The following is a 57,671-nucleotide window of genomic DNA, read 5'->3' on the forward strand; positions in this document are numbered from 1 at the left end:
ACTGAAAATAATCCCGAAGGTTTACCAAAAGAAGTATTTGATGACTTACAAAAACAGGTTTTGAATAACCGTGCACAATTTTACCGAGACCTTCCATCTGGGCCGTTCTATGGTTTTAACCGACCTGATGCAAAACCATCTGATGGAATAATCTCCAACTGGTGGCGTCAAGGAATGATGGGGGGAGCAAAAGCACATTACGATGGGATTATGGCGTTCTCACAGACTGACTTTACCGAAGATTTAAAGAAAATCACGATTCCTGTTTTAGTCTTGCATGGTGATGATGACCAAGTTGTGCCTTATAAAACTTCTGGGGTGAAATCGGCAGAATTGCTTCAAAATAGCCAATTAAAAATCTACCCAGGTTTTTCTCATGGCATGTTAACGGTGAACCATGAAATTATTAATGCCGATTTATTAGCCTTTATCCGTGAATAATTAAAAATAAAGACAACAGATTTTGAAAAGAGGCATGCTGAATGCCTCTTTTTTAGTTCATAACTTTACTAAGCACACACTTTCAGTAACAGGTTTCTATGCTTTGATAAATCAATGAACAGAATTATAAATATCAAAAATGAGGTGAAAAGATGTCTAAACGCATATTACATGTCGTGACCAATGTTTCACGTTATAAAGATGTAGATGAACCCACAGGTCTATGGTTAGGTGAACTTACTCATGCCTATGATGAGTTTGAAAAACAAGGATATATTCAGGATGTTGTGAGTCCGAATGGCGGGAAAACACCTATTGAACCAAAGTCACTAGGTGCGTTGGTTGCCGATAAATCGGTAAAAGCGAGAGAAGATGATCAGGCATTTATGACCTTACTGGCCAACACCCATAAACCGTCAGATATTCATTGGGAAGATTATGACGTGATCTATTACACGGGTGGTCATGGGGTAATGTGGGATTTTCTTGATAACCCTGAACTTCAAGAAATCACCAAAAATATTTATGAAAAAGGCGGTATTGTTTCAAGTGTTTGTCATGGTTACTGTGGCTTACTTAATGTAAGGCTTTCCAATGGTAAACGGCTTATAGAAGGGAAAAAATTAACTGGCTTTGCATGGAGTGAAGAAATTTTAGCAGGGGTAGCAAAAAAGGTACCTTACAATGCCGAAGAGTTAGCAAAAGAGTATGGTGCAGACTATGAAAAGGCTTTAATTCCATTTGCACCGCATGTGGTTCAAGATGGAAATTTAATTACAGGCCAAAATCCATTTTCTGCTAAAAAAACGGCTTTAGAAATTATAGAAGCTTTGGAAAAGACTTAAGTTTTATGTATTAAAAATAATCCCCAAAAGAGAAGTCAATCATGACTTACAACTTTTGGGGATTGGTCTATTTTGAAAGCTAACATTAAGGAACAATAACAAAATCAGGATTTGCTATCGCAAACACAGCCTCACGGTCTGCCGCAGGTGGATAAATCCAAACAGTATTAATTTCCTGCTTAATTTTTTTGGCTTCTTCACGAACAAATTGAACCTGACGGTCCCAACCTTCGCTATAAAGAGCACCCCAAGGGCCTAAATCAACACAAGTCACATACTTCGGTTGACTATATGCATGTAACGGTAAATCAACCAATTCTGCCGCAGCATTGTAACCCGCCACACGGCCTAGGCTCATGGCATGTTGGCAAGACATCACGTTAAAATTACCTAATTCATCAGTTGGAACTTTTACAGTATCTCCCGTCACAAAAACATTTTTTGCTTCAGGTGCATGTAAATAAGCATCCCCAATCAAACGGCCTAAATTATCTTTTTCACCAGAAATTTGAGAAGTGAGCGAGTTAGCTCTCATGCCAGCAGTCCAGATCACGGTTTCTGTTTCAATTCTTTCGCCATTAGAAAGTATTACCCCTGATGCATCAAGCGCAGTAACGCGTAGGCCAGCTTTACCTTCCACACCGAGTTCTGTGAGAGCTTCTTGAATAACAGTAGCAGCTTGGTCACCCATTGCCGCACCAATTTCTGTAGATGAATCTACTAAAACTACACGCACATCAGTTTCACCTAAAATACTACGCAGGCGTTCAGGCATTTCTGTGACAGTTTCTAGCCCAGTTAAACCGCCACCTGCAACTACAACGGTATTACGTGCTGCATTTGCAGGTTTATTGGCTAAGTTTTTAAGATGTTGATCTAGTTTTTCGGCATCTTTTAGTGTACTTACGCTAAAGCCATATTCTGTAAGACCCGGTATAGGAGGCATAAAAGTGGTACTTCCGGTTGCCAGAATAAAACGGTCATAGCTTAAGGATTGTTTATTGCCATCAGTGGTTGAAACTTCGATGCTCTGTTGGTCGACATCAAGTTGATTTACCCAACCTGCCTGAAATTTAACCCCAACCACGCCTAGTAACTCCGAAATATCAGGGTTCATGTTTTCTAGTACAGCTTCATAAAGACGAGGGCGAATACCAACATTCGGGCTAGGGGAAACCATCACTACTTCAATGTTTTGTTCTTGCGATGCTAAATGAATTGCTCTTTGTGCAGCAAGTGCAGCCCATAAACCAGCAAAGCCAGAACCAGCAATAATAATACGTTTACTCATTTGATTATCCTTTTGATAGGTTTTTTCGGACAACAAATTCCAGCTCATCACAAAATTTAGGGTGAGCGAATCCTTTCTCTGATTGTCCGAAAAATCTGAGAAGGCGTTTAAAACGATTAGGGGAGTTTTAGCTTAGGGTTTGAGGCCCTATCAGCTCGTTAGTCGGGGGTGTCCCGCGATATTTTATTTTTCCGCATTTTTGCTGTTCTTCCTTCAATGCGATCATTGATCCAGCCATTTACATCACTAAAAAATACGTCGGGTGCGTAACGGCCAAAACGGTCTGCAATATCACCAAGTGTATGAGCACCTAGCGCATCTCGCATGGCTTTTTCGGCCTGTAGCATCACAGCATGCACTGCACACACACCACTGGTTGCCCAATCTGGCGGGGCATGATTAAAGACCGCACATTTCCCACGGACTTCTTGGCACTCAAAAAGCGGTTTTTCACCTTCGATTGCATTCACAATATCTAAAAAACTGATTTCATGAGCGGATCGAGCGAGTAAATACCCACCACGAACACCTTCTTGAGCAATAACGAGACCTGCCTTTTCAAGTTTAGGAAAAATCTTAGCCATAAAACTCGGAGAGACTCCTTGTAATTCAGCCAGATCCTTACTACTCAAAGGTTTATCTTCATTGTTCACAAGAAAAAGAAGACAGTGAATCGCATACTCGACGCTACTAGTGATATAAGCCATTTAATTTCATAATTGATCAATTACAAACACAGACTAATAGAGTCTGTGTTTTAAGTCAATAATAAAACTAAGACAAAGTTAGTCCTAGTTTTATTTAAAGATAATGCAAATAAGTAAAATTAACGTTATATATCTGAATTTAAATACCTTTAAAGAGAAATAAATAATTTAAAAAATATCGAAAAACTTACGAACGCCACCAATAATTTTCGACATTTGGCTCATTTAGATTTAGGAGTTCACCCATTTGCGGTGTGCTAATGCCTAAATCTTTTTGCTTAGCCAAATCTACAATTCGTTCAAATGGGTCATCCCAAGCATGAAGTGCTAAATCAAAAGTCCCATTGTGCACAGGCAACAAATGACGACCTTTTAAATCGATATGTGCTTGTAAAGTTTGCTCTGGTTGCATGTGAACATCTGGCCATTCTGGGTCATAAGCTCCAGTTTCAAGCATTGTAAGATCGAAGGGGCCATATCGATGTCCGATTTCTTTAAAGCCATCAAAATATCCCGTATCACCGCTAAAAAATACACGCAGATCACTATCAATAATCACCCATGATGCCCATAAAGTTGCATTACTGTCACTCAAGCTTCGGCCCGAAAAATGATGTGCAGGGGTGGCAACCAGTTCTAAACCATCAATATGTGTCGTATCCCACCAGTCGAGTTGTTGAACCTTTTCTGCTGCAATGCCCCATTTAATCAGGGCATCACCCACACCAAGCGGTGTTATGAAATGCTCAACTTTGTCTTTAAGTTGCATTACTGCGTGGTAGTCCAAGTGGTCGTAGTGGTTATGCGACAAAATCACGCCTTTAATTGGCGGTAGTTCGGCAATGCTGATTGGCGGTTGGTGAAAACGTTTTGGTCCAATCCACTGAAAAGGTGATGCACGCTCCGAAAAAACAGGGTCGGTTAGCCAAAATTCATCGCGCAATTTTAACAATATGGTCGAGTGCCCCAGACGAAATAGGGAACGGTCAGGTGCACTAAGAAGTTGTTCTTTCGACAAGCTTAAAACTGGAATTTGTTTATTTGGAACTGTGTCTTTCGGTTTGTTAAATAGAAACTTCCACATCAACTGAAGTGACTTACCAAAAGAAGGCTTGTGTTGGTTCGGACGTGTATTTCTAAATTTGCCATCATGCTGTTGTGACGGCATTAAGGGAGAAGGCAAGTCTGTTGTGTTTGAAATAGTCATCTTGTTTTTCCTTTAGTTGGAATAAACCTATATGTGCAAATAAGAACTTTAAGAGTACTTATTAATATCTATATAAATGAGTATTTACTCACTCATTAATTGATTCAAAAATAAGGACGCCGTAGGTCCTTATCTTTTATTTATATTGAAACTGCATGCCAAAATGCTTCAAAACCTGATTTGCGATAACGCTCGGTTTGAGAAGGGTCTTGGGCAATAAAATTCAGTGTGACTTCCGCAAGTGCCCCCAAAATTGAAGCAATAAATAACGGTGGGTAATCACGTAGTGTTCCACTATTAATATGTTCTTGAATATTTTGGGTCAGATCGCAAAAGGTTTGCATACCAATTTGTTTACTTTGCTCGGTAATTTGTTCAGAGGTTGAAAGCTGTGCCATTACTTTGCGTTTGAGTGGAGCTTCTAAACTCCAGTCCAAATAGCTTTGCCAAATATGAGACATTTGTGTTTGCAAATCGGAGTGAGCAGGGTAATTGAGAATCATGACCTGACGCAGTTCAGCTTTTAGTGAAAGATAGAGCTGATTAAGCAACTCTTCTTTGCTACTAAAATAGGTAAATAAAGTACCTTCCGCCACGCCAGCGACTTTAGCAATTTTTGAGGTAGACGCACGTTCACCAAGCTCTGCCAATGTTTCAATAGCAGCACTTAAAATTGCATTACGTTTATCTTCACTACGAGGACGAGCCATACACAAATATATTAATTGAGTGATTACTCAATCATACATAAAAATAGCTAGAGTGCAAGAAATGTTTTGTAGAGGAGGTCAAATTTACGAACACGCCAATAAGTTCAGAATTTTAAAAAGATTATAGATTTATTTTATATTGTTAAGCTTACATTTAAGGTTTTCCTTAAATATGTAATTAAATGAAAAACAATAATTAATTAAATATTTTCTAGCCAATTTCACATTGACACCTTAAATATTGCAGATTACCATTTGCGGGCTGGCCTACATTGCCAGTCGGTTTTGACGGACCGATGATCGACCACATCAGATTATTCCTTCTGAGGAATAGTTTCATGTGTGCACACCTCGTTCCCTCCCGTAGCGGTAGGACGGGAGTGGGACACTTTCGAGTGTGCTGGATGTCGAACCCAGTCCGTCAACCCACTTCCGTTCTGCCACCATAATTTATAATGTTTTGGCAGAACTCCCAATAAAAAGGAGTTGGCTTTGCACATTCATTATTTCTTGGCAGCCTTTGCCAAAAGCTATATCGACACAACTTAACCCATCTTTAAATGGTTTGATGGCCTTTAGGCTTGTCGAACTTTAAATCATTTCGTTTAAAAACTTAGCAACAATAAAACTTGAGATGTGCCAAGCACAGTCTTTATGGCTTTGCCATGCCTTTTTTCACCCTTAAAAGGGTCAAGGCTTTTTATATCTCATTTATATACAACAAAAATTTATTTTATAACGGTAAAACTATGCCACATTCAGATCTTCCATTTCGTGCTTTAAGCGTGCTTCATTCTGCAAGATATCTTTTTAATAAACATGGCTTTCACAATGTCGGGGTAGACCGAATTATTGAAGCAGCAAAAATCCCGAAAGCCACGTTTTATAATTATTTTCACTCAAAAGAACGTCTGATTGAAATGAGTCTGACCTTTCAAAAAGATGGGCTTAAACAAGAGGTAATTTCAATCATCCATGTCCAAAAAGAATTAACGCTAGTTGAAAAACTTAGGAAAATATACTTTTTACATGCCGATTTAGAAGGGCTATATCATTTGCCGTTTAAAGCTATTTTTGAAATTGCGAAAACACATCCAAAAGCGTATCAGGTCGTAATTGAATACCGAAACTGGTTGATCAAGGAAATTTATAATCTGCTTTTAACAACTCATGCAAATGCTTCAAAGCAAGATGCACACATGTTCTTGTTTGTGATTGATGGGGCAATGGTTCAGCTTTTAGACCCAAACAAACCAGATGAAAGGGAGAGATTGCTTGAGTATTTTTTGTTGGGGTTGGGGTGAGAGAAAAGCATTTTAATCTATGAATCTAAAATAAAATTTGTTTTATCAAGTAGTCAATGTAATTTATATTTTTAGAAAATTTAAATAAATGCATCTTTATTAGTCATATATTTTTATCTTCAATCATAAAATTTACAATGAAAGAAAATGTCACATGAAGGAGGTAGCTTTATAATGATAAGGATGTAAATTTAAAAATGAATCATATTAAAGAATGGACAATTAATATGGCTAATCAAAAAAGTGATCAACACCGGCAACAAGAGAGTGATCAAGATCGCCAAAATAAACAGCAAGATCAACAATTCGAGCAAAACCAACAGGATCAACAACAGCAACAAAACCACCAATACCAACACCATATACCAAATCAACAGCGGCAACAAAACGTGAAAGATCAGAAAGATATACAGCGGCAAAAAGATCAGCAAAACTGATAAAACTATCGCAAATGTATAAAAAACCTCAATATCTCATTGAGGTTTTTTATACATATTTAAGCCGATTTCTTGTAGCAGAAAGCATCCTATAAATATCATGATTTTTTATTTAAGGAATATTCTTATTGGTCAATCAATTATTTCAAAATATGGTGGGAGCTGGAGACGGCGAGCTTGATCATTCTGGATTAATTCGTGAGTTAGAGAGGATGAATCATTTACCTCTTTGATTTTATAAAGCTACTACGAATGGTCGAGTAATTAAGATCTTTAATGATTTGACCATTCGTAGTGTTTTTTATTTAAATAAATGCTCAAAGTTCAGCAATATTATTTAAAACGACTTTCCCTTTTGCTCGTCCAGTATTTACATATTGGAGCGCTTCTTTAATTTGAATAAAGTCATAGATTTGGTCAACTACGGGTTTAATTTTTCCAGCTTCGACCAATTCGGAAATTTTTGAGAGCTGCTGTCCATTTGGCTGCATAAATAGAAATGAATAGGTAACGCCACGTTTTTTTGCTTTATGTCGGATTGACCAGCTTAGAAGCGGGATAACACATTTTAGAAAACGGTTCAGATTAAATGCTTCTGTAGTAGCTTGATCGGGTGGACCTGCAAGACTGATAAGTCGCCCACCACGTTTAAGTACATTGACTGATTTCTCTAAGGCTTTTCCACCTTGCGTATCTAAAACCACGTCATAGTCTTTAAGTTCTTGCTCAAAATCTGTCGTTTTATAGTCAACAATGATGTCTGCGCCTAGCTCTCTAACCCAAGGAGCGTTTTTACCACTTGTTGTAGTTGCAACAATAGCCCCTAAGGATTTAGCAAGTTGAATTGCGATTGAGCCAACACCACCTGAACCTGCATGAATCAGTACTTTTTGTCCTGGCTGAACTTTTGCCATTTCAACCAGAGCTTGCCATGCTGTTAATGTAACTAAAGGTAAAGAGGCCGCCTGTTCCATAGAAAGATTTTGAGGTTTAAGTGCAAGTGAAGACTGTTGAACCACAGTATATTCAGCAAAAGCACCGTTTAAATCTGTCTTGGCATAGACTTCATCTCCGGCTTTAAACTGTGTAACGTTCGATCCAACTTCGACGACTGTACCTGCAAAATCATTGCCTAATATGAAAGGAAACTTCAGTGGCAGAATTGCTTTAAGTTCACCCTCTAAAACTTTTAAGTCGAGAGGGTTAATACTTGCAGCATGAACTTTAACAAGCACAGCGTCTGCTGTCAGTGGTGGTTGAGATTGTTCATTGAGCTGTACGTCATCAATGTTGCCATAACGGCTAATGTAGGCTGCTTTCATTTGAAACCTCTATTTCTCGAAATTATTTTTAAAGTTTTATAGGCTTGGGTTTGTTCTAAACTTTCAAGCTGCGGTGAATTAATTTGTCAAAGATCTTTGCAGGTGCAAATCGTCTTAACGCTTTTAAGCTTTTTGCAGTTTTTCCTGCTGTGTAGCGTGGTACGACCTGCTGGCTTTGAATGACGGTTAAAATTGTATTGGCAACCACACTCGGGTCATCTGACTTATTAATTGAATTAATCATTTGTTTATGTAGCTTTTCACGCGTTTGATCGTAAAAAGAAATTTTATTGTCTGCTTCGAGTAAGTTTACTCCCAAAGACGTATTGGTGTAAGCAGGTTCAATAAGTGACACACGAATACCTTGAGATCTTAATTCGTGATCTAAAGATTCAGAGTAACCTTCAAGTGCATGTTTTGATGCAGAGTAAAGTGCGCCAAAAGGCAGAGGTAAAAGCCCAAGAATTGAACTGATATTTAAGATCAATCCTGATTTTTTCTGACGCATATGGGGAATCACTGCACGAGTCATTCGAACCGCACCAAAAAAGTTGGTATCAAAAATAGCCTGTGCTTGTTGCATTGAGCTTTCTTCGGCACCAGCAGGCGCTATTGCAAACCCAGCATTATTAATTAAGACATCAATTTTTCCTTCGGTTGCTATTACTTTCTCAACGGCTTGGGCAACTGAATTGTCTTGATTTACGTCTAACTCAATAAGATGGAATTTGTATTTTGATGAATCTTTTGCTTGTCGGCTTGTGCCATAAACAATAAATCCAGCCTCATGTAAAAGGTTTGCTGTTGCTAAACCAATACCAGAAGATGCACCTGTAATTAGAACTACTTTGCTAGTCATATCATGTTCCTTACTTAAATTTTGTAGTCAATTAACGAATGAATTTCGACTTGATTTTTTAATCATAATCTAAAAATAAAATAGTTACTACTAAAAAGATAGTGACAATATTTTTTTACATGCGTATAGTGGGTATTAAATCGATACTTACTCTGTTTTTATCTTTTCTCACTTTGAAAGATCACTCATAAAAACAGATGAATCAGATCAATGAATTAAATTTGAGGATCAGAGAAATGAATTTTTTAATAAATACAGTTGCTATGAGTTTGACGGCGATATCTATTTTTAGTGCTCCCTTAACTCAGGCAGAGGTTGTGCCATCGGTCTCTTTTAATGAACCATCAATTCAGGCACATAAAGTGTCATCAAGTGCTGTTAGCAATCCGCAAGCAGGGCAACACGCCGAGCAAGATACAAATTGGAAGAATGTACCAACTCAATTTATTAGTGCAGGTGGTGTTAACTTCGCTTACCGAGAATATGGTCAACAAAACGGTGGAACGCCTGTCATTTTCTTAAACCATTTAGCTGCTGTACTAGATAACTGGGATCCACGAATTATTGATGGAATTGCGGCAAAACATCATGTTGTTGTGTTTGATAATCGCGGCGTTGGTGCTTCGACTGGTGAACCAGCAAAGTCAATTGAACAAATGGCAGATGATGCGATTGCTTTCATTCAAGCAAAAGGCTTTAAGCAGGTTGATTTATTCGGCTTCTCGATGGGCGGCATGATTTCACAAGAGATTGCGCTAAAACAGCCGAATTTGGTTCGAAAAATGATTTTATCGGGAACTGGCCCTGCGGGCGGTACTGGAATTAGTACAGTCGGGCGAGTTTCTAATTGGGATTTAGTTCGTGGAATGGTGACTGGTCAAGACCCTAAGGTTTATCTTTTTTTCACTCGTACAGAAAATGGTAAAGCTTCTGCAAAAGCCTTTATTCAACGTATTAATGAACGTACCGAAAACCGTGATAAAGAAATCACCATTTCTGCCTATCGTGCCCAGCTCAAAGCATTAAAAAAATGGGGAAGTAAAAAACCTGCTGACCTTTCTGTGATTCAACAACCTGTTCTTGTTGCCAATGGTGATCATGACCGAATGGTGCCAACAGTAAATACTTATGATTTAGCAAAGCGCTTACCGAATAGCTCACTTGTTATCTATCCAGATGCAGGTCATGGGGGAATATTTCAGTTTAATGAAGATTTTGTAAAACAATCACTTACATTCTTAGCTAAATAAGAACTTAAATTTAGGACTATGACCATGACAACAATTACACACCAAACAGCCGAGACCCAATTCATTGAAGTAGATGGAGCAAATTTTGCCTATCGTCGATGGGGTAATGCAAATACAGAGCAACCACCGCTATTTTTTCTTCAGCATTTCCGAGGTGGTTTAGACAATTGGGATCCACTGATTACTGATGGTTTAGCGCAAGGGCGTGAAGTCATTTTGTTTAACGGTCGCGGCGTTGCTTCATCTACTGGCCAGCCCCGTACTCGCATTGAAGATATGGCAGACGACGCGGCAGCAGTTATTCGTGCACTAGGCTTAAAGCAGGTTGACCTATTAGGCTTTTCACTGGGAGGGTTTCAGGCACAAGATTTAGTACGCCGTCATCCTGAACTCGTCAGAAAACTAATGCTTTTAGGTACGGGACCAAGAGGTGGCAAACCACGTGGAGATGATCCAGAAGTCGCTGCTTTGGTATTGAAGCATGCAACAACTACTGTGCCTTCTGAAGAAGACTTCCTCTTTTTATTTTTTGGCCGATCTGAAGCTGCTATTCAGGCGGGTCATGAATTTTGGCAACGTCGCCATGAGCGTAAAAACCAAGATCCAGCAAGTTCAGTTGAAGTCATGCAGGCACAAATAGAAGCCAATATGCATTTTTTACCTAAACTTGATGAACAAGATCCTTTTGCACATTTACGTGAGATTAAACAACCTACTTTCATTTTAAATGGTGTCGATGATGTGATGATTCCGACCATCAATGCATATCACATGGCACTTAACATTCCAAACGCTCAGCTATTTATTTATCCCGATGCAGGACATGGTGCCCAATTTCAGTACCCTGAACGCTTCGTAAAACATGCAATACAGTTTTTAGATGAATAATACCCATGAGTTCGGTCCATTCAATTTGATGAATCAAGAAGATAAAAATGATGAAATTTAAATTATTGCTGTGGATGCTGACCAAGCTCATGCAGCGTGCTGTAAAAAAGAACCCGAAATGCGCAGCTTATGTGAAAGATAAAAATGTCATCTTTCAGATTCAAACAGCAAGTGGTGAAGGCCGCTATTTCGAAGTAAAAAACGGCAAGATTAACTCTTATTCAGGGCTAACCAAGTCACCAAGTTTTACCTTTACGTTTAAAACGGGTAGCAAAGGGTTTGCCGTGTTGTCAGCGAAAGACAGTGTAAACACTTTTTTAACTGCACTTAAAACACAAGACCTTGTCATTACCGGAAATTTTGTGGATGTGATGTGGTTTCAAAGTTTAGTGGACTTTATTCAACCCCATTCAAAACCCTCTTTAACTGTGTGAGATAAGCCATGACTCATCTGCAATTAAAAACGAATCTTTTGAATCAGCCTTTAACTTTACCGAATGGTGTCATCATTCCAAACCGCTTAGCGAAGGCTGCAACCAGTGAAACTTTAGCCAGCTATTCAAATAATCCAAACGAAAAACATGTTCGTCTATATCAGCGTTGGGCTGCATCAGGGATTGGGATGATCATAACTGGCAACATTATGATTGACCGCAAAGCCTTAGGTGAGGCTGGAAATGTGGTGGTTGAGGATGAGCGTGATTTTGCAATTTTACAGAAATGGGCAAAAACCGTGACCGAACAAGGTTCTCAATTGTGGGCACAGTTAAATCATCCAGGAAAACAATCACCGAAAGGATTAAATGTACGTAATATTTCTGCATCGGCAGTGCCATTTGGTGCAGAAATGCAGTCTTTATTTGCAACACCTGATGAAGCGACACACGAAGAGATTTTAGAAATTATTCAGCGTTTTGGTCGTAGTGCTGCGATATGTAAAAAGGCTGGATTTAGTGGAGTTGAGATTCACGCTGCGCATGGTTATCTAATTAACCAGTTTTTGTCACCTTTGCACAATTTAAGAAATGACGAGTGGGGTGGTACACCAGAAAAACGTCGCCGTTTCTTAATGGAAGTTTATGCAGAGATCCGAAAACAAGTCGGTAAAGAGTTTCCTATCGCGATTAAGCTTAACTCGGCAGACTTTCAAAAAGGCGGGTTTACGGAGCAAGATTCTTTAGAAACAATTCAAGCATTAGCGAATGCAGGCATTGACCTGATTGAAATATCGGGTGGTACCTACGAATCTGGAGTAGCCAAAGCTCCACAAAAAGCATCGACAATCGCACGCGAAGCTTTCTTTATTGATTTCGCAGAAAAAGTGAGAACACTCGTAAAAACGCCGTTGATGGTAACAGGTGGATTCCGAACTGTAGAAGGTATGGATCAAGCTTTGCAGTCACATGCATGTGATGTCATTGGAATTGCAAGACTTATGGCAATTGAACCTGATGTACCCAAATCTTTACTGGCAGGAAAAAATGGTTTTCAGTCAGTGCAACCCATCAAAACTGGCATTAAGAAAATTGATAGTCTGGGGATTATGGAAGTACTTTGGTATACCCAACAACTCAAACGGATTGGTAAAGGTAAAGAGCCGAAACCTAAGGAAAGTGGGTTATGGGCATTTATTAAATCAGTTTTACTCAGTGGTTGGGGAACCTATGCAACCCAACGTAGCCGAGTAAAATAACCAATTTTTTCATTAGGATAAATTGCCTGAAACGCTCGGGCAAAAGAGTTTGAGTCCCCAAAGCCTAATAGAAAAGATATTTCAGCCCTAAAAGTGTCAAAACTGCCAAGTAGATACTTAAATATTTACGCAATTTACTCATTCTTTTTTTAAGGATATGAAATGAAAAATTACTTATGTAAATGGATCCCACCACGTGCGGATTTTCTTGGAACGATGTCTGACGATGAGAAGAAATGGATGGGGCAGCATGGCGATTTTTTAAATAAACTTCTCGATCAAGGCGTTATTGTCGCCCATGGTCCCGTTATTAATGATGGGAATGGGTACGGCCTTTCGCTTTACCAGATTGCAGATGAAGAGGATATCACTAGCTTCACGTCACAAGACCCTATCGTAAAAAATGGTGTCGGCCATTATGAGCACTACGTCATGCTTCATTTGGCTTCACGCCTCTAATTTCTTAAATTTATAGAAGACATTATTATGAATATTAAAGGTTCAGTCGCACTTGTTACAGGTGCAAATAGAGGGCTGGGAGCAGCTTTTGTACGTGCATTACTCGCTGCTGGTGCCAGCAAAGTCTATGCGGCAGCACGTGATCCATTGAGCATAACAATTGAGTCAGGTGTAGTACCTGTTCGTTTGGATGTGACCAGTCCAGATGAGGCTGAAGAGTTAGCACGAAAACTGGGCGACGTAAATTTATTAATAAACAACGCAGGTATCGGTGGATATGGGGCTATTCTTTCTCCATCATCTATCGATTTACTTCGGGATCAGTTCGAAACAAATGCAGTTGGGCCACTGCGGGTAACTCAGGCATTTGCACCAATTCTGGCTACTCACCATAGCAGTGCTGTAATCAATGTGATCTCCGCGTTAAGCTGGGCTACTTTACCTGGAGTTACGGGTAGTTATAGTGCTTCAAAAGCAGCAGCTTGGGCTTTGAGCAATGCTATGCGACAAGAGTTAAAAGCACAGGGAACAGAGGTTTTGTCGCTGCATGTTGCTTTCATGGACACAGACATGGTTCGTGGATTAGCTGGAAATAAAACTTCACCTGATGTTATTGCACAAATGACGATAGCTGCTTTAGAGAGAGGGGAATCTGAACTCTTAGCAGATGAGATTACCCAAAACGTGCATGCTGGATTGACAGCCGAAACGCCAGTTTATCTAGGCATGCTTGAGTAAATTAATAATGAATGAATATAACAAGCTCTGATCTGTAAAAAGCACTCTAACTGAGTGCTTTTTTATATTTATATTATTCGCTTTTTAGGCGAATAGGGCGAGTGCCAATTTCAGCTCCCGTCATTTGGTCTAACACAATAGGTTTGATTTCAGTACCTTGTTCTGCATCAAGGAAAGTCACCATTTTTTCAGGCTGTTCATAAGGTTTGTATTTTCGACCCCATGCGCCAATCACAAATAAAACAGGTAAGAAGTCTTTGCCTGCTTGAGTTAATACATACTCTTCACGCGGTGGGTGTTCAGAATATTGTCTTTTTTCAAGTAAACCTTCATCTACCAACACAGATAAACGTTTTGTTAGCATTGTAGGTGCAATACCTAAACTTTTACGAAACTGATCAAAACGAGTAGATCCTACATGCGCATCTCGTAAAATCAACATGCTCCACGCATCACCGAGCACAGAAAGGCTTCGGGCGATTGGGCAGACTTCTAGATCGATATTTTTACTCATATAACATTAATCAACTGAATGGTGACTACTAAAAAAATAGTAACACAAAGTAGCGAATTAAGCGAGTTTGAATGCTTAATATACAATAATAAGTCTATGTCCTGAGTCAATTTTGAACTATGTCTGCACTAGGCTGACTTTCTAATAACTTGGATAAATTATTTTCAAGCCAAGTAGTTAAATCAAAAAGTCGTTCGGAAGCCTCTCGTCCAAAGTCTGTTAATTGATAATCTACACGAGGCGGTATTTCTGCATAATCCTGACGTACGATAAAACCATCGTGCTCAAGCGTTTTTAGGGTTTGTGCTAACATCTTTTCACTAATGCCATCAATAATTTTCTTTAACTCATTAAAACGCAGACGTTGATCTCGAAGTGCAACTAAAATCAAAACACTCCAACGGCTAGTGAGAGTTAATAAAATTTTTCGAGAGGGACAATCTGCTGCAAAAACGTATCCTTTCATCGCTCACCACCTTAATTACAAAAGTTTACATTTGTTTCTAAACTTACTTTTAGGTAAGTACTTACTTTTAGTAAGTTAAGGTACTACGATGATTGGAATATATCAACTACATCAGATGGAGATCATCATGCGTATTGCAGTTACTGGTGCATCAGGTCAACTCGGCCAATTGGTTATTTCTCAATTACTCGAACGGACTGAGGCAAAAAATATTGTCGCATTAGTTCGGAGTCCAGAAAAAGCATCAGATTTAAGCTCAAAAGGAATCGAAGTGCGTGCTTTTGATTATGGCCATGACGCAGATAAACTTTCGGTTCAATTGGCTGGTATTGATAAGCTTTTATTAATCTCATCGAGTGAAGTTGGTCAACGTACAGTACAACACCAAAATGTGATTAATGCGGCAAAACTTGCAGACGTAAAATTTATTGTTTACACAAGTTTATTAAACGCAGATACATCACCGCTTCTATTAGCACAAGAACATGTTGAAACTGAACAATATTTAAAAAAATCGGATATTCCACATACGCTATTACGTAATAACTGGTACAGCGAAAACTATGCAATGGGACTTGCACAAGCAGTTGAGCATGGCAAAATTTTTGGGGCAACGCATCACGGCAAAATCGCTTCTGCTTCACGCTTAGACTATGCGACTGCTGCCGCTGTGGTATTAGCGCAAGAAGGGCATGAAAATAAAGTTTATGAACTAGCAGGTGATACGAGTTACACCCTTGATGATGTTGCAAAATGGGCAAGTGAAATTAGCAAAAAAGAAGTAATTTACCAAGACCTACCAGAAGAGGAATATAAAGCACTCTTGGTACAGTTGGGTATACCAGAAGGGTTTGCTGGCATTTTGGCAGATTCAGATGAAGGTGTATCTAAAGGCGGCTTGTATAGTGATAGCAAAGATCTACACCAGTTAATTGGTCGTGCCACTACAAGTATGCAAGAGACGATTAAAGAATTCTTATCTTAAGTTAACGCTATAGCTCTTATCTAAAAACAAAAGGCTTAAATTGTTCGGATTTAGGCCTTTTGTATATTTGAATGAATACGGCTTTCATAAAGTCGGGATAGACCAAATTATTGAGTCAGTAAATAACAACCAAATCAAATGCTTTGAAGCACGATGCCCACGTTTGTTTGTGATAGTTTAGTTTTTATATTTCTTTCGAAATTGGATTGGCGTCATTCCTGTCCATTTCTTAAAGGCACGTGTGAAATTTGTAGGCTGTATATAGCCGAGATAAAGTGCAATCTCTTGTATTTCCATATCACTATTAAGTAATAAGTTTTCAGCTTCTTTTTGTTGAGCTTCTTCGAGTAATTGCAAATATGAAGAACCGACTTGGCTTAAATGGCGTCTTAGTGTTCGGCTAGACATATTTAAGCGATTCGCAATTTCATCAAATGTGGGGTAACCCAGTTGTGGTTTTAAATTTAACTCTGCTTTTACGGTCAGGCATATATCTTTAATTTGTTCGGAAAAGCGGAGTTGCTCAGCTTCACATTGGGCTAGAGCTTGTTTGAAAGCAATTGGATCTGCCATTTTAATAGGTAAATCTAGAAGCTGTTTTTTATACCGAATTTGATTAGTCGGTTGATTAAAATGAATAGTAGGTAAGAGGTGTTGATAAGCTTTGTGATAGCTAGGTTCTGACCAGTCAACTGATAACTCAATATCAGCTAAATCATGTTCTCTTAAAAATTGACCAGCTTGAATCACGCCAATCATCAAACACTCATAAAAAAACCGTCTTAGCGTTTCTGCTTGTGCGGCTTGATTGCTGACAACAGGGTGAGTTTCTTTAATTTCAATAATTGAAAATTCATGCTCATCTAGCAGGGCAATACGATAATCTTTTAACCGCATGTTAAAGAATTGTGTTGAAACCTCAATGGCCTGCCGTAAATTGGGGCTGCTCATTAAGGCATATCCCATTGGCCCATGGGCAGTTAAACGCAGTTTTATTCCATACTCATATCCCAAGCCAGAATCTTTCGACAATATTATGCTTTCCCATGCCAGTTTAGACCATTGCATAGGGGTAATTCGGGCGTCTAATTGGTCTAAAAGTGTTAAGGGAATTTTACTTTTTTTCAAAATCTCAATCGCAGAAAACCCTTTGTCTACCATAATTTCTAATAATAAATGAGCATAAGAAATAGGAATGCTGGCTTTGGATAGCCCATAGGGATCTTTCATATTCTTTTTTTTGTTGTGGCCGAAAATGATTATCAGTATGTCTGATCTACATCTCACGCTCAAGTTAAAACTTCGGAATAATCAATTTATTCTATTTTGAGCAAGAATTATGAGTCTACCTATTCCACGAGCCTCATCTCGCGTTGTGATTACAGGTACTTCATCGGGCATTGGTGAAGAGTTAGCAAAACAGTTCGCTTTACGAGGCTATTCCTTAGTTTTAGTCGCTCGCCGTGTCGAAAAATTAGAAGTACTGGCTGAAAAATTAAAAGCTGAATATCAAATATCTGTAGATTTATATCCATGTGATTTGGGAGATAGACAAGCTAGAGCTAAGTTTCGTCAGTATTTAGAAAGTATTGAGGTTTCCATTCTTTGTAATAACGCAGGTTTTGCAACTTTTGGAAGACTTCAGGAGTTAGATGCAGATCGAGAACGTGAAGAAGTCGAAGTCAATAGTGTGGCAATTCACGACCTGACTTTAGCGGTGTTGCCACAAATGCTCAAACGAAAATCCGGAGCAATACTGATTGTAGGCTCTACTTCTGGTCATCAACCCACTCCGGCAAATGCCACATATGCGGCAACTAAAGCATTTGCAAACTCATTTGCAGAGTCTTTACATAGCGAACTAGGTGGTACAGGGGTGACTTGTACTTTACTTGCTCCGGGTCCTACTAAAACAGGTTTTAATGAAGTTGCTGGAATTACCAAAATTGATGGAGTCGGTGGCAATTTTGTTTGGGTAACAGCAGAACGAGTAGCTAAAGAAGCGATTCAAGGTATGGATTGCAATCGCCGTATTGTGATTCCCGGTTTTATTGCGCAGGCGCAAACTTTTGGGGGACGTTATACCCCGCGCATTATCTTGCTCCCAATTCTGAAACAAGTATTTTCGAGATTAAAATCATGAGACAACTCATCAATGATTTAAGTGTTCCAGTGGGCTTAGCCAATCTTGGCAATAAGCTGTACCACAATGCGCAGTATTTAACAGCTGTTGTTGAAGTTGATGAAAAAATCATGGCTCGTTGGTTACCGTCTGGAATGACGCTGGTTCAGCCTGCCAGAGCTGATTTGTTCTGCGCTTATTTCCCTGAAAATGTCTATACGGGTGCTTACCATGAAGCGGGTTTATTCGTTCATATTAAAGTAGGCAATAAAACAGGAATCTTTTGCCCTTGGATGATTTTAGACGATGATCGCGCCATGATTATTGGACGTGAGTTGCTTGGCTATCCTAAAAAGATTGGTGAGATTAGTTGGGAAAATGACGGCAAACGTATTGTTAGCAATGCCTCACGCCGCGGTACAACACTCATTGAAATGGATGCCAAGCTTGGTGAAGTCATTGATGATGCACCTCCAATTTTAGGACTACCACATCGTAATATCACAGGTGGATTAGGCCTTGGTTTACCACGAGAGGTTCGATTTACTCCGAAAGAACATCCACTTGAAGTCCGTCGTGTAGAAATGAACTTACGTTTTACGGGTACTGTAAATGATCCTTTACACGATATGGGACTAGGTAAAGTCATTGAGGCAAGATTACATCGAGTTGATTTATCGGGTGGGTTAATTCCTCCAATTCAAATACCTCGTCTACGCACGCCGTTATTTTTATTGCGCCAATTTAATCCTCGCGTTTTATAACTGGAGAATAAAGATGAATGCGTTCTTTAAGTCAAAACAAACACAAGATTTTTCTAAAATCTCGGCTTCAATTGATATTCCTGTAAGAACAATGGATTTTACTTTTCCAGATGAAATTCCTGAGTTCTGGTTTGATAACAATGCCTTACTTACGATGTTGTTGACTGCATTATCGAGCGCATTTCCAGATGGTGAACGTCAATTTATTCATAGTGTGCGTAATTATCAGGCAAAAATTGAAGATCCTGTTCTACTTAAACAAGTCCGTGCTTTTATTGGTCAAGAAGCACATCACGGTAAAGAACATGACGTGCTCAATGCTGTCATGCTGAAAAAGGGTTATCCCGTAGACCGAATTTATAAGCGCTTTAAAAAAATGAATCGCTTGATGCAAGAGCAATTCTCTACAGCTCATCAGCTTGCATGCACCGTATGTATGGAACACCTCACAGCAATTCTAGCTGACTATTTTATTAGTACCGCACCCCAAGATTTAGAGTTGTTTAATACCCATGTCAGAAAAATCTGGGCATGGCATGCGATTGAGGAAACCGAACATAAAGCTGTAGCTTTTGATGTATATCAGTCTTTGGTCAATAGACCTTATTTCTTACGGCTGGTGATGTTAGAAACCACGCTTTCTTTTCTTATCATTACCACCAGAGGAACAACCGAACTGTTAAGAGCTTCTGGAAAACAACGAGATTTAAAAGAACTTTATCAAGGTTTCCGTTATTTGTTTGGAAAACAAGGTTTAGTTAGACGGATTGGCAGACATTATCTCGACTTTTTCTCCGCAGATTTTCACCCTTGGCAGCATGACAATCGGGACATGATGAACTTATTAAAAAAACAATATTTCAATGAAGAGCTGCTGAAATAATCAAAAGTTGGTGCTTGTGCAGTACTCACAGAACAAACAATTTTAGGAATAATTATCATGACACAGTCTACATCTACAAATTCTCCGTTACAGCAACCATTAAAATTGGCATGTGGCATAACCATACCCAACCGTATTGCAAAGTCGGCCATGAGTGAACAATTAGCTGATCGACACGGCTCACCCACCACAGACTTACAGCAACTCTATGCAGCATGGGCAAGGGGTGGAACTGGGTTGTTAGTTACGGGCAATGTGATGATTGACCATCGTGCCTTTGTTGAACCAAGAAACGTCGTTTTGCAAGATGAGCAATTTTTACAAGCAAATAAGTTATGGGCTCAGGCTGCTAAAGCCAATGGCAGCAAAATTATTATGCAGATTAACCATCCGGGTCGTGTTGCGGTTTTGCCACTTTTGAAAAAGCCGATCGCGCCCTCAGCAGTCGGGCTTGATTTACCTGCTATGAATATTATTCGTATTCCACGAGCGATGACTGAAGCAGATATTTTAGAGCAAATTAAACGCTTTGCTACAACCGCAGAGCTTGCTGTTAAAGCAGGGTTTGATGGCGTACAGGTTCATGCCGCACATGGTTATTTACTCTCGCAATTTTTGTCACCACTCTCAAACGTTCGGACAGATGGGTGGGGTGGCAGTCCTGAAAATCGACGCCATATGTTGATCGAAACGGTTCGAGCTGTACGAGCTGCAATAGGCAAAGACAAAATATTAAGCGTAAAACTCAACTCTGCCGATTTTCAAAAGGGTGGTTTAAGTCAGGAAGAGTCTCTACAAATTGCATTAGCTTTAGAAGCAGAAGGGATCGACCTCTTAGAGATTTCAGGCGGGAATTATGAATCTCCTGCACAGTTAGGCTATGCACCAGATCGTTCTGCTCAGCGTGATGCATATTTTATTGACTATGCCACCGCGCTTCGCAAACAAAGCAAATTACCACTGATGTTAACAGGTGGGCTGCGAGATGTAGATTTTATGAACCATATTGTTGCCAATGGTACGGTCGATTTGGTTGGATTGGCTCGGCCTTTTGCAGTACAGCCAGATTTAGCCAAACAACTGTTAGCCGGAAAATCGGTATTAAAACCAGCAAAAATTCCAGCGGTTGGATATAAACCAGTAGATGCTTATTTGCAACTCGGTTGGCATGCAGCGCAATTTCGCCGTATTAGCAGTGGGCAAAAACCGAAAGCAATTAAGGGATTAATCCGTACATTGATTGCCTTTGGTCCACGTATGGGCTTTAACATTCTGACTCAAGATTAGTGGTAAAAGCTTTTGCTATAAGGAGTTGTTATCATGAATAGTTTAATCAGACAAAACCATGTCATTGTTCCGCGGCGTCCTGTCTTTAATTTTACTGAAACGCCATGTCATTGGATTTATGATGATCCAATCGTTTCACAAATATTAAATTCAATTAACCCGATTACACCTGCACCAGAACGTTGGTTTTGTCAGACGTTTAGAGATGCATTGCCTTACATTCAAGATGAAAAACTTAAAGAGGCTGCAATTGCTTTCATTAAACAAGAGGGCGCTCATAGTTATGGGCACACTCTCGGAACTCGGCACATAGAGGCGTTAGGGATTGATTTAAGTCGTTATACCCAGATGACGAATTGGATATTTAATGACATGATTGGTCCCAAACCATTAGGCTATGAATTGAAGCATCCACGCTTAAAGTCGATGTGGCTAACGACCCGATTAGCAATGGTGGCTGCTGCCGAACATCTGACTGGAGTGTTAGGACATTGGGTTCTCAATGCAGAGGGACTACAACAAGCGCCTGTCGATGTAGAAATGCTACGTCTGCTGCAATGGCACGGGGCCGAAGAGGTAGAACACCGTGAAGTAGCCGATGCAATGTTTAGATATTTTAGCAATAGCAATGTACTTCGAGTGGGGGCAGCGGTTTTCACGTTCCCCCTATTTATTGTTTTGGCTTATGTTGCTGTCGAAAATCTAGTAAAACAAGATGCGCAATTACCGCATTGTTTTCGTTTCAAAGATTATTTCCGAGCAGCTCGACAAGATCGTGTGCCTAAGGTTGACGATATAATACGTGCCTGCTTGCGATACTTTAAGCCTCATCATAATCCTTTAAATGAGGGATCGACTGAGCAAGCATTGGCATTTTTAACAAGTATAAAAGAACTTAATTAATTATTTCAAAGTGCCTTTAAAATAATTAATAATATAATCTGAAATTAAATCAGGTTCTTCTGAGCTAAGAGCATGACCTGTATGTGGTATTTCAACATATACGACCTGATCACCTAATTCCTGTTTTAATTTTTGACCATTTAATTCAGGAGGAGCTATGAAATCTTCACCAGCTTGAATGATTAAGAATTCTTTTCCACCCGCTTTCTTAAAGAATTCTCCATTCATCATTTGACCTGCATTAATTTGTGCTAATGCAAGATTAGGGTACCAACCTGTATACCAAACACTTGGATCATTTCCTGGGGCAAAAAAGGCACATTGAATAGCATCTAATCGTTCTTGTCTTGGTAAATTTAAATTAAAAGAATTTAACAGGCATTTTCTTTGTGCTTGATTTAAATCTTCCTCCCCACCTGATGCCATTAAAACTAATTTATCAACAGATTTAGGATATAAAGTTGCGATTGTTCTTGCTAAACGGTTTCCGAAAGCATGTCCAATAAAACTGGCTTTTTCGATCCCTAATTTTTGAAATGTTTTGATAATATCTTGTGCGAACATACTCATTGAAGCATTTGCTGGTGTCAAATCACCTGTACTATGTCCAATCCCTCTAGGCTGGATTAAAATCACTTGATAACCACTTTTAACTAATTTTGATGTAATTGTAGATTTGTATTCTTCTGTAAAATCTTCAACACCTCGACCTAATGAGGGAAGAATAGTGACATATTCTCCTTGGCCTTTTACTAAGCTATAAATTCGGACATGACTAGTGGCATCTCCATGCTCAACTAAAGTGTTAACTTGTAAATATTTATTGACTTCAAAATTATCTTTATTGGGAATTGTTGGTGATGTTTCTACGATAGGACTATCTGTCTTATCATTATTACATGCTGTTAGACATAAATTAGACATTAAAATACTTACAACGAAAGCTCTTTTAAACATTTTTTGTATCCTTACAATGATTGTTGTTTATAGCAAAGTGGTATGGAAATCTCACACTTTTCTTTTTAATCTAAAATCCTTACATAGAAGTGGTCTGTTGAAAGCATAATCATGATACTGCGGTCTAATGATTTTTTAGGAAGCCTCGTTAGATATTGCGCTATATCAATAACAGCATTAGGGACATTATCTTCAACACCATTTGTACCGTCAGTATGACTATTGAGGACAATAAGTTCATCACTTTTCCCGGCAATCGTTCCTACGATATTCTTCGTTGTCACATTCCTTTCTCCATCTGTGGTTTTATCTTAATTTTTGAATGCTATAAGTTTTCAATTGGATTTAGACAAGACTCAATAATGATCTGCAACTTAAAGCACAAGGCTAAAATTTTCTCACAATCCCTTTGCTGATTTATACTTTTCCAAAGTACTGATATTATTCAATGAACCATCATGATAAATGTAAATAAAAAAAGAAAGAATAATGTATATGGGACATGAGATTGTGATTTTAGGGCATTATTAAAATGTTATAGATAATGGAAGATATTTACCTCGCAAGATGAAATATATAGTTATTCATTTTGGGGAGATAGATTTTTTTGATATTGCCCCGGAGTGGAAGAGGTCAATGCTCTAAACCAATTTATAAATGAGTTGCTTGTATTAAATCCTAAAGATTTAGCTATTGATTCGACAGTATTTTCTTTATTGTGAAGATGAATTTTAGCGAGTTCAAAGCGAACCTCATCCAAGATTTGACTATAGCTATTACTCTCTAGCTGTAAATTTCGACTTAAAGTTCTTTCATTCATACCTAGTTGTGAGGCTATAATTTTTCTTGATACTTTACCTTGATGAAGCATAAGGCGAATTCTGGAGCGTACTTGTTCAATCAGAGTTGTTTTTATGGTCATCTGTTTTATGAGCTTTCTAGCTAATTGTTCGACTGTGTCATATAAGACGGCATTCATAGTCCGCAATGGCATGCTAAGGGCTTTTTCGGAAAGAATTAAAGCTGATTCTGGCTGGCCAAAATATACAGGGCATTGAAAAGTTTGTTCGTAAATACGTAGTAAATCTAAATTATTATTTGCAATTTCATGGTTGAAATGGACGGCGAGTAAATTGGGATATCCATTATCTCTTACCAAGCGTACTAGCATAGACCAATAACCGAGATTGTATTCGGTTGCACACCGTATAAATATTGGATTTAAGGATCTACACGCCCATCCCCAATAAATAAGACCAGACTCTTTTTTTAATGATATCTTGCCAATCCTTCCTATTAACTGTTGATATCGTTGCATCATTTCTATGGCATCGCCTAGCGTACCACTTAAAGGAACTAGGTGACCTAAAACTCCATATGCTGCCGGATCAAGCCGCTGTAAAAGCTTTAATCCAATAAGTGGGTCATGATTAATATGATAGCAATAGGTAACTATACGTTCTAAATAGTACAGTGGAATACATGCATTGGGATCAACTAATGATTCTTCATCAATGCCACTTGCAGAGAGTAGATCTTCTCTGCTTGTTTGGAACATAGTGGCATTGTCTAGAATATGTTTAATCAGGCTAACTAAAACAGCACTGTCAATTGGTAGGTCTTCAGAAGATAAGTTCATTTCCATTGATCCCTATACTTTGTCTCTTTTTTTAGGGCACTCGTAATTATAACAAAGTAGGGGGTAAGAGTACTACACAAACCTACAGTGTGCGTTTAACTCTAAGTCATCTTATATAGTACATATCATTATCTTTTTATCTAAAAATATATCTAACTCGATAAACGTTATAGAGAGGCTTTGGAATGCTGTTATAAAAGCAAATTGTTAAGCCAATATTTAAGGTTTTTCTTAATTGTGTAATTAAATGAAAAACAATAATTAATTAAATATTTTCTAGCCAATTTCACATTGACACCTTAAATATTGAAGATTACCATTTGCGGGCTGGCCTACATTGCCAGTCGGTTGTCGCAGACCGCATAATAACTCCCGCATCAGAGCTTTTCCTTCTGAGGAATAGCCTTGTGTGGTGTACCACTCGTTCCCTCCCGTAGCGGTAGGACGGGAGAGGGACACCTTCGGGTGTGCTAGTTTGAGTTATTACTAGTCTGCGAACCCTCTTCCGTTCTGCCACCATAATTTATAATGCTTTGGCAGAACTCCCAATAGAAGGAGTTGGCTTTGCACATTCATAAATTATTGGCAGTCTTTGCCAAAAGCTATATCGACACAACTTAAACTTTTTAAAACAATTTGATCGCCATTAGGCTTATCGGACTTTAAATCGTCACGACTAAAAAACTTAGTAACAATAAAACTTGAGATGTGCCAAGCACAGTCTTTACGGCTTTGCTATGCCTTTTTTTTCTCCCAAAAAGGGTAATGGTTTTTATATCTCATTTAGAAACAACAAGAATTTATAACGGTAAAACTATGCCAACTTTAGAAACATCTTCCAAAAAATTACAGGTTATTCATACCGCAATAGAGCTGTTCAATCTCTATGGATTTCACAATACGGGCGTGGACTTAATTGCCAGAGAATCCAAAATTCCTAAAGCTACTTTTTATAACTATTTTCACTCAAAAGAGCGGCTTGTTGAGAGGTGCGTATCTTTTCAAAAAGATGGCCTTAAACAAGAGGTGATTTCAATTATCCATGTTCAAAAAGAATTAACCCTAGTTGAAAAACTGCGCAAGATTTACTTTTTACATGCCGACTTAGAAGGGCTTTATCATTTGCCGTTTAAAGCCATTTTTGAAATTTCAAAAACACATCCCAAGGCTTATCAGGTTGTAGTTGACTATCGAAATTGGTTGATCAAGGAAATTTATAATTTACTTTTAGCAACCAATGAAAATGCTTCAAAACAAGATGCACACATGTTTTTGTTTGTGATTGATGGGGCGATGGTCCAGCTTTTGGACCCGAACAAACCAGATGAACGGAAGAGATTGCTTGAGTATTTTCTAATTTCTTGGGGGTAAGTTAGGTGTAAGGATGAAGTCGAACCTTACCATTATCAAATTTACCCTCAAAGCCCAATTCTAGTGACGCTGTTATAGCTTGTAAGTCAGGGGCAGGAGTGCTGTATAGTTTTATTTATCAGGATGCACAGCCCATACGATTAATAGCAATCTAAGTGTTTCAATCTGCGTTAAAGAAATATAAAGAAAGCCCTGAACAATCAGGGCCTTCCAATATAAACTTAACGTGCGTCTTAAAACTTAGAAAGAGATTGTTTCACCATCTAAAGGAATCAATACTTTATCTTGAATACCTTTTTCTTTTACATATTCAGAGAGCTGGGCACGTGATACAGACATATGGTTAATTGCATCCATATGTACAGCAACAATTTTAGCCTTAGGTGCTTTTTGACTAGCGTGATAAGTATCTTCTTTACCCATGATAATGGATTCTTTATATCCGTCCATCAATGCATTACCTGTATTTAATACAATCACTTCTGGTTTAAATTTCTCTATAGCTTGATCGACCTCGGGACGCCAAATAGTATCACCAGCAATATAAATTGTTTCATGACCAACTGCTTCAAAAACCATACCCATGGCTTCACCTAAAGCGGCTCCTAGCTTAGTATTGCGATACATCTCATCAGTACCATGTTGGCCACCGATTTTAGTTATTTTGACCCCTTCAAATGTCGTCTGAGTTAAGATACGTACATCCTTAAAACCTTGAGACCGAATGGTCTTTTGATCATCTTTATTTTGTACAAAAACAGGCATGTTCTTTGGTATAGCTGCTTGTGCAGCATCATCCCAATGATCTAAATGAGTATGTGTAACGATAATGGCGTCAACACCTTCTAAAATCGTTTCAGGTTTAATAGGCAAATCTACCAAGGGATTACGCAAATAACTCCGGTAAGTATTTGGGAATCCTTCATAAAAACCTTTTTTTGCAAACATTGGATCAACTAAGAAAGTGGTATCTGCATACGTAATTTTTACCGTTGCATTACGAATTTCTTGCAAGTGAGTTATCTTCGAAGTGTCTCTTTGGGTACTGTCATTCGCATATAAACTGAATGAAGCCGTTGCTAAAGTAATAGCGAGTAGAGAACTATTTAAGATTTTTTTCATATCTAATTCCAGATAATTTACTGATATTGGAATTATGAGGAAAGATAAAAATATAGAAAATTGTCCTTAAGGACAACTATCGAAACTATTAGGACAAAATGCTATATTTATACTTTTCACGGTTGAAGAATTTGTATGGAAATACCAGTCATTGGACTATTTGTTTATCCCAATATAAATCCATTCCATTTTTCTATTCCCCATATTATTTTCAATATAAAAATTGAGGGTAAGAGCTTATTTAAGCTAAAAATATTTTCGATTGATGGACAACCTGTAAAAACTGAACAATCAATGGTAATTATTCCTGATGGAGGAATAGAACTAATCCCTGAATTTGATCTTATCGTTATTCCTGGTTGGGATGATTTTAACCATAAGCCAGAACCTTCTCTTATTGAAAGCCTTCAACAAGCGTATCAAAAAGGGAATAAACTTGTTGGTCTTTGCTATGGCACTTATGCACTAGCGTATGCTGGTTTGTTAAACAATAAAAAAGCCACTACGCACTGGTTGGCTGAACAAGATTTTAACGAAAGATTTCCTGATATTAAACTCGATTCAGATGCTCTTTATATAGAAGACCAGAGAATTATTACATCTGCTGGTACAGGAGCAGCTCTTGACTGTTGTCTATATTTAGTTCGTGAAATATATAACGCACAAATTGCGAATAAAGTATCTAGAGTCATGGTCATTCCTCCACATCGAGAAGGGGGACAGGCCCAATTCATTGAACAACCTGTGGCGAATTCAAGTCAAGATGCGCAAATTAATGTCTTGCTCGATTTTCTAAGAAAAAATTTAGCTCAGCAGCATAGTATTGAAGCATTAGCTGAACAATCACATATGACACGTAGGACATTTACAAGGCATTTTAAAAAAGCGACTGGAATGACTTTGGTAGAATGGATCAATGCAGAAAGAATTATGTATAGCTGTGAATTATTGGAAACAACGAAACTGTCTATTGAACAAATAACCGAGCTCTCTGGTTTCAATAATACGGTTATGTTTAGGAAAAAGTTTCGTGAAAAATATGGCACAAGTCCTCAAGCTTGGAGGAAAGCTTTTGGCAGTATTGAGGAAAAATAATTAATCTCTCAATAATGAATTCATATTTCCCTTAATTTTTTAAGATATCCTATAAATTATTCATAATCTGCAATAGTTGCGCCTTACACCATACTATTTGGTGTTCATGGGACTTTTGCTGATCCCAATATAAATTCATTTGGTATCCAGCTATATCAATGGGGAGTGGATGCACCTTAATTTGAGGATAATTATCTTTAAAATAAGCAACTTGGCATTGCGGAATCGTGAGTAAATGGTCCGTTTGTGTAATTAATCGGATTGCAGTTTCATATTGTTGGCAGCGGAAACTAATTGTTCTTTTGATCCCTTGTTTAGATAAGAAAAAATCTTCGAAGACACGACCTGTGGGACGAGAGGACACAGTAATGTGCTTAGCATCTAAATAAATTTCTTTGGTTAGGTCAGTAGATGATAATAAGGGATGCTGCTTGCGACTTATTACCACAAACTGATCTTTAGTACAGCATTCATAACCAATGCTCTCTTCAACAGAATGTTGAACATCAATCGCAAAATCGATTTTACCCGTAGAAAGCTCATGTCTTAAGTTTTTACGATCAATGCGTACGCTATTTAACTGCAAATTAGGATTAAATTGAGTTAAGTGTTGAATAATAGAGGGTAAAAAAATCCCTTCATACTCATCATTCATAGCGATGGTGAGATGCTTTAAATCTCGTGCTGGCACAAAGTCATAAGTGCTTTGAATTGCTTGATGCATCAGTTGCAATGACTGTTCAATTTTAGGCCATAAACGTTTGGCTAAGGGTGATGGAACAACACCATGCCCATCTCGAATAAAGAGTGGGTCATTAAAATGATCGCGTAAACGGGCCAACGCATGACTAACAGCAGGTTGACTTAAAAAAAGTTGTTCACTCGCACGTGTTAGATTTTTTTCTTTATAAATTGTGACAAACACCCGAAATAGATTGAGATCAATACGAGCGAGAGAGGCGACATTATTATTCATTTCATTCATGGTTTGTTATTCAAACAATTCATTTTATTCATTGTAGCAAGTTAGGTATGGTCAGGAAATAGCACAACAAATAGAGTGATTAAAACCGTGAATTTTGAACTTAGCGCTCGTGGTAAGCAATATTTAGAAAAAGTTAAGCAATTCATGGCAACTGAAATTGAGCCTATTGAAGATGAGTTTTGGGCTGAGGTTCGACGGACTTGCGACCATAATGATTGGACCACATGGAAATGGCCGACCGCTTTGGAAACATTAAAAAATAAGGCAAAGGAAGCTGGTTTGTGGAATATGTTCTTACCTGATGACACATTAGGCGCGGGTTTGAATATTCAAGAATATGCTCATATCGCAGAACAAACGGGTCGTAGTTTTTTAGCTCCTACCGTTTTTAACTGTAATGCTCCTGATACTGGCAACATGGAAGTTTTATGGCGTTATGGGAATGAAGAGCAGAAAAAACAATGGTTAGAACCATTATTAAAAGGCGAAATTCGTTCAGTTTTTTGTATGACCGAGCCTGAAGTTGCATCAAGTGATGCCACCAATATGCAAACTACCGCAGTTATTGAGGGTGATGAAATCGTTCTCAATGGTCGTAAATGGTGGTCATCAGGTTTAGGTGATCCGAATGCTAAAATATTGATTGTGATGGCACGCACACCTGATGAAAATAAAGGTCAACACCAACAGCATTCGATGGTTTTAGTACCTATCGATACGGCTGGAATCAAGATTGAAAGAATGCTTCCAGTTTTTAATGAAACTGAGGCACCCCATGGTCACGGTGAAATTAGTTTTAATAATGTACGTGTACCCGTGAGTAATTTCATTAGCGAAGCTGGACAAGGTTTTGCAATTGCACAAGGGCGTTTAGGGCCAGGGCGAATACACCATTGTATGCGCTGTGTGGGTGCATCGGAACGTGCCCTAGAGTTGGCAATTGATCGTGGTATGAGCCGTACGGCATTTGGTCAACCAATTTTAGAATTAGGCGGCAATAAAGAGCGCATTGCAGATGCCCGAATTGCGATTGATCAAGCTCGATTATTGACTTTGTATGCAGCTTGGAAAATGGATACCGTTGGAAATGTTGCAGCTATGACTGAAATTTCAGCCATTAAAGTAGTTGCCCCTAATGTAATGCAACAAGTCATGGACATGGCAATTCAAATTCACGGTGGAATGGGAATATCAAATGATACGCCATTGGTTCGTTTTTTTGCTCTTGCGCGAACTTTACGTTTAGCGGATGGTCCAGATGAAGTTCATAAACGCGTCATTAGTAAAATAGAGTTAAAAAAGCGGGGATATAGCCACCATCGAGCAGAGGGGAAGTAACCATGTCTGTGATTGATGTTGGTGGTCAGGTACGTCAGGGTGAAGAACTCAACATAACTGCTATACAAGACTGGCTGTTTCAACAGGGTATTTGTTTAAAAGGTACACCCCAAATAACTCAATATTCGGGTGGGGCCTCTAATTGGACTTATCGGATTGAATGCGATAATCACGATTTGATTTTACGTCGCCCACCATCAGGTACAAAAGCAAAATCTGCTCATGATATGGTGCGGGAATATCGGGTGCAAAAAGCACTTAAGCCACTTTATCCTATGGTTCCCGAAATGGTGGCATTGTGTACAGATCACACCGTCATTGGTTGTGATTTTTATGTGATGGAACGTATCGAAGGCATAATTCTTCGTGCTGATCTGCCCCAAGACCTAAGTTTAAGTAGAGATCAGCTCAAAGTTCTCTGTACAAATATGCTGGATTCTTTAATCGCCTTACATCAACTCCCTTATCAAGGCACTGATTTAGAAATGCTAGGTAAAGGCGAGGGTTATTGTCGTCGCCAAGTTGAAGGGTGGGATAAGCGTTATGAAAAAGCATTAACACCCGATGTACCAAATTTTAGTGAGATAAGACAATGGCTCCATGCGCATGTCCCGCAAGACAGTAAAACGTGTGTCATTCATAACGATTGGCGATTTGATAACCTCATTTTAGATCGACAACAACCCACTTCTATTATTGGGGTTTTGGATTGGGAAATGACCACTCTGGGCGATCCACTTATGGATTTAGGATGTGCTTTGGCCTATTGGGTACAAGATGACGATAACGCAACATTGAAATCTATGCGTCGTCAGCCAACCTATTTACAAGGTATGTTTTTACGTCAGGAAGTCGTGGACTATTATCTGCAAAAAACAGGTTTACAAACCAACAATTGGACGTTTTACGAGGTATTTGGCTTATTTCGTTTAGCCGCTATTCTTCAGCAAATTTATTATCGTTATTACCATAAAGAAACTCAAAATCCTGAATTTAAAAATTTTGGGATTTTTGTCGAAAATTTATATGAGCGTTGCTTACAACTGACTTTACAAAACCCATGAACATAAGGAAATGATATGGCTACAAATTTATTCGATTTGACTGGAAAAATAGCCTTAGTTACAGGTGCAAGTCGCGGCATTGGCGAGGAAATTGCCAAACTTTTAGCTGAACAAGGTGCACATGTAATTGTCTCTAGTCGGAAAGTTGAAGATTGCCAACGTGTTGCTAATGAAATTATTGCAGCAAATGGAAAGGCGGAGGCTTTTGCTTGCCATGTGGGGAAGTTAGAAGATATTGCAGAAATTTTTGAATATATCCGTAAGGAACACGGTCGTTTAGATATTTTAGTCAACAATGCAGCTGCCAATCCTTATTTTGGGCATATTTTGGATACGGATATTGCGGCCTATAACAAAACGGTTGAAGTCAACATTCGTGGATATTTCTTTATGTCTGTCGAGGCGGGCAAATTAATGAAAGAACAGGGCGGAGGTGCAATTGTGAATACCGCATCTGTGAATGCCCTACAACCCGGAGACCAACAAGGTATTTATTCTATTACCAAAGCTGCGGTGGTGAATATGACCAAAGCATTTGCAAAAGAATGCGGACCATTGGGTATTCGAGTGAATGCTTTATTGCCGGGTCTTACCAAGACCAAATTTGCATCGGCCCTATTTGAAAATGAAGATATTTATACAAGCTGGATGAGTTCAATTCCATTACGCCGTCACGCAGAACCACGTGAAATGGCGGGTACCGTACTGTATCTTGTGTCCGATGCTGCAAGTTATACCAATGGTGAATGTATTGTGGTTGATGGCGGTTTAACTATTTAGGGAGGAATAGCAATGTACGAACATTATTCAGGTCAAGTGGTCTTAATCACAGGTGCGGCGAGTGGATTTGGTGCATTGCTGGCAGAGCAACTGGCAAAGTATGGTGCAAAATTAGTGTTGGGTGACTTGAATATTGAAGGGTTAAATACTGTAGTTGAACCGCTACGCCAAGCAGGAGTGGAGGTGGTTGCGCAAGTGTGTGATGTCAGCTGTGAAGCAGATGTACAGGCTTTGGTGCAAAGTGCAGTTACTCAGTTTGGTAGAATCGATGTCGGGATCAATAATGCAGGTATGAGTCCGCCTATGAAAAGCCTTATTGATACCGATGAAGCAGATCTGGATTTGAGTTTTGCCGTCAATGCCAAAGGTGTGTTCTTTGGAATGAAGCATCAAATTCGTCAGATGTTGCAACAAGGTGGTGGCATTATTCTGAATGTTGCTTCTGTTGCAGGTTTAGGCGCGGCTCCCAAATTGGCTGCCTATGCTGCGGCGAAGCATGCTGTGGTGGGATTAACCAAAACAGCAGCGATTGAATATGCAAATAAAGGCATTCGAGTTAATGCAATTTGTCCATTTTATACAACCACCCCGATGGTGGTCGACAGTGAACTCAAAGAGAAACAAGACTTTTTAGCGCAGGCCTCGCCAATGAAGCGTCTTGGCCATCCAAGCGAAGTGGTGGCAATGATGCTGATGATGTGTGCCAAAGAAAACTCATATCTCACAGGTCAAGCCATTGCAATTGATGGCGGCGTGACAGCTTATTAAAACATTTATTAAATACATCTTATTCATTTATTTAGGAAAAAATCATGACAATTAATTTAAGCAATCGAGTGGCTATTGTTACAGGTGCAGGCGCTGGTCTAGGGCGGGAACATGCGCTGTTACTGGCTCGTTTGGGTGCAAAAGTGGTCGTGAATGATCTGGGTAGTGATGTAAACGGAAAGGGCGGCTCAACCATGGCGGCCCAAAAAGTCGTGGATGAAATTATTGCAGCGGGTGGCGAGGCGATGGCAAATGGCGCTTCAGTCACTGATATTGAACAAGTTCAACAGATGGTAGATGAAACAATTGCCCGCTGGGGTCGTATAGATATTTTAATTAATAATGCCGGAATTCTCCGAGATAAAACCTTTAGTAAAATGTCACTAGATGACTTCCGTACAGTAATTGATGTGCATCTCATGGGGGCGGTAAATTGCACTAAAGCTGTATGGGATATCATGCGTGAGCAAAAATATGGTCGTATTGTCATGACCACTTCATCCTCTGGTTTGTACGGCAATTTTGGGCAGTCAAACTATAGCGCTGCAAAAATGGCCTTGGTTGGGTTAATGCAGACGCTTGCTTTAGAAGGTGAAAAATCTAATGTTCGGGTGAATTGTCTAGCTCCAACAGCTGCAACTCGTATGCTTGAAGGGTTGTTGTCGGAAGAAGCCCTTAAAGCTCTTGCGCCAAGTGCGGTCAGTCCTGCAATCGCGACTTTGGTTAGCGAAGATGCACCCACCCGTATGATTCTTTGTGCTGGCGCAGGTAGTTTTGAGGCAGCACACATCACCCTCACACAAGGGATTTATTTAGGTACAGATGAACAAGTTCCGCATGTTTTAGCACAACGTTTAGCTGATGTTTCGGACCGCACAGATGAGTTTGTGCCTGTCAGAGGAGGCGCTCAGGGTGAGCTTGAGCTGAAAAAGGCTTCATTAATGGCAGGAGAATAATTTTGACAAAAAATACATTAAGCATCGAGCAACTCTTTGAGTTACAAGGCAAGACACTCGGTAGCTCAGACTGGATTGCAATAGAGCAAACCATGATCAATACCTTTGCTGATGTAACACTGGATCGTCAATTTATTCATGTGGATGAAGAAGCTGCTCGTCAAACTCCCTTTGGTGGCACGATTGCACATGGTTTTTTAACGCTATCTTTACTTTCAGCTATGGCTGCCCAAGTCATTCCTACTGTACAAGGGCAGCAATCTGCCGTGAATTATGGCATCAATAATTTGCGTTTTATCAGCCCTGTACATAGCGGTAAGCGTGTGCGCGGACATTTTCACTTAAAAAATGTTTCTGAAAAAAATAAGGGAGTTTATCAATTGATCATGGAAGTCACGATTGAAATTGAAAACCAAGCCAAGCCAGCACTTGTTACAGAGTGGCTTACACTTGTGAACGTATAGGAATAAACCATGAGCAATGAATTAATTCTCTCTCGCCGTGATGTAGATTTTTTGCTATTCGATTGGCTAAAAGTTGAAGAACTTAGTCAACGCAATTCTTTTGCAGGACAGGACCGTTTTGAATATACGTCTGTTTTAAACGTTTACGAGGCTTTGGCAACTGATTTATTTGCTCCTCATAATAAAAAAAATGACAGTAACGAACCTGTTTTTGATGGTGAACGTGTGACTGTCAATCCTGAAGTCGGAGTCGCGCTTAAAGCCTTTGCTGATGCGGGTTTGATGAGTGCAGCTTTTCCATCAGATTGGAATGGTATGAACTTACCCAATACCATTGAGCGTGCAGGTATGGCATATCTACTCGGTGCCAATTCAGGAACAGCAGGCTATGCCTTTTTAACCATTGGTAATGCAAATTTATTAATGGCCCATGGTGAACCTGAAAAAGTGAAACCCTATGTCAACGCCATGATGGAAGGTAAATGCTTCGGAACGATGTGTTTATCTGAACCACAAGCAGGTTCAAGTCTTGCTGATATCCGTACACGTGCGATTAAAACAAAAGATGGTCGTTATCGCTTGTTTGGAAACAAAATGTGGATTTCAGGCGGCGAGCACGATATCTCTGACAATATTGTTCATTTAGTTTTGGCAAAAATTCCAGATGAAAATGGACAATTACCAGCAGGTGTGCAAGGCATTTCTCTGTTTACCGTACCGCGTAAATTACTCGATGAAAATGGACAGCCAAGCGAACGCAACGATGTAGTATTGGCTGGAATTAACCATAAAATGGGCTATCGGGGAACAGTTAACTGCGTGCTGAATTTTGGGGAAGGTCGTTTCACACCCGAAGGAGAAGCAGGTGCAATTGGCGAGCTAGTCGGCGAAGCTGGTAAAGGGCTGGCCTATATGTTCCATATGATGAATGAAGCCCGAATTTCGGTTGGACTTGGGGCGGCAGCATTGGGATATACAGGTTATCTGCATGCTTTAGATTATGCAAAAAACCGAGTACAAGGTCGCTCTCGTAGCGAACGTAATCCAAGTTCTCCACAAATCCCGCTCATTCAACATGCGGATGTCCGCCGTATGCTCTTGGCGCAAAAAGCATATGTCTCAGGTGCATTGGCACTGTGCCTATATGCAGCCCGATTAACCGATGATATCCACTCACTTGAAGATGCCGAGCAGCGTAATCAAGCCAATCAATTACTTGATCTATTAACTCCGGTGGTGAAAAGCTGGTCTTCTGAATGGGGACTTGTAGCAAATGATTTAGCAATTCAAGTTCATGGTGGCTACGGTTATACCCGTGAATATAACGTTGAACAGTTTTATCGGGACAATCGACTCAACCCGATTCATGAAGGAACATTTGGTATTCAGGCACTCGATTTATTAGGACGTAAAACTCGTCTTAATCAGGGGCTGTCGATGAAACTATTACATGAAAAAATCATGAATACCATTGTACAAGCCAAAGCAGAGCCTTCTTTAAAAGATCATGCAGATCACTTAGCTCAAAAGTGGCAACTCATCCAGAATGTAACAGAAAAATTACATGCCTTAACCGATGTAGAACTCCAACTGGCAAATGCCGCCAATTATCTGGAAGCCTTTGGGCATCTTGTGGTGGGGTGGTTATGGCTTGATCAAGCAGTAGTCATTCATAAACTCATGCCAAATTCAACAGACCCTGATTTTCTGCGTGGGAAGCTTGCAGCTTGTGATTATTTCTTTGGTTGGGAAATGCCAAAAATTATGAGTTGGTTAGCAGTGCTTGATCCGGTAGAGACAACTCCACTTACTATGTCGGAAGAATGGTTCTAGTAAGAACCATTCCTTAAACGCGCCATTGAATAGGCAGGAGAAGGACCTAAGTGTATTGAAGATGCGTTATGTCGCGGTATCAATGGGAGATGTGGAATCAGCCAGTTTATTTGAAGTTACCTAATAAGAACCACCATGTAGAAACAAACTTCGGGCGTTCGGTATAAGAGCGCCCTAATAAGTAAAAATAAAAAATCTAGGACGGATTAAAAGATGAAAAAGAAAACTTTAGTCATGGTAATGGCTTCATTTTGCACGAGCCCACTCTATGCAGCAGCATTTGATCGAACAGGACAATCAATTTCTGCATTTCTACAACCTGATAATTATTTTGAGGCAAGTTTATCTGTTTCAGACACTTCGTTAGAAGGACAAGAAGCGGGTACGAACCCAACGCGTAATGCTATTTCTGATATTGCAAATTCTGATTATCGTCCCAGTGCAGCTTTGAAATTACAGTTAGCACCGCAGTTTTCATTTGGCTTTCTTTATGATCAGCCATTTACATCCGACTCAGAATATTATGGAAAGAACAGCTTTGTTGCTACCCCGAACGATACGGTTTTAGTACCAGGTATTAATTCTGCAACACTTGCCCAAAAGACAGGTGGACAAGTCGTAACAGGGAACACCAAATCGAATTTTGTTATGCAAAATTTTAGTCTGATTTTTGGTTATCAACCGAATAAAAACTGGAATTTTTATGCAGGTCCTGTTTATCAAACTTTTAAAAGTAACGTCAATTTAAGAGGTCAGGTTTTCAGTTTATATAATGGTTATGACTTTGATGCCAAAGAAGTTGGAGATTGGGGATGGTTGGCAGGATTGGGTTATCAAATTCCCGAAAAAGCGATTAAAGCCTCATTGACCTATCGTTCAGAAATTATGCATGAAGTGACTGCCAATGAAAATGCGCCCATGGTTGATATGTTAAGTACGCAACAAGGTCGTGATTTTCTTGATCAGCATTTGGCGTATATGGTTTCTATTGGACAACTCACTGAATCACGTAAAGAAGCACTCAATCGTATTGTTGCGGGCTTACCCGAAGCAGGAACGTCAGGTCCGACTAAATTTAGAGCACCAGAGTCAGTGAATTTGGAATTTCAGACCGGATTACGCAAAGGCACTTTATTGTTTGGTAACGTGCGTTGGGTTCACTGGAATGATTTTGAGTTTAAACCATATCGTTTTGGCGAAATCTCAGAAGTTGTTGGGGTTTTATCAACACCAAGTCGTCCAAATGGTTTTAATCTGGTTCGTTATTATGACGATCAATGGTCTGCCAATCTTGGAATTGGGCAACGTCTAAGTGATAAATGGTCAGGTTCAGTTTCTCTTGGTTGGGATTCGGGTGCAGGAGAACGTGTATCTACAGGCGGGCCAGCGAAAGGTTATTACAGTGTTGGTCTTGGTGCGCAATATAGTCCAACTTCAAAATACTTTATTTCAGGTGGAATGAAGTATCTATGGCTCGGTGATGCCAAAGGCCAGCTTGGTGCTCAGGCAGGCAGTGAATATTATGTTGGTGAATATAAAAATAACTATTCAATTGGTTATGGTTTGAAAATTGGTTATAAATTTTAACTTAACAATAATGACATAGATGACACAGAAGAAAATCGAAATTCCTCTCTATCATAAAGGACGATAAGATGACAAATCAGATCTGGTTAGATGAATATAAGCAATGGAATATTGAAAGTACGATTACATTGCCAGATGAACAAACTTCACTTCTCGATTTTTGGGACAACAGTTTTAATAAGTTTCAGCAAAGAAATGCGTTCATATTTGCAGATAAATCTTTTTCTTATGCTGAAATCGATTTATATAGCCGACAAGTAGCAACATTCTTGCAAAGTTTAGGGCTAGAAAAAGGTACACGTGTTGCTGTAATGATGCCCAATATTATTCAATACCCGATTATTTCACTTGCCGTAATTCGCGCAGGTTACATTCTGGTCAATATTAATCCACTCTATACAGCACGTGAATTAAAGCATCAATTAAATGATGCAGGCGCAAAAGTCTTATTTATATTGGAACAGTTTTTACCTGTTTATGAGGCTATCAAAGAGCAGGTGTCGGTTGAGCAGATTATTACCACCACAATGACTGAAATGTTAGTCGAACAACCTGCTGAATTAGATACATCAGATTCAAAAAACTATAGTTTTAAGCAAATCTTATTAAAGGTAAATGCCCAAGACTATATACGTCCTGAACTTGTTCTTGATGATACTGTGCTTTTGCAATATACGGGTGGAACAACAGGTGTATCAAAAGGTGCGGAATTAACCCATAAAAATATTGTCGCCAATTTATTACAAAATAATGTGGTTTTTAAAAGCTACTTTGGTGACCGAGATGCTCTTGAAGATGAAATAGCGATCTGTGCTTTACCGCTTTATCATATTTTTGGTTTTACTGTCTGTTTATTGCACAGCGCAATGAATAAAGGTTATGCCACTGTTTTAGTTCCAAACCCGCGTGATTTAGACGCTCTCGTGCATTGTTTTGAAAAGTATCGCCCAACAGTTTTTCCTGCTGTAAATACTTTATTTAATGCGCTGCTTAATCATGAAGGCTTTAATAAATTGGACCATAGCCGTTTGGAAATTACCACAGGCGGGGGTATGGCAATTTTAAAATCCACCGCCGATGGATGGGAAAAACTGACAGGACGTATTATCCGTGAGGGATATGGCTTATCAGAAACCTCACCAGTTGCTACCTTTAACCCGCCAATCTCTAATGTGTTTAGTGGCACGATCGGTATTCCTGTACCGAGTACAGATATTGCTATTTTGAATGATGAAGGTAATCAATTAGCACCCGGTGAAACTGGAGAAATTGCAATTCGTGGCCCACAGGTCATGAAAGGTTACTGGAATTTACCTGAAGAAACTAAAGCAGTCATGACGAATGATGGTTTCTTTAGAACCGGTGATATTGGTTTCATGAATGAAAAAGGCTATACCAAAATTATTGACCGTAAAAAAGACATGATTTTAGTTTCAGGTTTTAATGTTTTTCCAAACGAAATTGAAGAAGTTTTAGCTCAACACCCAAAAATTTTGGAAGTCGCCGTGGTTGGCATTGCAGATGAAAAATCGGGTGAAGTGCCTAAAGCCTTTATTGTTAAAAAAGATGACTCTTTATCGGTTGAAGAAATCCAGACTTATGCAAAAGAAAACCTGACAGGCTACAAACAACCACGCTATATTCAATTTATTAATGAATTACCCAAGTCGAATGTGGGTAAAATTTTAAGAAAAGAACTAAAGGTTTAATAAGAATTTTTAATTTTTTAATTAAAAACATAAGCGTATGGGACTAGAAGGTCCATCAATAAATGGAAAAAAAGGAATGAGATTATGGGTTCAGGATTAATTACCGTATTTTTACCAATTGCACTTGCAATTATTATGGCTGGTTTAGGTCTAGAGCTGACCGTAAATGACTTCAAACGTGTACGACAACACCCCAAAGCAGTCTTTATCGCATTATTTTGCCAACTGGTTATTTTAGTCAGTATTGCTTTTATTATTTGTAAGGTTCTTGCTTTACCACCAATGCTTGCTGTGGGATTAATGCTCCTTTCTGCGTCACCGGGCGGGCCAACTGCTAATTTATTTAGTTATCTCTATAAAGGTGATATCGCTTTAAATATTACTTTAACGGCTATAAATTCGGTGATTGCTGCTTTTACACTTCCATTAATTGTGAATTTTGCAATACAACACTTTATGGAAAATGGACAAAATGTAGGTTTGCAATTCTCTAAAATTATACAAGTTTTTCTCATTATTTTAGTACCCGTGGGTATTGGGATGTTAGTCCGTCATTTTGCGCCACATATGGCTGAAAAGCTCAATAAACCAGTCCGTATTTTTGCTATCGTTTTTCTCGTATCCATCATCATATTGGCAATTGCGCGGGATTACCAAAATCTGATGACTTATATTGGGCAAATTGGATTGGCAACTTTGCTGTTCTGCGTATGTAGTTTAATGGTTGGCTATTTTGTTCCACGATTATTTGGTGTAAATAGCTTTCAGGCAAAAGCTTGTGCGTTTGAAATTGGGATTCATAACAGTACCTTAGCCATGACCATTGCTTTTACAGTAATGGCAAGCAGTATGGCCGCTATGCCAGCAGCAGTGTATTCATTATTTATGTACATTGTTGCAGCAATTTTTGGCACATTGCTAAATCGTCTAGAAAAGAAAGAGATGGCACAAATATCAACTACTACCTAAAACGAACCCGAAGAACCTTTAGTAATATCTTGCAGATAAAGATATTTAACTACCAGCAGATGTTTATAATTTGAATTAAAAGAGGAGGCTAGTCCCTCCTTTTTTAGTCTCAAAAATTAAAATATTTAAGGCCGAGTCAGCGTAGTCACAATAAAAAGAAAGCTTTAGCGTGCAGTTATAAAAGTAAATTGTTAAGCCAATATTTAAGGTTTTTCTTAATTGTGTAATTAAATGAAAAACAATAATTAATTAAATATTTTCTAGCCAATTTCACATTGACACCTTAATTTTTGAAGATTACCATTTGCGGGCTGGCCTACATCGCCAGTCGGTTTTGACGGACCGTTATTTCAACCACATCAGGATTATTTCTTCTGAGGAATAGTTTTGTGTGCACACCTCGTTCCCTCCCGTAGCGGTAGGACGGGAGTGGGACACTTTCGAGTGTGCTGGAGTTGAAACCAGTCCGTCAACCCGCTTCCGTTCTGCCACCATAATTTCTAATGTTTCGGCAGAACTCCAAATAAAAAGGAGTTGGCTTTGTACATTCATCATTTCTTGGCAGCCATTGCCAAATTTTATAACGACACAACTTAATCACTTTAAAAGCAGTTTGATCGCCATTAGGCTTATCGGACTTTAAATCGTCACGACCAAAAACTTAATCAACAATAAAACTTGAGATGTGCCCAGCACAGTCTTTATGGCTTTGCTATGCCTTTTTTTCTACCAAGAAAGGGTAATGGCTTTTATATCTCATTTATATACAACAATAATTTATTTTATAACGGTAAAACTATGCCACATACAGATCTCCCATTTCGTGCTTTAAGCGTGCTTCATTCTGCAAGATATCTTTTTAATAAACATGGCTTTCACAATGTTGGGGTAGACCGAATTATTGAGTCAGTAAAAATCCCTAAAGCGACTTTTTATAACTACTTTCATTCAAAAGAACGTCTTATTGAAATGAGCCTGACTTTTCAAAAAGATGGCCTTAAACAAGAGGTAATTTCAATCATTTATATTCAAAAAGAATTATCGCTTATTGAAAAACTTCGCAGAATTTACTTCTTACATACCGATTTAGAAGGGCTTTATCATTTGCCGTTTAAAGCCATTTTTGAAATTGCGAAAACACATCCAAAGGCGTATCAGGTCGTAATTGACTATCGAAACTGGTTGATCAATGAAATCTATAATTTACTTTTAAAGACTAACGCAAATGCTTCAAAGCAAGATGCACACATGTTCTTGTTTGTGATTGATGGGGCAATGGTTCAGCTTTTAGACCCAAATAAGCCAGATGAAAGGGAGAGATTGCTTGAGTATTTTTTGGTGAGATTGGGATAAAAATGAAAAAGGTCATAATAAATGACCTTTTTATAATCTTTAAAAATAAGTTTCTATGTACTTTTTATAGGTAAGAATGATCATGGGGCCACTGCTCATACTATTGATACCATGGTCTTAAAGGTCATTTGTGATAATACAGATAATCTTGGGTTTTGCCCCCATATCCATAAGCTCCCCCTCTACAATCAATTACATGGATATTTGAGTGTTCATGTAATTGATTTACATAACGGTTTAATAAAATAAATCCTTCTTTAATATAAGAGGCCTTTTGATCTTTAGTACAAGTTTCATCTGTGACAGTTACATCAATTTTGAATGAATTTTTTCCTAAACTTTCCAATGAATTAGAGCCAATAAACCATAAATCTCTTTGAATAAATTCGACAATAATCATTGTTTTACTTTTCTCTTTTATTAAAATTCTACAAGTCATTTCCGTAAGATTTTCTATGATAGAGACGACATCATAATCAGCTCGTTCTCCAGACAACAATAATTTGATAGCTGGCATTTTTTGATCTCAACAATATTTTTTCTAATAATAAGTTAATGCTGTATATGGTAAAATCAAATTTTAATGAATAATAAGTACGGTTTTTCCGAACATGAGATATTTTGATACGACGTTGCTCTCCACATTTGTTGTTGTAGCTAATTCAGGAACTATTTCTTCAGCATCGCCAAAACTAAATCTGACAAATTCAACAATAAGTGAACAATTATCAAAGTTAGAAGATTTTGTAGGAAAAAAATTAATGATTAGAGATAGGAGAGGAACATCTCTAACAGCAGAAGGTCAGTTACTTTTAATAGAAGCTGAGAATATTCTAATGTCATGTTCTCTTGCTTTGAATAAAATTAGAGGAATAAATATAGCTGGTGAATTCAGAATAGCAATAACCGACTATTTTAGGCCTAATGACTTAACTAAAATTTTAAAAAGAATCCAAAAAAAATTTCCTTTCTTAAAACTTCATATTTCAGTTGTAAAAAGTGAGGATATAAAAAATAATCTTTTTTCAAATAATTATGATTTAGCAATTTACATGGAATTTGAAGATGTAATAGAAGGAGATACTCAACCCATTAAATTATTGGAAGAGCCTCTATTTTGGGTCAAATCCCATGAGTTAGAAATAGATAATAGTCCTTTGCCTGTTATAACTATGTCATCTAGTTGCTTATTGAAAGATTTTACAGAACAGAGCCTTATTCAAAATAAAATTCCATTCTATATTGCCCATACAGCTACTGGTGTAAAAGGTATCACGGCAGCAGTTGAAGCTGGACTAGGAGTATCTTGTCTAAATAAATCTGCTTTAAATGACAATATTGGGGTTATTAATTCAAGCTATAATTTACCAGAGCTACCAAATATTAGATTTATGCTTCATTTATATTCTAAACAAAACCCAACCACAGATATGATTAGTCAAATTTTAATAGAGGAGTTCATTTGAATGGCTTCTAAAATAAATTTTCTATTATCAGTAACCTAATTCTTGAAATCTTTCTAGATAAAGTATTTATTCATTACTTCGTGTTTATTAAGGTCAAGTCTTGTAAGCGACTTTAAAATTACTAACTAGAAGCTTCCTTTCTTTATCTTTTATTGAAAACTTGACCCTGTATAAGGTAAATACTAGGATTGCGTTATAGTAGACTAAGTGTACATGAAGATCACATAAGATATTAAAAGCTCATCGGAAGGTGGGCTTTTTTGTACATAGGAGATATGTGACTTAGCATAAACGTATTTTCATACTTTTATTCTGTATCTTTTTTATTTAACTCCTCAAACATTTTATATTGCTCTTCAAATATTTTTTCATGGTTTTTCACTGTCTGTAAGTACTTAACACACTCAGGGCACTTTTCTAAAATTAATGATTGTTCAAGTCTTATAATTATTTCTTTGTTTAGTGAGTGGGAGTTGCTCTTTGCTGCATTTGTAAGTTTTTCGCGAAGTTCTATAGGTAAGCGCAAGCTATATTGAGGCGATATAGGTTCGCCATCATTGGTATTTGTCATAGTTATTCCATCCCTGTAATAGATTTTTGTTATAAAGTAAGACTTAAAGATAATTGTAGGACAATTTGAACTAAAAAACAGTACATAGTACTTTTTACTGAATAAAAGATTTCTTAAATGCTGGGATTTTTTGAGCTGAATATCTGAAATTGGATGTAAATAAACAAGAGTATTAAATATAGAAATGAATCCCAAGGGGAAGGTTATGAAAAAAATTCTATTAAGTTATTTGATTGTTTTAAGTGGCGTTGGGTGTGCAACCAATGAACCTAAAGAAACCCCATTAGAAGTAAAGCCTAAAGATACTTATTGCAATCCTAATGAGGCTCAAAAGCTTATAGGACAGTCTGTTCCTAGTGAGGCAGAGTTAAAGAAAATAACTAATGCAGGTGTTGTGAGAATTTCTCGTAAAGGTGAACCTGTAAGGTCAGACTTACATTATGATCGACTGAGTGTTGTGATTGATAACGAATCGAAGATCATCTATTCAAACTGTAGTTAAGTTGATAAATAAAATCAAAGTATTCATTTAAATTTCATAAATGCGATAGCATTTTTTTTGGGATATATCTGAATACAGAATAGTCTGTACATTAGGTCCTGCTAAATATCGATTATTGGTGGGGCTTTTTATTTTTTATTTGGTATATTTGAGATTCAACATCTTGAGTAATTATTATGACGATTAGAATTGATTTAGTTCAAGGCAGGACAAGCTATCATGATCGTTATGATAGAAATCCTGATTTACTGTTTATCAGTTTACAGACTTACGAAGATATCTTGCATGACCCAAACACCGATTTAAGTAAAAACTTTAATAATTTTTATGGTTGTGAAGTCATTACAGTGAACTCTTTAAATATTGATTATATATTTTTTGAGAAAACTGATTTGGATGCTGCGCTTGAAAAGTATATAAGCCAAAGAACCCAATTGATAACTATTCCAAAGCATTTGCCTTCACATAGTACATCAGCTCCTACAAACTCCAAACTACGGTCTATTGAAGATGATTTTACTTTAGAAAATTTACAAATTGAAGAGAAGATAATTGTTGCTTACAGGCAATCTCAAGAAAGTAAAAATTAGATTTTTAAGAGCCGAAAGGCTCTTTTTTAATGGAAATAATGTACGTCTTGTATGTCCTAATCTTAACTATAAGTACCAGTACTGAAGTATTTAAATTAGTTGAACATGTTTTTGCAGAGAAAGCCCCGCTAAATATCGATTATTGGCGGGACTTTCTATCTTTTTAACTCATGATATATTGGTATCAATTGAATAATTAATAAAGTTAATAAGTATGAAAAGATATATTTTTATTGGGCTCGTGATGAGCCTGCTTTCAGCTTGTTCAAATAATGTATTAAACCCTGAAACTCCTAAACAAGTTCAAGCACAGCCACCAGAGAAACAAGTCAAGCCTCCAGTCCTTGGCACAAGTAAAGAATGGGACTCATCTTTTGACTGTGATCCAATTAAAGTTAAAAATCTTATAGGTAAAACAGGCTTAACCGAAAAACAGGTTCTATCGATGACCAATGCTCGAATTTATCGAAGTGCTTATCCAGGAGAAGCGGTTACTGAAGACTTCCGCCCAGATCGAGTCACTATAGTAATTGATCCAAAAACAAAACGAATAGTAGCTAGTGCGTGTGGCTAACTTAAACAAAAAATAATCGTTCATAATATTTTGTTTTATAAATTGTAATTTTCTAATTTTTCCTTAGAAATATTATATTTAATGGTGAGGTGTTCAAGAAAATCTTAAAGATATGCTGCTCATGATTAAATTTTGGTTGGTTTTTATATAAAGAATATATCGTTATATTTTAACCTTATTTCTGATTAGAAGGTAAAAGTGAAAAAAATATTAGCGCTAACAATTTTAATTTCATCATCTTGTATATTTGCTGCATCAAATGAGGGAGTTGAGCAGGACATCCGTAGTTATTCTTTATTGCATGGTGTTAGCACAGCAGAAGCAAATAAAGCATTGTTTTTAGAAGCTAACCGAGACTCTGCATTCGACGCTATTGAAGAGGAATTCAAGGGGCGGATAGCTGGTATTTATGTTGAAAACTCACCTACATATAAAATTGTGGTTAGGGTCAAAGGGTATGGCCAGAATGAAAAGCGAAATATAGTAGTAGGAAATGCAATTTCTAAAAGTGATTTGCCTATTGATATTCAATATGGGGCAAAAGAAACAAGAGAAATTGCTAAAGGTCAGATAAATAAAGCACAAAAACTAGTAAAAAATTATTTTAATACCATTCAAACTGTTAGCTACAATGAAAAAAATGGGAATATTGTGGTTGAAGTTAAAGGAAAAAGTACTGCTGAAAATTTAAAGAAGGTTGATCAGGTCAAAGCAGCCTGGAATAACCCGAATCTACCATTAGAAATTCATTTAGTTAATTGGTCTATTAAACCACTATAGTTTGTATAATTGATTTTGCTAAATATCGATAAAAATACATATTTATAGAATTTAAAGACTTGAAGAAAAAACGGAACATTGCTTTATTGACTGTAATTTTTCTTATTTTTAGTGGGTGTATTTAATTATTAATAATAAGGGAAATGTTCAAAGAGTTGAATCAGTTATATATAGATAAAACTATAAGTGAGAAATTTAGAGAAATTAAAAGTTATAGCATTCGAAGTTTTGGATCGGACCCTTATTCTAGTCCTAAAAGACCATTTTACTCTTATTTTGAAATAACAGAATTTAAACAGCAGGCAATGACCTTAAATAGCATGATTAGTTATACTAAAAATTAATTTTTTGTGAAATTTAATATAAATATGAAATTCTTACCTTTTCTATTGATCTGTTGTGCTTTTACTGGTTGTGCAGTGTTTAGTCAAAAAAAACCACAAGAGACTACTGAGTGTATAAGCTATAGAAGCATGATGACTGCTCCAATGGTGCCGCGAGCTTTGGAAGAGCTTAAAGAAAAATGTATTAAATCTAAAGCACATTAAATTTAATTGCCAAGATGAACTAAAAAACTTAGCTATAAAGCTCCGAAACACGGGGCTTTTTCTTTTGATGGGATGAAAAATTAAACTCACTTAAAGGTCGTCGTGATATGGTATAAAAGCGCCTCCAATAATAAGGATTATATATGTCAGACAATTCAACAAAATGGCTTTGTGTGGGTGGTGTTCTAAGTGGCGAGTGGAGAGAGCAGCAATTAGAAGCTTTTGATGTTGATCCCAATGATTTAAATACTCATAGTTATGAAGCAATGAAACTCATTAATCCTGTTACCAAGGCAGAACAAGATTTCTATGTATATACTGAGCTACAAGAACACGCATATGACAGGGCAATAAATTTTGCCTTATCCAAAAATCAATAAGATCAAGAGAGCACTTAGGTGCTCTTTTTTTATCTGAAGACATTACCTGTTAAATAATTTCTTAATTCCCAAGGACTCGCTGCTCAAGCATCTCCATAAAAGTTTTTAAAATAATATTGTGGTTTTTGCCTTTATGGGTAATTAAACAAATTGGGGTGCTGTAATGCATTTTTTCCTTTGAAACAGCTTGCATAAAACCATCTTCAACCCATTTCTTTGCGTAGTGGTCGGGTAAAAAGCCTAGAAATTTTCCGGTTAAAATCAGAAATGCAATTCCTTCACGGTCACTTGCCGTCGCTTTACAGTCTAAAAGCTGGTGCAACTTTGCTGCTTCTGGAGTAATTGCATAGTTTGGGAGTACGGCTTGCCAGGTTTTTAACTCATCTAAATTGAGGTTGCTACATTGGTTGAACAGTGGATGGTTTTTACCGCAATACAAAAATGAGCTTTCACTATATAAATCAAAATAATCTAGACCAGACAAAGGGGTAACAAGGGGAATTGCTCCAGCGTGTAAACGGTTATCTAACACTCGGCACTCAATATCTGAAAGTGTGCTCATACTAATGTTAATGATCACTTCAGAATGTTCTTCGGCGAGTTGTGCCAGCGTATTGGTAATGTAGCCACTTGGCATGGTCACAAGGTTGTTAATAATACCTATATTAAATTCACCCTTTAGACGGTTATGCATTTGATTAACTTTAGAGCGAAAGTCTTCGATAGATGCGGTGAGCACTTCTATATATTCTAAAATTTCCCGTCCTTCATCAGTCAATGCAAAGCCAGCGCGTCCACGCTGGCATAGCCGAATGCCCAGACGATTTTCTAAATCACTCATATGCAAACTAATTGCAGAACGGCTAATGCCAAGAATACTTTCGGCAGACGTAAAGCTATGGCAGTCACAAACTGTTTTAAATATTTTAAGTAATTTAATATCAAAATCAGTCACTTGATTTAATTTTTTGGGTTTCATTTAGTTTTGTTTTTTTAAATCTAAACTCAAGATAATTTGAATTTATCAAAACTATATCGCTATGTACACTCAAAAAATAGCCTCAAAACAAGAAGAGTGATTATGTTTGATATAGACAAATTAACTGATGGTGATTCTGCATCGGAAAGCGTTCAATCAAATGCTCAGATGAGCTTAAATTATCAAGCGCATTGGATGCCATTTTCTGCAAATCGTAATTTTCATAAAGATCCACGAATGATTGTTGGTGCTAAAGGATCTTATTTAATTGATAGTGCAGGCCGCGAAGTCTACGACTCTTTGTCGGGCCTTTGGACTTGTGGCGCAGGACATACGCTTCCAGAAATTCAGCAAGCCGTAAGTATTCAATTGGCAAAGCTGGATTACTCTCCAGCATTTCAGTTTGGTCATCCTTTGTCGTTTCAATTGGCTGAACGAATTATTCAACATATGCCTGAAAAATTGCAGCATGTGTTCTTTACCGACTCAGGTTCAGAGTCTGCCGACACCGCAATTAAAATGGCTCGTGCCTATTGGCGAATTAAAGGCAAACCAAGCAAAATCAAGCTGATTGGGCGCGCACGTGGCTACCATGGTGTAAACGTTGCGGGAACGAGTCTTGGCGGTATTGGCGGTAACCGTAAAATGTTTGGTCAGCTCATGGATGTAGACCATTTACCGCATACCTTACAGCCAGATTTAAGTTTTACCAAAGGCTGTGCTGAAACAGGTGGTGTAGAGCTTGCCAATGAAATGCTTAAGTTAATTGAGCTACATGATGCATCTAATATTGCTGCCGTTATTGTAGAACCCGTTTCTGGTTCGGCAGGTTGTATTGTGCCGCCGACTGGTTATTTAAAACGCTTGAGAGAAATCTGTGACCAACACGATATCTTGCTGATTTTCGATGAAGTTATTACTGGTTTTGGGCGGATGGGGAAATGGACAGCTTCAGAATATTTTGATGTCACGCCAGATATTTTAAATTTTGCCAAACAAATTACCAACGGCGCTATTCCACTTGGTGGTGTGGTGGCAAGCCATGAAATTTATGATGCTTTTATGCAGCAAGATTTACCTGAACATGCGGTTGAGTTTACCCACGGCTATACCTATTCGGCGCATCCGGTGGCTTGTGCGGCTGCCTTAGCAACACTCGACGTTTTAGAAAAGAAAAATTTAATTCATCAATCCGCTGCATTGGCTCCAAGCTTTGAAAAACTTTTACACGAGTTAAAGGGTGCTCCAAACATTCTGGATATACGCAACTGCGGGCTGATTGGTGCTGTGCAATTGGCACCACGTGATGGCGATGCGACGATTCGTGGTTTTGAAATTGGCATGCAGCTTTGGAAAGCGGGTTTCTATGTCCGTTTTGGCGGCGACACGCTTCAGTTTGGCCCAATGTTTAATAGCACAGAGGCAGAGTTACAACGACTCATGAATGCCGTGGGTGAGGCAATTTATCAAGTCAAATAACACTGATCGACTTAAAACTTAATTGGACAAGATGAATAGACACAAGGAATAAAGATGAACACTTTAGAGAATTTTGACAGCAACGCGATTGCCAACACAGACACAGATTCAAGTCAGCAAACCGTTAAAGTAGTAGGGCATTTTATTGATGGCGGACTCGTAACCAAAACTACCAAGAAACAACCTGTTTATAACCCTGCGACTGGTGAAAGTACGAAAGATGTTGCACTTGCAGATGCAGAGTTAGTGAACCAAGTGGTTCAAATTGCAGAGCAGGCTTTTCCAGCATGGCGTGATACACCAGTGATTAAACGCGCACGTGTTATGTTTAAATTTAAGCATTTACTTGAAGAAAATGCTGACAAGCTTTGCCAGCTGATTGGTGAAGAACACGGGAAAATTTGTCACGATGCAAAAGGTGAATTACAGCGCGGCATCGAAAATGTCGAATATGCATGTGGTGCGCCTGAGTTTTTAAAAGGTGAATATTCGAAAAATGTGGGTCCAGATATTGATTCATGGAGCGAATTTCAACCGCTAGGTGTGGTTGCTGGGATTACGCCTTTTAACTTTCCAGCAATGGTTCCGTTGTGGATGTTCCCAATGGCAATTGTTTGCGGTAACTGTTTTATTTTAAAGCCTTCAGAAAAAGCGCCGTCGGCTGCATTATTTCTAGCTGAACTATTAAAACAGGCTGGATTACCTGATGGTGTTTTCAATGTTGTAAATGGTGATAAAGAAACTGTTGATGCGTTATTGCATCATCCAAAAATTCAAGCGGTTAGTTTTGTCGGATCAACCCCAATTGCAGAGTACATTTACCGTACAGCAACCGCGAGTGGTAAGCGTTGTCAAGCATTAGGCGGAGCCAAAAATCACGCCATTATTATGCCTGATGCCGATATTGATAACGTCGTGACTTCTTTGTTAGGGGCTGCATTTGGCTCATCTGGCGAACGTTGTATGGCACTTTCAGTTGCGGTTGCAATTGGCGATGAAGTTGCCGATGTTGTGATCGAAAAATTAAAACAAGAAATGAAGCAGTTGAAGTTTGGGCACTATGCAGATGAGCGTAATGACTTCGGACCGCTCATTACGCAAGCACATAAAGATAAAGTACAAGCTTTTATTCAAAGTGCCGAGCAACAAGGTGCTAAAATTGTTGTGGATGGTCGTGATGCAAAACCAGCAGGTTATGAAAACGGTTTTTTTGTTGGGCCGACTTTAATTGACCAAGTTTCACCAGACATGACAAGTTACCAGCAAGAAATATTTGGTCCTGTTTTACAGGTCATTCGTGTCCAAACCATGCAAGATGCAATGCAACTGATTAATGACCATGAATATGGTAATGGAACGTGTATTTACACTCGTGATGGTGAAGCAGCACGTTATTTTACCAGCAATATTCAAGTGGGGATGGTCGGGGTCAATGTGCCATTACCTGTACCAGTTGCTTATCATAGCTTTGGTGGTTGGAAACGTTCATTGTTTGGTGATTTATATGCGTATGGGCCAGATGGTGTGCGTTTTTATACGCGCCGTAAAACCATTACCCAACGTTGGCCTTCGACGCAAGTCCGTGAATCCAAACAATTCGCTATGCCTACATTAAATTAGTCAATAAAAAGGGAAAACTCTGATTTTCCCTTTTTGTTTAGTACCAGTTGGAGAAGTACATTTTAAGACGGTTTTAAAATCAGTTTGTCAATTTGAAGGAATCGAATATGAACAATGATAAAACAACAAAATTAGGTGAAGGACTTTCTAATCGACATGTCACCATGATTAGTATTGGTGGCGTTATTGGTGCGGGTTTATTTGTAGGCTCTTCTGCGGCAATTGCAAAAGCAGGTCCAGCCGCCGTACTCGCTTATATAATTACAAGTATTTTAGTTTTTCTGGTCATGCGCATGCTGGGCGAAATGGCCGTAGCACAACCAGACACAGGCTCATTTTCTACATATGCCCGTAAAGCAATCGGCCCTTGGGCTGGGTTTACCATCGGATGGTTATATTGGTGGTTTTGGGTACTGGTTATTCCAATTGAAGCCATTGCTGGGGCCGAAATTTTGCATGCTTGGTTCCCGCAAATTTCTAGTGCCGTTTATGCATTCGCTTTTATTATTTTATTAAGTTTGGCCAATTTTTTTAGTACCAAAAGTTTTGGTGAGTTTGAGTTTTGGTTTGCACTCATTAAAGTTATTGCGATTGTAGTGTTTATTATCATTGGAGCAATGGCTGTATTTGGAATGTGGCCTTTAGCAACAAATGTCAGTGGTGTCGGCAATCTTTTTTCAAATGGTGGTTTTATGCCACATGGTATGGGCGGGGTTTTATCAGCAATTTTAATCTCGGCTTTTTCATTTTTTGGAATCGAAATTCTTTCAATTGCTGCGGCAGAATCTAAAAATCCTGAAGAAAAAATTAAACGTGCGACCAATTTGGTGCTCTACCGAATTATTTTATTCTTTGTTGTTTCTATTTTTCTTGCAGTTGCTTTAGTCGATTGGCGTTCACCAGACTTACAAAAATTTGGTACCTTCCAGTTTGTATTAATGAGTCTGAATGTCCCTGAAACTAAACTGATTATGGATGCTGTCGTTTTTATTGCAGTTGCAAGCTGTATGAATGCCGCAGTTTACACCTCATCTCGCATGTTATTTGCTTTAGGTACACGTCAGGAAGCACCAAGAGTAGTGACAAAAATTAATGGAGCGGGCGTACCGACTTCTGCTGTGTTTTTATCTACGTTGATTGGTGTGGTCTGCTGCGCGGTTAACTATATGTTCCCGGGACAAGTCTTTGGGTTTTTGCTCTCGACCACAGGCTCAATTGCGTTACTGGTGTATTTGGTGATTGCATTTTCACAATTGCGTTTAAGACATAAATGGGAAAAAGAGGGTACCGCCGTATCTTTTAAAATGTGGTTGTTCCCATGGTTAACTTGGTTTGTGATTTTAGTCATTATGACTGTTTTAGGTTATATGTTCTTATCACCAGCCTATAGTTATGAAACCACTTTATCTTTGGGTGTAACTTTATTGGTGGTCGTTTGTGGATTGTTCGTCACGCGAAAGCGTAAAGCAACCAGAGCGGTTGCCATGAATTTAGATTAATTAAAAAAAAAGAGACTTTAGGGTCTCTTTTTTCATATCTCTAGATATATCAAAAAATGCTTTTATATCTTCGGCTTTCTTCCTAAGAAGAACGCAATCATTGCACCTGTAAATCTAAGAATACATAATTACTTTAGGTTGTAAATTGTTTGCAATAGACATCGATAGGCTGCTCGATAGAGAAATATCTATCGAGCTATTATAAATGATAAGAATTATAAATTCGGGGCGGTGGTCAAGCAAATACACGGCCTTAATTTTACTAGTCCCTTATTGCTTCAAAGGAATCCAGCCGGGCATGTTTTGAATGATGGTCCATAGCTTCTCTGGGATATTGAGAGCATTTACTTTAGTTGGATCAAGTTCGACAACTATTTCTTGTCCTTCTCTAAGGCTATCAACCCAGTCTGGATTGATAATCAATCCGCGTCCAATCGCAACCATGGACAGTCCAGTATCTAGTGCTTGCTTGGCTTGATCTGGTGTCAGGATACCACCAGCGGCTAAGACAGGCACGCGATTGTCCACTCGATCAAGAATGTGGTTGATGATGGATGGCCCAGTTGGATCGTCGATAGGGCGGTCAGTCAACAGGTTAGCCAAAGAGACGTGGATATAATCAATCCCAAGGTCCAACACCTGATCAATAAAAGTAAGAGTTTGATTAATGCGGTATCCTTCATCTCCCGTTTCTTCGGGAGAAAGGCGAACACCGATGGCAAATGGACGGTCAGCAGCATGCTGGGCTACGACGCGCTTGACCTCTGCAATGACTGCTAATGGAAACCGCATGCGGTTTTCCAATGAGCCGCCCCATTCATCACTGCGCGTATTAGTAGCTGGCGACAAGAAGTTTTGCAAAAGAAAACCGTGTGCGCCATGTACTTCTATCCCGTCGAAGCCAGCCTCGATACCGCGTCGTGCTGCCTCGCCGAATGCCTTGATTATTTCCAAGACTTCATCGCCTGCTAGTGCCCGAGGTGTTTGTGGTGCCATGAAGGGAGTAGCTTTCGTCAAGATGGCGCTCGAGCTCACTACGTCTGCATTGGGAATCAATTGAGGCAAAGCCTTATTGCCCGCATGAAATAGCTGAAGAATGGCTGGTGCGCCACCACTTTTTGCAGCATCCGCGAGCCGTTTAAGGCTTGGAATATAACTATCATCAGCAGCAGAAAACTCATGTGTAAACCCGATACCATTGGGTGTAACTTGGGCACATCCACTCACAACTAAGCCTACACCTTTGACGCGGAGCCGGTAATAGGCTTCCTCTTCGTCTGAGATTTGAAAATCATCAGTACCGGACCAAGTTGTCATGGGTGACATCACTATACGGTTGCGAAGGGTGATGCCTGAAGCAAGCTTAAGTGGATGGAAGAAATTATTGAGAACAGACATCAAATAAACTCTTAAAAAGGTGTGATGTTTAATGGTATACATTATAAACCTAGTGTCAATTAGGTACTTTAAGTAGCCTAGGTATCCTCGTGTAAACCATCTCTGCATGCATTTCGTGGCAATTACTCGTTGTGCAGTTATGATGGAATCTTCAATCAAGCTAGCTAAGTAGGAAGGCTGAAACCTTATTGTTCAAGCTTTGAGATTGGTATAAAATTTACACCTAGTACCATATTGGTATGTGGTTGATCGGAGAGTTTCATGGAAAATTCGATGTTAGTTATTGAACCGCAGTGCTTTTCATCAAATTGCCCAAGCAGAGTTTTATTTGATCAGATTGCAGATAAGTGGTCGATGATGGTATTAGCCGTTTTAGATGACGGACCGCATCGTTTTAATGCGATTAAGCGTCGGCTGGAAGGTGTTACACAAAAGGCTCTAACCCAGTGTCTTCGCCGTTTGGAGCGTAATGGACTTATCTCCCGTCAAGTGATTTCATCTCCACTCGCTGTTCAATATGAAATCACGCCTCTGGGGAATACATTGCAGCAACCCTTGCGACAACTGCATGCATGGACAATTGATAAGCTTCCAATGGTTGAAAGCGCTCGAAATGTATTCGATCAGCAAAATTCGGTGTGAATACATTGCCGAACGAGTTCATATCCTAAGAAATAAGCCAATTTTTACTGAGGAGGTAGGGTAAAACTACAACTACCTCTAGGTTGTGAATTGTCTTCAATATGACCGTTTTAGATTATATGTTTTTATCACCAGCCTATAGTTATGAAACCACTTTATCTTTGGGCGTAACTTTAGTGGTGGTCGCTTGCGGGTTGTTCGTCACGCGAAAGCGTAAAGCAACCCCAGAGCGGTTGCCATGAATTTAGATTAATTTAAAAGGCTTTACATATGAAAGGACGGGGAAATACCGTCCTTTCTGAATTGCTAATGATTAGATTTATTTTGATAAGAGAGTTTTAATCCAAAAACAATACTGTCGTTATTTGTAAATCTTCCAACAATATCACCATTTTGGCGTTTAGCTTCAGCATCTCCGAGCCATAAATATTTGCCACCCAATGAAATTGCCCATTCGGGTAAAAAATGATATTGGAATCCAAGTCCAACTCCCCAATAACCGTTAATTGGACCTAATGCATTTGCAGGGTCTCCAAGGCCTGAGTCCCAATTAATTGATGTGGATAGGACAAACTTTTCAGTCATTTTTCGAGCCAATCCAATTTGTGCAGACCATTGGTTCTCCTCATAACTAATTAATGGAAAACCAGTATGATCGGGACTCGCTGGTGCAGTTCGCTCTGCTAATTTACTAGGCTTTAACTCGAAATCTTTCCATGGTACCCAACGGACATTTGCAGTTAATAATGTTTTTTTATTCAAACCCGTTTGAAAATCAAAATTAACCGATTTTGGAGACGTAAATGTTACAGGTGAAATGTAAATATCATTACTTAATGCGCTAAATTGTTCTGTGCCTTCGGTTTTATGTCTAATTTCTGAACGATAGGTCAGGGCTGCTTTTAACCCTAATTCAGGCTTTTTGATATTTAACCCTACAACCCAACCAGTAGCATAATCTGAGTCTAGGTCAGCATTGTAATTTGCCATACCTTTATAGATGTGCCCACGTAATTGTACTTTACCTTGTATCTCTTCAATAGCAGGCCCTGCATAAATACCTAAATATTCATTAATATTCAGGCCAACTAAACCTGTCAAATTATGACTACTCAACGTAGCGTTAGTTCCTTGTCCTAGGTGATTTGCAGACTGAGAAACAAAATCACTTTGGCCATGATGTTGAAGATCAATACTAAAGGGTTGGTCATAAAGAAGGCCAACACTAATCTTTTCATTTAAATCAGTTTTTAATCCGCCTCTGAGGGATGAATAGTTGTTGGTAATATTCGGAATATGCTGTGAATTGCCATGAGAGCTTAGACCAGTATCTTGCCCACTTATTTGGGGAATAACATAGTTATAAGAAACGGAAGCATAGGTGCCATCTTGAAAAAAATCAGTCACTGGCTGCCCAGATCTATCTAAAGCAGCAGCAGATGCTGTATTCATAAATGGTGATGTTGCTAAAATAAATAACGAGTAACGAGTAATGCGTGAATACATGAGAGCCTCAAATTCCTTTTGGGGCATACAACATTCTAATTAATTTTTTTTATTAGAACGCTGTATGAATATCATCAATATGGTGATTCCAAGCTAAGTACTTATGCTTGATTCAGTGTTTATGAATTCTTTCTTTTAACCTTCTCCTAGTGAGTTATTTATTTTTTGACTTTTATATTTCAGTTATGCACGGATGACACATCGGAAACCTATATGACTACTAGAAGTGTCAACAGCTTCCGGATGTCTGGCAGCTGGTCTGTATCGTCGACAATAATTAGGGGCGCAGAGGTGAGAACCTCCTTTAAGTACTTGCCGAGGGATAGAAATCTCAGGCATTGCTGGGTCATAACTTTGATTTTTCGCACCGCCGCGTGGATTGTGTCGTATACAGCAAGGTGAAACCGATTTAAATTGGTGGGTTGGCGACCAAAAATCTGCTGTCCATTCCCATACATTTCCAATCATGTCATATAGCCCATAATCATTTGGGGGAAATGTTTTTACAGGAGACGTTCGTGAATAACCATCTTCCATTGTATTTTCATAGGGAAAGTCTCCTTGCCATGTATTCGCCATATGTTTGCCAAGAGGAGTGAGTTCATCACCCCACGCGAATTCACAACCTTCAAGAGTTCCTCTAGCTGCATATTCCCATTCCGCTTCAGAGGGTAGTGATTTTCCACGCCATGAGGCATAAGCCAAAGCATCGCAATAAGCAATATGAACAACAGGATGATCATCTAAGCCATGAATAGTTGATCCAGGGCCTTGTGGATTACGCCATGTCGTTCCAAATTCAAATTTCCACCAAGACCAATCTGTTAAATCAGTTGGCTTTAAAGGGGGAACAAATAGTAAGGAGCCAGGTTGTAACATGTGAGCTGGAGCCCCCGGATAATCGTTTGGATTAGGAGGGAGTTCGGCAAAAGTGATATAACTGGTTGCTTCAACAAATTGTTTAAATTGCAGGTTTGTAACAGGTGTTTTATCAATCCAAAAAGGAGAAACACTAACCTGATGTGCTGGGGCTTCTTCGGGGTAATGGGTGTTTGAACCCATTAGGAACGTA

At 38.6% G+C, this 57,671-nt stretch carries 59 protein-coding genes and 3 pseudogenes (2 of these 62 cut by a window edge); 42 read left to right on the plus strand and 20 right to left on the minus strand.

The window, feature by feature from the left end; genetic code table 11:
• Positions 1–441, plus strand: partial view of an alpha/beta fold hydrolase gene (locus tag HL290_RS04275; RefSeq protein ID WP_198495691.1) — the 3' portion only. 390 nt of this gene lie to the left of the window's left edge; only the last 441 of its 831 coding nucleotides appear in the window; the start codon falls outside the window, past its left edge; its stop codon occupies positions 439–441.
• A 152-nt stretch (positions 442–593) separates the two neighbouring features.
• Positions 594–1,286, plus strand: coding sequence for a type 1 glutamine amidotransferase domain-containing protein (locus HL290_RS04280; RefSeq protein WP_198495692.1), 693 nt, complete (start codon positions 594–596; stop codon positions 1,284–1,286).
• 85 nt (positions 1,287–1,371) lie between these two features.
• Here HL290_RS04280 and HL290_RS04285 read toward each other — a convergent pair whose 3' ends face one another.
• The 4 genes from HL290_RS04285 to HL290_RS04300 form a co-directional block, all read right to left on the minus strand.
• Positions 1,372–2,577, minus strand: a complete 1,206-nt coding sequence (locus HL290_RS04285; protein ID WP_198495693.1) for an NAD(P)/FAD-dependent oxidoreductase — start codon at positions 2,575–2,577, stop codon at positions 1,372–1,374.
• Positions 2,578–2,735: 158 nt separating this feature from the next.
• Complete coding sequence (locus tag HL290_RS04290; RefSeq protein WP_198495694.1) at positions 2,736–3,284, minus strand: RrF2 family transcriptional regulator; 549 nt, start codon at positions 3,282–3,284, stop codon at positions 2,736–2,738.
• Positions 3,285–3,471: 187 nt separating this feature from the next.
• Positions 3,472–4,491: an MBL fold metallo-hydrolase gene (locus HL290_RS04295; RefSeq protein WP_198495695.1), complete on the minus strand. Its 1,020-nt coding sequence runs from the start codon at positions 4,489–4,491 to the stop codon at positions 3,472–3,474.
• A gap of 140 nt (positions 4,492–4,631) precedes the next feature.
• Complete coding sequence (locus HL290_RS04300) at positions 4,632–5,201, minus strand: TetR/AcrR family transcriptional regulator (protein ID WP_198495696.1); 570 nt, start codon at positions 5,199–5,201, stop codon at positions 4,632–4,634.
• A 749-nt stretch (positions 5,202–5,950) separates the two neighbouring features.
• On the opposite strand from HL290_RS04300, the gene HL290_RS04305 reads away from it, so the two are divergent.
• From HL290_RS04305 to HL290_RS04315, 3 genes and pseudogenes are all read left to right on the plus strand, one after another.
• On the plus strand, positions 5,951–6,505 hold the full coding sequence (locus HL290_RS04305) for a TetR/AcrR family transcriptional regulator (RefSeq protein WP_198495697.1): 555 nt from the start codon (positions 5,951–5,953) through the stop codon (positions 6,503–6,505).
• A 227-nt stretch (positions 6,506–6,732) separates the two neighbouring features.
• Complete coding sequence (locus HL290_RS04310; protein ID WP_151744914.1) at positions 6,733–6,942, plus strand: hypothetical protein; 210 nt, start codon at positions 6,733–6,735, stop codon at positions 6,940–6,942.
• Positions 6,943–7,073: 131 nt separating this feature from the next.
• Positions 7,074–7,175: pseudogene (locus HL290_RS04315) on the plus strand (NAD(P)-dependent oxidoreductase); the annotation flags it as partial.
• A gap of 84 nt (positions 7,176–7,259) precedes the next feature.
• Here the strand turns inward: HL290_RS04315 and HL290_RS04320 are convergent.
• The gene (locus HL290_RS04320; RefSeq protein WP_198495698.1) at positions 7,260–8,264 is read right to left on the minus strand and encodes an NADP-dependent oxidoreductase; all 1,005 of its coding nucleotides are present in this window, start codon (positions 8,262–8,264) and stop codon (positions 7,260–7,262) included.
• A gap of 55 nt (positions 8,265–8,319) precedes the next feature.
• Entirely contained in the window at positions 8,320–9,123 is an 804-nt protein-coding gene (locus tag HL290_RS04325) for an oxidoreductase (RefSeq protein WP_004642960.1), read from the minus strand.
• A gap of 236 nt (positions 9,124–9,359) precedes the next feature.
• Here HL290_RS04325 and HL290_RS04330 point away from each other — a divergent pair, with 236 nt between their 5' ends.
• From HL290_RS04330 to HL290_RS04355, 6 genes are all read left to right on the plus strand, one after another.
• Complete coding sequence (locus tag HL290_RS04330; protein ID WP_198495699.1) at positions 9,360–10,373, plus strand: alpha/beta fold hydrolase; 1,014 nt, start codon at positions 9,360–9,362, stop codon at positions 10,371–10,373.
• A gap of 24 nt (positions 10,374–10,397) precedes the next feature.
• On the plus strand, positions 10,398–11,261 hold the full coding sequence (locus HL290_RS04335; protein WP_198495700.1) for an alpha/beta fold hydrolase: 864 nt from the start codon (positions 10,398–10,400) through the stop codon (positions 11,259–11,261).
• A gap of 47 nt (positions 11,262–11,308) precedes the next feature.
• Positions 11,309–11,695, plus strand: a complete 387-nt coding sequence (locus tag HL290_RS04340; protein WP_004642957.1) for a hypothetical protein — start codon at positions 11,309–11,311, stop codon at positions 11,693–11,695.
• 8 nt (positions 11,696–11,703) lie between these two features.
• Entirely contained in the window at positions 11,704–12,954 is a 1,251-nt protein-coding gene (locus HL290_RS04345; protein WP_198495701.1) for an NADH:flavin oxidoreductase/NADH oxidase family protein, read from the plus strand.
• Positions 12,955–13,116: 162 nt separating this feature from the next.
• Positions 13,117–13,413, plus strand: a complete 297-nt coding sequence (locus HL290_RS04350) for a YciI family protein (protein ID WP_198495702.1) — start codon at positions 13,117–13,119, stop codon at positions 13,411–13,413.
• 27 nt (positions 13,414–13,440) lie between these two features.
• The gene (locus HL290_RS04355) at positions 13,441–14,151 is read left to right on the plus strand and encodes an SDR family oxidoreductase (RefSeq protein ID WP_198495703.1); all 711 of its coding nucleotides are present in this window, start codon (positions 13,441–13,443) and stop codon (positions 14,149–14,151) included.
• 73 nt (positions 14,152–14,224) lie between these two features.
• Here HL290_RS04355 and HL290_RS04360 read toward each other — a convergent pair whose 3' ends face one another.
• The gene (locus HL290_RS04360; RefSeq protein WP_003651925.1) at positions 14,225–14,665 is read right to left on the minus strand and encodes a winged helix-turn-helix transcriptional regulator; all 441 of its coding nucleotides are present in this window, start codon (positions 14,663–14,665) and stop codon (positions 14,225–14,227) included.
• 106 nt (positions 14,666–14,771) lie between these two features.
• Complete coding sequence (locus HL290_RS04365; protein WP_003651924.1) at positions 14,772–15,131, minus strand: winged helix-turn-helix transcriptional regulator; 360 nt, start codon at positions 15,129–15,131, stop codon at positions 14,772–14,774.
• Positions 15,132–15,258: 127 nt separating this feature from the next.
• Between HL290_RS04365 and HL290_RS04370 the strand changes: the two genes are divergently transcribed.
• Positions 15,259–16,116: an SDR family oxidoreductase gene (locus HL290_RS04370; protein ID WP_198495704.1), complete on the plus strand. Its 858-nt coding sequence runs from the start codon at positions 15,259–15,261 to the stop codon at positions 16,114–16,116.
• A gap of 177 nt (positions 16,117–16,293) precedes the next feature.
• Here the strand turns inward: HL290_RS04370 and HL290_RS04375 are convergent, their stop codons facing one another.
• Positions 16,294–17,346, minus strand: coding sequence for an AraC family transcriptional regulator (locus HL290_RS04375; protein WP_198495705.1), 1,053 nt, complete (start codon positions 17,344–17,346; stop codon positions 16,294–16,296).
• A 109-nt stretch (positions 17,347–17,455) separates the two neighbouring features.
• Between HL290_RS04375 and HL290_RS04380 the strand changes: the two genes are divergently transcribed.
• Genes HL290_RS04380 through HL290_RS04400 form a run of 5 tightly spaced genes read left to right on the plus strand, consistent with a single transcriptional unit; the run spans position 17,456 to position 22,075 of the window.
• Positions 17,456–18,259, plus strand: a complete 804-nt coding sequence (locus tag HL290_RS04380) for an SDR family NAD(P)-dependent oxidoreductase (RefSeq protein ID WP_198495706.1) — start codon at positions 17,456–17,458, stop codon at positions 18,257–18,259.
• Entirely contained in the window at positions 18,256–19,002 is a 747-nt protein-coding gene (locus tag HL290_RS04385; protein WP_198495707.1) for an acetoacetate decarboxylase family protein, read from the plus strand. The genes HL290_RS04380 and HL290_RS04385 overlap by 4 nt, the downstream gene beginning before the upstream one ends.
• Before the next feature lie 13 nt (positions 19,003–19,015).
• On the plus strand, positions 19,016–19,885 hold the full coding sequence (locus HL290_RS04390) for a metal-dependent hydrolase (RefSeq protein WP_198495708.1): 870 nt from the start codon (positions 19,016–19,018) through the stop codon (positions 19,883–19,885).
• Between the two features lie 57 nt (positions 19,886–19,942).
• Positions 19,943–21,172, plus strand: a complete 1,230-nt coding sequence (locus tag HL290_RS04395; RefSeq protein ID WP_198495709.1) for an NADH:flavin oxidoreductase/NADH oxidase family protein — start codon at positions 19,943–19,945, stop codon at positions 21,170–21,172.
• A 33-nt stretch (positions 21,173–21,205) separates the two neighbouring features.
• The gene (locus tag HL290_RS04400; protein WP_198495710.1) at positions 21,206–22,075 is read left to right on the plus strand and encodes a metal-dependent hydrolase; all 870 of its coding nucleotides are present in this window, start codon (positions 21,206–21,208) and stop codon (positions 22,073–22,075) included.
• Here the strand turns inward: HL290_RS04400 and HL290_RS04405 are convergent, their stop codons facing one another.
• The 3 genes from HL290_RS04405 to HL290_RS04415 all read right to left on the minus strand — a co-directional run bounded on the left by HL290_RS04405 (position 22,076) and on the right by HL290_RS04415 (position 24,677).
• Entirely contained in the window at positions 22,076–23,032 is a 957-nt protein-coding gene (locus HL290_RS04405) for an alpha/beta fold hydrolase (protein WP_017389712.1), read from the minus strand.
• A gap of 65 nt (positions 23,033–23,097) precedes the next feature.
• On the minus strand, positions 23,098–23,316 hold the full coding sequence (locus HL290_RS04410; protein WP_198495711.1) for a M28 family peptidase: 219 nt from the start codon (positions 23,314–23,316) through the stop codon (positions 23,098–23,100).
• Positions 23,317–23,612: 296 nt separating this feature from the next.
• The gene (locus tag HL290_RS04415; protein WP_198495712.1) at positions 23,613–24,677 is read right to left on the minus strand and encodes an AraC family transcriptional regulator; all 1,065 of its coding nucleotides are present in this window, start codon (positions 24,675–24,677) and stop codon (positions 23,613–23,615) included.
• A gap of 810 nt (positions 24,678–25,487) precedes the next feature.
• On the opposite strand from HL290_RS04415, the gene HL290_RS04420 reads away from it, so the two are divergent.
• Positions 25,488–26,042, plus strand: a complete 555-nt coding sequence (locus tag HL290_RS04420) for a TetR/AcrR family transcriptional regulator (protein ID WP_198495713.1) — start codon at positions 25,488–25,490, stop codon at positions 26,040–26,042.
• Positions 26,043–26,282: 240 nt separating this feature from the next.
• Here the strand turns inward: HL290_RS04420 and HL290_RS04425 are convergent, their stop codons facing one another.
• Complete coding sequence (locus HL290_RS04425) at positions 26,283–27,164, minus strand: MBL fold metallo-hydrolase (RefSeq protein ID WP_198495714.1); 882 nt, start codon at positions 27,162–27,164, stop codon at positions 26,283–26,285.
• A 135-nt stretch (positions 27,165–27,299) separates the two neighbouring features.
• Here HL290_RS04425 and HL290_RS04430 point away from each other — a divergent pair, with 135 nt between their 5' ends.
• Complete coding sequence (locus HL290_RS04430; RefSeq protein ID WP_198495715.1) at positions 27,300–28,259, plus strand: GlxA family transcriptional regulator; 960 nt, start codon at positions 27,300–27,302, stop codon at positions 28,257–28,259.
• 49 nt (positions 28,260–28,308) lie between these two features.
• Here HL290_RS04430 and HL290_RS04435 read toward each other — a convergent pair whose 3' ends face one another.
• The gene (locus HL290_RS04435) at positions 28,309–29,244 is read right to left on the minus strand and encodes a LysR family transcriptional regulator (RefSeq protein WP_198495716.1); all 936 of its coding nucleotides are present in this window, start codon (positions 29,242–29,244) and stop codon (positions 28,309–28,311) included.
• Between the two features lie 87 nt (positions 29,245–29,331).
• On the opposite strand from HL290_RS04435, the gene HL290_RS04440 reads away from it, so the two are divergent.
• From HL290_RS04440 to HL290_RS04490, 11 genes are all read left to right on the plus strand, one after another.
• Positions 29,332–30,582 carry an acyl-CoA dehydrogenase family protein gene (locus tag HL290_RS04440; protein ID WP_198495717.1) on the plus strand — a complete coding sequence of 417 codons (1,251 nt, stop codon included), beginning with the start codon at positions 29,332–29,334 and terminating at the stop codon, positions 30,580–30,582.
• 2 nt (positions 30,583–30,584) lie between these two features.
• Positions 30,585–31,646, plus strand: coding sequence for a phosphotransferase family protein (locus HL290_RS04445; RefSeq protein WP_198495718.1), 1,062 nt, complete (start codon positions 30,585–30,587; stop codon positions 31,644–31,646).
• Positions 31,647–31,661: 15 nt separating this feature from the next.
• The gene (locus HL290_RS04450; protein WP_198495719.1) at positions 31,662–32,426 is read left to right on the plus strand and encodes an SDR family oxidoreductase; all 765 of its coding nucleotides are present in this window, start codon (positions 31,662–31,664) and stop codon (positions 32,424–32,426) included.
• A 12-nt stretch (positions 32,427–32,438) separates the two neighbouring features.
• Positions 32,439–33,194 (plus strand): SDR family NAD(P)-dependent oxidoreductase, encoded by a 756-nt coding sequence (locus tag HL290_RS04455; protein ID WP_198495720.1) that lies wholly within the window; start codon positions 32,439–32,441, stop codon positions 33,192–33,194.
• A 44-nt stretch (positions 33,195–33,238) separates the two neighbouring features.
• On the plus strand, positions 33,239–34,150 hold the full coding sequence (locus HL290_RS04460; protein WP_198495721.1) for an SDR family NAD(P)-dependent oxidoreductase: 912 nt from the start codon (positions 33,239–33,241) through the stop codon (positions 34,148–34,150).
• Between the two features lie 2 nt (positions 34,151–34,152).
• Positions 34,153–34,614: a MaoC family dehydratase gene (locus HL290_RS04465; protein ID WP_198495722.1), complete on the plus strand. Its 462-nt coding sequence runs from the start codon at positions 34,153–34,155 to the stop codon at positions 34,612–34,614.
• Between the two features lie 9 nt (positions 34,615–34,623).
• The gene (locus HL290_RS04470; protein WP_198495723.1) at positions 34,624–36,447 is read left to right on the plus strand and encodes an acyl-CoA dehydrogenase; all 1,824 of its coding nucleotides are present in this window, start codon (positions 34,624–34,626) and stop codon (positions 36,445–36,447) included.
• 213 nt (positions 36,448–36,660) lie between these two features.
• On the plus strand, positions 36,661–38,034 hold the full coding sequence (locus HL290_RS04475; protein ID WP_198495724.1) for a long-chain fatty acid transporter: 1,374 nt from the start codon (positions 36,661–36,663) through the stop codon (positions 38,032–38,034).
• A 68-nt stretch (positions 38,035–38,102) separates the two neighbouring features.
• A complete protein-coding gene (locus HL290_RS04480) occupies positions 38,103–39,743 on the plus strand; it encodes an AMP-binding protein (RefSeq protein WP_017389159.1) in 1,641 nt (546 codons plus the stop codon).
• 84 nt (positions 39,744–39,827) lie between these two features.
• Positions 39,828–40,712 (plus strand): bile acid:sodium symporter family protein, encoded by an 885-nt coding sequence (locus tag HL290_RS04485; RefSeq protein WP_198495725.1) that lies wholly within the window; start codon positions 39,828–39,830, stop codon positions 40,710–40,712.
• Between the two features lie 798 nt (positions 40,713–41,510).
• Positions 41,511–42,065 carry a TetR/AcrR family transcriptional regulator gene (locus HL290_RS04490; protein ID WP_198495726.1) on the plus strand — a complete coding sequence of 185 codons (555 nt, stop codon included), beginning with the start codon at positions 41,511–41,513 and terminating at the stop codon, positions 42,063–42,065.
• A 124-nt stretch (positions 42,066–42,189) separates the two neighbouring features.
• On the opposite strand, the gene HL290_RS04495 is transcribed toward HL290_RS04490, so the two are convergent.
• Positions 42,190–42,582: a tautomerase family protein gene (locus tag HL290_RS04495; protein WP_017389709.1), complete on the minus strand. Its 393-nt coding sequence runs from the start codon at positions 42,580–42,582 to the stop codon at positions 42,190–42,192.
• Between the two features lie 94 nt (positions 42,583–42,676).
• Here HL290_RS04495 and HL290_RS04500 point away from each other — a divergent pair, with 94 nt between their 5' ends.
• Positions 42,677–43,531, plus strand: a complete 855-nt coding sequence (locus HL290_RS04500) for a LysR family transcriptional regulator (protein ID WP_017389708.1) — start codon at positions 42,677–42,679, stop codon at positions 43,529–43,531.
• 307 nt (positions 43,532–43,838) lie between these two features.
• On the opposite strand, the gene HL290_RS04505 is transcribed toward HL290_RS04500, so the two are convergent.
• The gene (locus tag HL290_RS04505) at positions 43,839–44,102 is read right to left on the minus strand and encodes an Arc family DNA-binding protein (RefSeq protein ID WP_017389707.1); all 264 of its coding nucleotides are present in this window, start codon (positions 44,100–44,102) and stop codon (positions 43,839–43,841) included.
• A 205-nt stretch (positions 44,103–44,307) separates the two neighbouring features.
• Here HL290_RS04505 and HL290_RS04510 point away from each other — a divergent pair, with 205 nt between their 5' ends.
• From HL290_RS04510 to HL290_RS04535, 6 genes and pseudogenes are all read left to right on the plus strand, one after another.
• The gene (locus HL290_RS04510; RefSeq protein ID WP_017389706.1) at positions 44,308–44,604 is read left to right on the plus strand and encodes a hypothetical protein; all 297 of its coding nucleotides are present in this window, start codon (positions 44,308–44,310) and stop codon (positions 44,602–44,604) included.
• Between the two features lie 176 nt (positions 44,605–44,780).
• Entirely contained in the window at positions 44,781–45,194 is a 414-nt protein-coding gene (locus tag HL290_RS04515; protein WP_017389705.1) for a hypothetical protein, read from the plus strand.
• Positions 45,195–45,408: 214 nt separating this feature from the next.
• Positions 45,409–45,768: an I78 family peptidase inhibitor gene (locus HL290_RS04520; RefSeq protein ID WP_026057227.1), complete on the plus strand. Its 360-nt coding sequence runs from the start codon at positions 45,409–45,411 to the stop codon at positions 45,766–45,768.
• Positions 45,769–45,966: 198 nt separating this feature from the next.
• Entirely contained in the window at positions 45,967–46,548 is a 582-nt protein-coding gene (locus HL290_RS04525; RefSeq protein ID WP_017389703.1) for a hypothetical protein, read from the plus strand.
• Positions 46,549–46,586: 38 nt separating this feature from the next.
• A pseudogene (locus HL290_RS04530) lies at positions 46,587–46,823 on the plus strand (hypothetical protein); the annotation flags it as partial.
• A gap of 416 nt (positions 46,824–47,239) precedes the next feature.
• Positions 47,240–47,476: a hypothetical protein gene (locus HL290_RS04535; RefSeq protein WP_004642900.1), complete on the plus strand. Its 237-nt coding sequence runs from the start codon at positions 47,240–47,242 to the stop codon at positions 47,474–47,476.
• Between the two features lie 61 nt (positions 47,477–47,537).
• On the opposite strand, the gene HL290_RS04540 is transcribed toward HL290_RS04535, so the two are convergent.
• Positions 47,538–48,455, minus strand: a complete 918-nt coding sequence (locus HL290_RS04540; RefSeq protein WP_198495727.1) for a LysR family transcriptional regulator — start codon at positions 48,453–48,455, stop codon at positions 47,538–47,540.
• A 96-nt stretch (positions 48,456–48,551) separates the two neighbouring features.
• Here HL290_RS04540 and HL290_RS04545 point away from each other — a divergent pair, with 96 nt between their 5' ends.
• The 3 genes from HL290_RS04545 (at position 48,552) to HL290_RS04555 (ending at position 53,053) form a co-directional block, all read left to right on the plus strand.
• Positions 48,552–49,934 (plus strand): aspartate aminotransferase family protein, encoded by a 1,383-nt coding sequence (locus HL290_RS04545; protein ID WP_198495728.1) that lies wholly within the window; start codon positions 48,552–48,554, stop codon positions 49,932–49,934.
• Between the two features lie 54 nt (positions 49,935–49,988).
• Positions 49,989–51,554, plus strand: coding sequence for a CoA-acylating methylmalonate-semialdehyde dehydrogenase (locus HL290_RS04550; protein ID WP_198495729.1), 1,566 nt, complete (start codon positions 49,989–49,991; stop codon positions 51,552–51,554).
• 107 nt (positions 51,555–51,661) lie between these two features.
• Positions 51,662–53,053: an amino acid permease gene (locus HL290_RS04555; RefSeq protein ID WP_198495730.1), complete on the plus strand. Its 1,392-nt coding sequence runs from the start codon at positions 51,662–51,664 to the stop codon at positions 53,051–53,053.
• Between the two features lie 270 nt (positions 53,054–53,323).
• On the opposite strand, the gene HL290_RS04560 is transcribed toward HL290_RS04555, so the two are convergent.
• The gene (locus HL290_RS04560) at positions 53,324–54,451 is read right to left on the minus strand and encodes an NADH-dependent flavin oxidoreductase (protein ID WP_198496383.1); all 1,128 of its coding nucleotides are present in this window, start codon (positions 54,449–54,451) and stop codon (positions 53,324–53,326) included.
• A 273-nt stretch (positions 54,452–54,724) separates the two neighbouring features.
• Here HL290_RS04560 and HL290_RS04565 point away from each other — a divergent pair, with 273 nt between their 5' ends.
• Positions 54,725–55,093 carry a winged helix-turn-helix transcriptional regulator gene (locus HL290_RS04565; protein ID WP_198496384.1) on the plus strand — a complete coding sequence of 123 codons (369 nt, stop codon included), beginning with the start codon at positions 54,725–54,727 and terminating at the stop codon, positions 55,091–55,093.
• A 107-nt stretch (positions 55,094–55,200) separates the two neighbouring features.
• Positions 55,201–55,346, plus strand: a pseudogene (locus HL290_RS04570) (GABA permease); the annotation flags it as partial.
• 53 nt (positions 55,347–55,399) lie between these two features.
• On the opposite strand, the gene HL290_RS04575 reads toward HL290_RS04570, so the two are convergent.
• Together HL290_RS04575 and HL290_RS04580 are read right to left on the minus strand one after the other, a co-directional pair.
• Complete coding sequence (locus HL290_RS04575) at positions 55,400–56,599, minus strand: outer membrane protein transport protein (protein WP_198495732.1); 1,200 nt, start codon at positions 56,597–56,599, stop codon at positions 55,400–55,402.
• A gap of 183 nt (positions 56,600–56,782) precedes the next feature.
• Positions 56,783–57,671, minus strand: partial view of a formylglycine-generating enzyme family protein gene (locus HL290_RS04580; RefSeq protein WP_198495733.1) — the 3' portion only. The gene runs 29 nt beyond the window's last position; 889 of the gene's 918 nt are visible here — the last part of the coding sequence; the start codon falls outside the window, past its right edge; it ends in the stop codon at positions 56,783–56,785.

The organism is Acinetobacter sp. AC1-2, from assembly GCF_016124155.1.
GTDB lineage: Bacteria > Pseudomonadota > Gammaproteobacteria > Pseudomonadales > Moraxellaceae > Acinetobacter > Acinetobacter calcoaceticus.

What these genes read in the sequence shown, in the direction of transcription:
- HL290_RS04280 (WP_198495692.1), top strand. Translation starts at nt 594, where the DNA reads ATGTCTAAACGCATATTACATGTCGTGACCAATGTTTCACGTTATAAA.
- HL290_RS04285 (WP_198495693.1), bottom strand. Translation starts at nt 2,577, where the DNA reads ATGAGTAAACGTATTATTATTGCTGGTTCTGGCTTTGCTGGTTTATGG.
- HL290_RS04290 (WP_198495694.1), bottom strand. Translation starts at nt 3,284, where the DNA reads ATGGCTTATATCACTAGTAGCGTCGAGTATGCGATTCACTGTCTTCTT.
- HL290_RS04295 (WP_198495695.1), bottom strand. Translation starts at nt 4,491, where the DNA reads ATGACTATTTCAAACACAACAGACTTGCCTTCTCCCTTAATGCCGTCA.
- HL290_RS04300 (WP_198495696.1), bottom strand. Translation starts at nt 5,201, where the DNA reads ATGGCTCGTCCTCGTAGTGAAGATAAACGTAATGCAATTTTAAGTGCT.
- HL290_RS04305 (WP_198495697.1), top strand. Translation starts at nt 5,951, where the DNA reads ATGCCACATTCAGATCTTCCATTTCGTGCTTTAAGCGTGCTTCATTCT.
- HL290_RS04310 (WP_151744914.1), top strand. Translation starts at nt 6,733, where the DNA reads ATGGCTAATCAAAAAAGTGATCAACACCGGCAACAAGAGAGTGATCAA.
- HL290_RS04320 (WP_198495698.1), bottom strand. Translation starts at nt 8,264, where the DNA reads ATGAAAGCAGCCTACATTAGCCGTTATGGCAACATTGATGACGTACAG.
- HL290_RS04325 (WP_004642960.1), bottom strand. Translation starts at nt 9,123, where the DNA reads ATGACTAGCAAAGTAGTTCTAATTACAGGTGCATCTTCTGGTATTGGT.
- HL290_RS04330 (WP_198495699.1), top strand. Translation starts at nt 9,360, where the DNA reads ATGAATTTTTTAATAAATACAGTTGCTATGAGTTTGACGGCGATATCT.
- HL290_RS04335 (WP_198495700.1), top strand. Translation starts at nt 10,398, where the DNA reads ATGACAACAATTACACACCAAACAGCCGAGACCCAATTCATTGAAGTA.
- HL290_RS04340 (WP_004642957.1), top strand. Translation starts at nt 11,309, where the DNA reads ATGATGAAATTTAAATTATTGCTGTGGATGCTGACCAAGCTCATGCAG.
- HL290_RS04345 (WP_198495701.1), top strand. Translation starts at nt 11,704, where the DNA reads ATGACTCATCTGCAATTAAAAACGAATCTTTTGAATCAGCCTTTAACT.
- HL290_RS04350 (WP_198495702.1), top strand. Translation starts at nt 13,117, where the DNA reads ATGAAAAATTACTTATGTAAATGGATCCCACCACGTGCGGATTTTCTT.
- HL290_RS04355 (WP_198495703.1), top strand. Translation starts at nt 13,441, where the DNA reads ATGAATATTAAAGGTTCAGTCGCACTTGTTACAGGTGCAAATAGAGGG.
- HL290_RS04360 (WP_003651925.1), bottom strand. Translation starts at nt 14,665, where the DNA reads ATGAGTAAAAATATCGATCTAGAAGTCTGCCCAATCGCCCGAAGCCTT.
- HL290_RS04365 (WP_003651924.1), bottom strand. Translation starts at nt 15,131, where the DNA reads ATGAAAGGATACGTTTTTGCAGCAGATTGTCCCTCTCGAAAAATTTTA.
- HL290_RS04370 (WP_198495704.1), top strand. Translation starts at nt 15,259, where the DNA reads ATGCGTATTGCAGTTACTGGTGCATCAGGTCAACTCGGCCAATTGGTT.
- HL290_RS04375 (WP_198495705.1), bottom strand. Translation starts at nt 17,346, where the DNA reads ATGAAAGATCCCTATGGGCTATCCAAAGCCAGCATTCCTATTTCTTAT.
- HL290_RS04380 (WP_198495706.1), top strand. Translation starts at nt 17,456, where the DNA reads ATGAGTCTACCTATTCCACGAGCCTCATCTCGCGTTGTGATTACAGGT.
- HL290_RS04385 (WP_198495707.1), top strand. Translation starts at nt 18,256, where the DNA reads ATGAGACAACTCATCAATGATTTAAGTGTTCCAGTGGGCTTAGCCAAT.
- HL290_RS04390 (WP_198495708.1), top strand. Translation starts at nt 19,016, where the DNA reads ATGAATGCGTTCTTTAAGTCAAAACAAACACAAGATTTTTCTAAAATC.
- HL290_RS04395 (WP_198495709.1), top strand. Translation starts at nt 19,943, where the DNA reads ATGACACAGTCTACATCTACAAATTCTCCGTTACAGCAACCATTAAAA.
- HL290_RS04400 (WP_198495710.1), top strand. Translation starts at nt 21,206, where the DNA reads ATGAATAGTTTAATCAGACAAAACCATGTCATTGTTCCGCGGCGTCCT.
- HL290_RS04405 (WP_017389712.1), bottom strand. Translation starts at nt 23,032, where the DNA reads ATGTTTAAAAGAGCTTTCGTTGTAAGTATTTTAATGTCTAATTTATGT.
- HL290_RS04415 (WP_198495712.1), bottom strand. Translation starts at nt 24,677, where the DNA reads ATGGAAATGAACTTATCTTCTGAAGACCTACCAATTGACAGTGCTGTT.
- HL290_RS04420 (WP_198495713.1), top strand. Translation starts at nt 25,488, where the DNA reads ATGCCAACTTTAGAAACATCTTCCAAAAAATTACAGGTTATTCATACC.
- HL290_RS04425 (WP_198495714.1), bottom strand. Translation starts at nt 27,164, where the DNA reads ATGAAAAAAATCTTAAATAGTTCTCTACTCGCTATTACTTTAGCAACG.
- HL290_RS04430 (WP_198495715.1), top strand. Translation starts at nt 27,300, where the DNA reads ATGGAAATACCAGTCATTGGACTATTTGTTTATCCCAATATAAATCCA.
- HL290_RS04435 (WP_198495716.1), bottom strand. Translation starts at nt 29,244, where the DNA reads ATGAATGAAATGAATAATAATGTCGCCTCTCTCGCTCGTATTGATCTC.
- HL290_RS04445 (WP_198495718.1), top strand. Translation starts at nt 30,585, where the DNA reads ATGTCTGTGATTGATGTTGGTGGTCAGGTACGTCAGGGTGAAGAACTC.
- HL290_RS04450 (WP_198495719.1), top strand. Translation starts at nt 31,662, where the DNA reads ATGGCTACAAATTTATTCGATTTGACTGGAAAAATAGCCTTAGTTACA.
- HL290_RS04455 (WP_198495720.1), top strand. Translation starts at nt 32,439, where the DNA reads ATGTACGAACATTATTCAGGTCAAGTGGTCTTAATCACAGGTGCGGCG.
- HL290_RS04460 (WP_198495721.1), top strand. Translation starts at nt 33,239, where the DNA reads ATGACAATTAATTTAAGCAATCGAGTGGCTATTGTTACAGGTGCAGGC.
- HL290_RS04470 (WP_198495723.1), top strand. Translation starts at nt 34,624, where the DNA reads ATGAGCAATGAATTAATTCTCTCTCGCCGTGATGTAGATTTTTTGCTA.
- HL290_RS04475 (WP_198495724.1), top strand. Translation starts at nt 36,661, where the DNA reads ATGAAAAAGAAAACTTTAGTCATGGTAATGGCTTCATTTTGCACGAGC.
- HL290_RS04480 (WP_017389159.1), top strand. Translation starts at nt 38,103, where the DNA reads ATGACAAATCAGATCTGGTTAGATGAATATAAGCAATGGAATATTGAA.
- HL290_RS04485 (WP_198495725.1), top strand. Translation starts at nt 39,828, where the DNA reads ATGGGTTCAGGATTAATTACCGTATTTTTACCAATTGCACTTGCAATT.
- HL290_RS04490 (WP_198495726.1), top strand. Translation starts at nt 41,511, where the DNA reads ATGCCACATACAGATCTCCCATTTCGTGCTTTAAGCGTGCTTCATTCT.
- HL290_RS04495 (WP_017389709.1), bottom strand. Translation starts at nt 42,582, where the DNA reads ATGCCAGCTATCAAATTATTGTTGTCTGGAGAACGAGCTGATTATGAT.
- HL290_RS04500 (WP_017389708.1), top strand. Translation starts at nt 42,677, where the DNA reads ATGAGATATTTTGATACGACGTTGCTCTCCACATTTGTTGTTGTAGCT.
- HL290_RS04505 (WP_017389707.1), bottom strand. Translation starts at nt 44,102, where the DNA reads ATGACAAATACCAATGATGGCGAACCTATATCGCCTCAATATAGCTTG.
- HL290_RS04510 (WP_017389706.1), top strand. Translation starts at nt 44,308, where the DNA reads ATGAAAAAAATTCTATTAAGTTATTTGATTGTTTTAAGTGGCGTTGGG.
- HL290_RS04515 (WP_017389705.1), top strand. Translation starts at nt 44,781, where the DNA reads ATGACGATTAGAATTGATTTAGTTCAAGGCAGGACAAGCTATCATGAT.
- HL290_RS04520 (WP_026057227.1), top strand. Translation starts at nt 45,409, where the DNA reads ATGAAAAGATATATTTTTATTGGGCTCGTGATGAGCCTGCTTTCAGCT.
- HL290_RS04535 (WP_004642900.1), top strand. Translation starts at nt 47,240, where the DNA reads ATGTCAGACAATTCAACAAAATGGCTTTGTGTGGGTGGTGTTCTAAGT.
- HL290_RS04540 (WP_198495727.1), bottom strand. Translation starts at nt 48,455, where the DNA reads ATGAAACCCAAAAAATTAAATCAAGTGACTGATTTTGATATTAAATTA.
- HL290_RS04550 (WP_198495729.1), top strand. Translation starts at nt 49,989, where the DNA reads ATGAACACTTTAGAGAATTTTGACAGCAACGCGATTGCCAACACAGAC.
- HL290_RS04555 (WP_198495730.1), top strand. Translation starts at nt 51,662, where the DNA reads ATGAACAATGATAAAACAACAAAATTAGGTGAAGGACTTTCTAATCGA.
- HL290_RS04560 (WP_198496383.1), bottom strand. Translation starts at nt 54,451, where the DNA reads ATGTCTGTTCTCAATAATTTCTTCCATCCACTTAAGCTTGCTTCAGGC.
- HL290_RS04565 (WP_198496384.1), top strand. Translation starts at nt 54,725, where the DNA reads ATGTTAGTTATTGAACCGCAGTGCTTTTCATCAAATTGCCCAAGCAGA.
- HL290_RS04575 (WP_198495732.1), bottom strand. Translation starts at nt 56,599, where the DNA reads ATGTATTCACGCATTACTCGTTACTCGTTATTTATTTTAGCAACATCA.